At 70.5% G+C, this 57,207-nt stretch carries 46 protein-coding genes and 1 riboswitch (2 of these 47 cut by a window edge); of the genes, 24 read left to right on the top strand and 22 right to left on the bottom strand.

What is annotated here, in order from left to right; all coding sequences use genetic code 11:
* The 3 genes from CDN99_RS19400 to CDN99_RS19390 all read left to right on the top strand — a co-directional run.
* Positions 1-79: the 3' portion of a TetR/AcrR family transcriptional regulator gene (locus CDN99_RS19400; RefSeq protein ID WP_088386541.1), read on the top strand. The gene continues 737 nt to the left of window position 1, outside the view; 79 of the gene's 816 nt are visible here — the last part of the coding sequence; its start codon lies beyond the left edge, outside the window; the stop codon is at positions 77-79.
* Between the two features lie 195 nt (positions 80-274).
* Positions 275-739 (top strand): hypothetical protein, encoded by a 465-nt coding sequence (locus tag CDN99_RS28335; RefSeq protein ID WP_141100874.1) that lies wholly within the window; start codon positions 275-277, stop codon positions 737-739.
* Between the two features lie 25 nt (positions 740-764).
* On the top strand, positions 765-1,025 hold the full coding sequence (locus CDN99_RS19390; RefSeq protein WP_158218890.1) for a type II toxin-antitoxin system RelE/ParE family toxin: 261 nt from the start codon (positions 765-767) through the stop codon (positions 1,023-1,025).
* A gap of 49 nt (positions 1,026-1,074) precedes the next feature.
* On the opposite strand, the gene CDN99_RS19385 is transcribed toward CDN99_RS19390, so the two are convergent.
* A complete protein-coding gene (locus tag CDN99_RS19385) occupies positions 1,075-2,277 on the bottom strand; it encodes an MFS transporter (RefSeq protein WP_088386538.1) in 1,203 nt (400 codons plus the stop codon).
* Positions 2,278-2,456: 179 nt separating this feature from the next.
* On the opposite strand from CDN99_RS19385, the gene CDN99_RS19380 reads away from it, so the two are divergent.
* On the top strand, positions 2,457-3,425 hold the full coding sequence (locus CDN99_RS19380; protein WP_088386537.1) for a LysR family transcriptional regulator: 969 nt from the start codon (positions 2,457-2,459) through the stop codon (positions 3,423-3,425).
* 150 nt (positions 3,426-3,575) lie between these two features.
* Here the strand turns inward: CDN99_RS19380 and CDN99_RS19375 are convergent, their stop codons facing one another.
* Both CDN99_RS19375 and CDN99_RS19370 read right to left on the bottom strand, forming a co-directional pair.
* Positions 3,576-6,350 carry a TonB-dependent receptor plug domain-containing protein gene (locus CDN99_RS19375; protein ID WP_088386536.1) on the bottom strand — a complete coding sequence of 925 codons (2,775 nt, stop codon included), beginning with the start codon at positions 6,348-6,350 and terminating at the stop codon, positions 3,576-3,578.
* 410 nt (positions 6,351-6,760) lie between these two features.
* The gene (locus CDN99_RS19370; protein ID WP_088386535.1) at positions 6,761-9,514 is read right to left on the bottom strand and encodes a TonB-dependent receptor plug domain-containing protein; all 2,754 of its coding nucleotides are present in this window, start codon (positions 9,512-9,514) and stop codon (positions 6,761-6,763) included.
* Positions 9,515-10,021: 507 nt separating this feature from the next.
* Here CDN99_RS19370 and CDN99_RS19365 point away from each other — a divergent pair.
* Both CDN99_RS19365 and CDN99_RS19360 read left to right on the top strand, forming a co-directional pair.
* Positions 10,022-10,492 carry a (2Fe-2S)-binding protein gene (locus CDN99_RS19365; RefSeq protein ID WP_088386534.1) on the top strand — a complete coding sequence of 157 codons (471 nt, stop codon included), beginning with the start codon at positions 10,022-10,024 and terminating at the stop codon, positions 10,490-10,492.
* 2 nt (positions 10,493-10,494) lie between these two features.
* Positions 10,495-12,654, top strand: coding sequence for a xanthine dehydrogenase family protein molybdopterin-binding subunit (locus CDN99_RS19360; RefSeq protein WP_088386533.1), 2,160 nt, complete (start codon positions 10,495-10,497; stop codon positions 12,652-12,654).
* Here the strand turns inward: CDN99_RS19360 and CDN99_RS19355 are convergent, their stop codons facing one another.
* The gene (locus tag CDN99_RS19355; protein ID WP_088386532.1) at positions 12,655-12,846 is read right to left on the bottom strand and encodes a heavy-metal-associated domain-containing protein; all 192 of its coding nucleotides are present in this window, start codon (positions 12,844-12,846) and stop codon (positions 12,655-12,657) included.
* A gap of 308 nt (positions 12,847-13,154) precedes the next feature.
* Between CDN99_RS19355 and CDN99_RS19350 the strand changes: the two genes are divergently transcribed.
* From CDN99_RS19350 to CDN99_RS19340, 3 genes are read left to right on the top strand one after another with little or no spacing between them, the layout of a single operon-like run.
* Positions 13,155-15,401: a heavy metal translocating P-type ATPase gene (locus tag CDN99_RS19350; protein WP_088386531.1), complete on the top strand. Its 2,247-nt coding sequence runs from the start codon at positions 13,155-13,157 to the stop codon at positions 15,399-15,401.
* Positions 15,398-15,877, top strand: coding sequence for a Cu(I)-responsive transcriptional regulator (cueR, locus tag CDN99_RS19345; protein WP_193531734.1), 480 nt, complete (start codon positions 15,398-15,400; stop codon positions 15,875-15,877). Before CDN99_RS19350 ends, cueR begins: the two co-directional genes overlap by 4 nt.
* Entirely contained in the window at positions 15,874-16,824 is a 951-nt protein-coding gene (locus tag CDN99_RS19340; RefSeq protein ID WP_088386530.1) for a pirin family protein, read from the top strand. The genes cueR and CDN99_RS19340 overlap by 4 nt, the downstream gene beginning before the upstream one ends.
* A 76-nt stretch (positions 16,825-16,900) precedes the next feature.
* Here CDN99_RS19340 and CDN99_RS19335 read toward each other — a convergent pair whose 3' ends face one another.
* From CDN99_RS19335 to CDN99_RS19325, 3 genes are all read right to left on the bottom strand, one after another.
* Positions 16,901-20,167 carry a hypothetical protein gene (locus CDN99_RS19335; protein WP_141100873.1) on the bottom strand — a complete coding sequence of 1,089 codons (3,267 nt, stop codon included), beginning with the start codon at positions 20,165-20,167 and terminating at the stop codon, positions 16,901-16,903.
* A gap of 174 nt (positions 20,168-20,341) precedes the next feature.
* Positions 20,342-21,214, bottom strand: a complete 873-nt coding sequence (locus CDN99_RS19330) for a pirin family protein (RefSeq protein WP_088386528.1) — start codon at positions 21,212-21,214, stop codon at positions 20,342-20,344.
* 44 nt (positions 21,215-21,258) lie between these two features.
* On the bottom strand, positions 21,259-21,885 hold the full coding sequence (locus CDN99_RS19325; protein WP_088386527.1) for an FMN-dependent NADH-azoreductase: 627 nt from the start codon (positions 21,883-21,885) through the stop codon (positions 21,259-21,261).
* Between the two features lie 175 nt (positions 21,886-22,060).
* Here CDN99_RS19325 and CDN99_RS19320 point away from each other — a divergent pair, with 175 nt between their 5' ends.
* On the top strand, positions 22,061-23,002 hold the full coding sequence (locus tag CDN99_RS19320) for a LysR family transcriptional regulator (RefSeq protein ID WP_088386526.1): 942 nt from the start codon (positions 22,061-22,063) through the stop codon (positions 23,000-23,002).
* Here the strand turns inward: CDN99_RS19320 and CDN99_RS19315 are convergent.
* Both CDN99_RS19315 and CDN99_RS19310 read right to left on the bottom strand, forming a co-directional pair.
* Positions 22,978-24,279: a hypothetical protein gene (locus CDN99_RS19315; protein WP_141100872.1), complete on the bottom strand. Its 1,302-nt coding sequence runs from the start codon at positions 24,277-24,279 to the stop codon at positions 22,978-22,980. The two genes, CDN99_RS19320 and CDN99_RS19315, sit on opposite strands and share 25 nt — an antisense overlap.
* 84 nt (positions 24,280-24,363) lie before the next feature.
* Complete coding sequence (locus CDN99_RS19310; protein ID WP_141100871.1) at positions 24,364-25,164, bottom strand: energy transducer TonB; 801 nt, start codon at positions 25,162-25,164, stop codon at positions 24,364-24,366.
* A gap of 228 nt (positions 25,165-25,392) precedes the next feature.
* Positions 25,393-25,537: riboswitch (TPP riboswitch) on the top strand.
* A 134-nt stretch (positions 25,538-25,671) separates the two neighbouring features.
* Between CDN99_RS19310 and thiC the strand changes: the two genes are divergently transcribed.
* The 8 genes from thiC to CDN99_RS19270 all read left to right on the top strand — a co-directional run bounded on the left by thiC (position 25,672) and on the right by CDN99_RS19270 (position 36,287).
* Positions 25,672-27,672: a phosphomethylpyrimidine synthase ThiC gene (gene thiC / locus CDN99_RS19305; RefSeq protein ID WP_088386523.1), complete on the top strand. Its 2,001-nt coding sequence runs from the start codon at positions 25,672-25,674 to the stop codon at positions 27,670-27,672.
* A gap of 5 nt (positions 27,673-27,677) precedes the next feature.
* Entirely contained in the window at positions 27,678-28,766 is a 1,089-nt protein-coding gene (locus CDN99_RS19300) for an FAD-dependent oxidoreductase (protein WP_088386522.1), read from the top strand.
* The gene (gene thiS, locus CDN99_RS19295; RefSeq protein ID WP_088386521.1) at positions 28,763-28,981 is read left to right on the top strand and encodes a sulfur carrier protein ThiS; all 219 of its coding nucleotides are present in this window, start codon (positions 28,763-28,765) and stop codon (positions 28,979-28,981) included. Before CDN99_RS19300 ends, thiS begins: the two co-directional genes overlap by 4 nt.
* 1 nt (position 28,982) lies before the next feature.
* Positions 28,983-29,807: a thiazole synthase gene (locus CDN99_RS19290; protein WP_088386520.1), complete on the top strand. Its 825-nt coding sequence runs from the start codon at positions 28,983-28,985 to the stop codon at positions 29,805-29,807.
* Positions 29,804-31,450 (top strand): bifunctional hydroxymethylpyrimidine kinase/phosphomethylpyrimidine kinase, encoded by a 1,647-nt coding sequence (locus CDN99_RS19285; RefSeq protein WP_088386519.1) that lies wholly within the window; start codon positions 29,804-29,806, stop codon positions 31,448-31,450. Before CDN99_RS19290 ends, CDN99_RS19285 begins: the two co-directional genes overlap by 4 nt.
* A gap of 198 nt (positions 31,451-31,648) precedes the next feature.
* Complete coding sequence (locus CDN99_RS19280) at positions 31,649-33,382, top strand: MFS transporter (RefSeq protein ID WP_238139605.1); 1,734 nt, start codon at positions 31,649-31,651, stop codon at positions 33,380-33,382.
* Positions 33,383-33,588: 206 nt separating this feature from the next.
* Positions 33,589-34,854, top strand: a complete 1,266-nt coding sequence (locus tag CDN99_RS19275) for an HlyD family secretion protein (protein ID WP_088386683.1) — start codon at positions 33,589-33,591, stop codon at positions 34,852-34,854.
* Positions 34,851-36,287, top strand: a complete 1,437-nt coding sequence (locus CDN99_RS19270) for an efflux transporter outer membrane subunit (RefSeq protein ID WP_088386682.1) — start codon at positions 34,851-34,853, stop codon at positions 36,285-36,287. Before CDN99_RS19275 ends, CDN99_RS19270 begins: the two co-directional genes overlap by 4 nt.
* Before the next feature lie 13 nt (positions 36,288-36,300).
* On the opposite strand, the gene CDN99_RS19265 is transcribed toward CDN99_RS19270, so the two are convergent.
* The 3 genes from CDN99_RS19265 to CDN99_RS19255 form a co-directional block, all read right to left on the bottom strand.
* Positions 36,301-36,756, bottom strand: coding sequence for a hypothetical protein (locus tag CDN99_RS19265; RefSeq protein ID WP_141100870.1), 456 nt, complete (start codon positions 36,754-36,756; stop codon positions 36,301-36,303).
* 246 nt (positions 36,757-37,002) lie between these two features.
* The gene (locus tag CDN99_RS19260) at positions 37,003-39,048 is read right to left on the bottom strand and encodes an alkaline phosphatase (protein ID WP_088386517.1); all 2,046 of its coding nucleotides are present in this window, start codon (positions 39,046-39,048) and stop codon (positions 37,003-37,005) included.
* Positions 39,049-39,133: 85 nt separating this feature from the next.
* Positions 39,134-39,670: a hypothetical protein gene (locus CDN99_RS19255; RefSeq protein ID WP_141100869.1), complete on the bottom strand. Its 537-nt coding sequence runs from the start codon at positions 39,668-39,670 to the stop codon at positions 39,134-39,136.
* 148 nt (positions 39,671-39,818) lie between these two features.
* Here CDN99_RS19255 and CDN99_RS19250 point away from each other — a divergent pair, with 148 nt between their 5' ends.
* Positions 39,819-40,493, top strand: a complete 675-nt coding sequence (locus CDN99_RS19250) for a methyltransferase domain-containing protein (RefSeq protein WP_088386515.1) — start codon at positions 39,819-39,821, stop codon at positions 40,491-40,493.
* A gap of 7 nt (positions 40,494-40,500) precedes the next feature.
* Here CDN99_RS19250 and CDN99_RS19245 read toward each other — a convergent pair whose 3' ends face one another.
* Positions 40,501-40,872, bottom strand: a complete 372-nt coding sequence (locus CDN99_RS19245; protein WP_088386514.1) for a PspC domain-containing protein — start codon at positions 40,870-40,872, stop codon at positions 40,501-40,503.
* A 169-nt stretch (positions 40,873-41,041) separates the two neighbouring features.
* Between CDN99_RS19245 and CDN99_RS19240 the strand changes: the two genes are divergently transcribed.
* Both CDN99_RS19240 and CDN99_RS19235 read left to right on the top strand, forming a co-directional pair.
* A complete protein-coding gene (locus tag CDN99_RS19240) occupies positions 41,042-41,761 on the top strand; it encodes an alpha/beta hydrolase (protein WP_088386513.1) in 720 nt (239 codons plus the stop codon).
* A 188-nt stretch (positions 41,762-41,949) separates the two neighbouring features.
* Positions 41,950-45,189 (top strand): S9 family peptidase, encoded by a 3,240-nt coding sequence (locus CDN99_RS19235; protein WP_088386512.1) that lies wholly within the window; start codon positions 41,950-41,952, stop codon positions 45,187-45,189.
* Between the two features lie 77 nt (positions 45,190-45,266).
* Here CDN99_RS19235 and speD read toward each other — a convergent pair whose 3' ends face one another.
* Complete coding sequence (speD, locus tag CDN99_RS19230; RefSeq protein WP_088386511.1) at positions 45,267-45,644, bottom strand: adenosylmethionine decarboxylase; 378 nt, start codon at positions 45,642-45,644, stop codon at positions 45,267-45,269.
* A gap of 79 nt (positions 45,645-45,723) precedes the next feature.
* Complete coding sequence (locus CDN99_RS19225) at positions 45,724-46,185, bottom strand: MerR family transcriptional regulator (RefSeq protein WP_088386510.1); 462 nt, start codon at positions 46,183-46,185, stop codon at positions 45,724-45,726.
* Between the two features lie 45 nt (positions 46,186-46,230).
* Here CDN99_RS19225 and CDN99_RS19220 point away from each other — a divergent pair, with 45 nt between their 5' ends.
* Positions 46,231-47,286 carry an MBL fold metallo-hydrolase gene (locus tag CDN99_RS19220; RefSeq protein ID WP_088386509.1) on the top strand — a complete coding sequence of 352 codons (1,056 nt, stop codon included), beginning with the start codon at positions 46,231-46,233 and terminating at the stop codon, positions 47,284-47,286.
* A 415-nt stretch (positions 47,287-47,701) separates the two neighbouring features.
* Here CDN99_RS19220 and CDN99_RS19215 read toward each other — a convergent pair whose 3' ends face one another.
* The 7 genes from CDN99_RS19215 to CDN99_RS19185 form a co-directional block, all read right to left on the bottom strand.
* Entirely contained in the window at positions 47,702-48,622 is a 921-nt protein-coding gene (locus CDN99_RS19215) for a M48 family metallopeptidase (protein ID WP_088386508.1), read from the bottom strand.
* A 15-nt stretch (positions 48,623-48,637) separates the two neighbouring features.
* Positions 48,638-49,447: a lysophospholipid acyltransferase family protein gene (locus CDN99_RS19210; RefSeq protein ID WP_088386507.1), complete on the bottom strand. Its 810-nt coding sequence runs from the start codon at positions 49,445-49,447 to the stop codon at positions 48,638-48,640.
* A complete protein-coding gene (gene gmhB / locus CDN99_RS19205; protein WP_238139604.1) occupies positions 49,447-50,097 on the bottom strand; it encodes a D-glycero-beta-D-manno-heptose 1,7-bisphosphate 7-phosphatase in 651 nt (216 codons plus the stop codon). The genes CDN99_RS19210 and gmhB overlap by 1 nt, the downstream gene beginning before the upstream one ends.
* 37 nt (positions 50,098-50,134) lie before the next feature.
* On the bottom strand, positions 50,135-52,276 hold the full coding sequence (glyS, locus tag CDN99_RS19200) for a glycine--tRNA ligase subunit beta (RefSeq protein WP_088386506.1): 2,142 nt from the start codon (positions 52,274-52,276) through the stop codon (positions 50,135-50,137).
* Positions 52,277-52,301: 25 nt separating this feature from the next.
* Positions 52,302-53,273: a glycine--tRNA ligase subunit alpha gene (gene glyQ / locus CDN99_RS19195; RefSeq protein ID WP_088386505.1), complete on the bottom strand. Its 972-nt coding sequence runs from the start codon at positions 53,271-53,273 to the stop codon at positions 52,302-52,304.
* 109 nt (positions 53,274-53,382) lie between these two features.
* Positions 53,383-54,894 (bottom strand): apolipoprotein N-acyltransferase, encoded by a 1,512-nt coding sequence (lnt, locus tag CDN99_RS19190; RefSeq protein WP_088386504.1) that lies wholly within the window; start codon positions 54,892-54,894, stop codon positions 53,383-53,385.
* On the bottom strand, positions 54,894-55,784 hold the full coding sequence (locus CDN99_RS19185) for a CorC family transporter (RefSeq protein ID WP_238139603.1): 891 nt from the start codon (positions 55,782-55,784) through the stop codon (positions 54,894-54,896). The genes lnt and CDN99_RS19185 overlap by 1 nt, the downstream gene beginning before the upstream one ends.
* A 127-nt stretch (positions 55,785-55,911) precedes the next feature.
* Here CDN99_RS19185 and CDN99_RS19180 point away from each other — a divergent pair, with 127 nt between their 5' ends.
* Positions 55,912-57,009 (top strand): CobW family GTP-binding protein, encoded by a 1,098-nt coding sequence (locus CDN99_RS19180; RefSeq protein ID WP_088386502.1) that lies wholly within the window; start codon positions 55,912-55,914, stop codon positions 57,007-57,009.
* Positions 57,010-57,139: 130 nt separating this feature from the next.
* Positions 57,140-57,207 carry the beginning of an RNA polymerase-binding protein DksA gene (gene dksA / locus CDN99_RS19175; protein ID WP_238139602.1) on the top strand. It continues 580 nt past the right edge of the window, so the window shows 68 of its 648 coding nt (coding positions 1-68); it begins with the start codon at positions 57,140-57,142; its stop codon lies off the right edge, out of view.

Here is a 57,207-nt window from a genome sequence, read left to right as displayed (position 1 = left end):
GCTGCAGTCGCTGCGGCGTTTGAAGGCCCGCGTGACCGAGGCGCTGAGCGAGCCGCGCCAGGGCTTGGGCAAGGCCTGACCCTCAGCGCGAGACGGCTCGTCGCGCAAGACCTGGGAAGGTCAAAACTCCAGTAGTTCGGGTCATTGGCGAAAGGCCTGTCATCGGGAACGATGCACATCTCCTTGGCGCCGGTACCGACTGAATGGACAGGCGACGATCAGGCCTATGCTCCGGCATCGCCCCCGTCAGCGTTCATTTCATCCACGCCGCGCCATGGACAACACCGGATCTTCACCGACCCCCATTGACGACGCCACGCTGCTTGCGTGGTCGATGGCCGGCGGATCGCTGCAAGCCAGGGCCGTGGCTCATGGACGTGTTTGGCATCTGTGGCTGCTACGCGCGGATGGCAACTACCGCCTGACAACGCCAACGGGTGCGCCGCGCATGTTCCGGACCCTCGAAACCCTTGCGAGACGTCTCATGGCGCTGAACATCGTGGACCTCGAACTCAATCACCACAACGCGGACACCGAGTTCCGACCGGCAGTCGGTCGGCCGCAAGCCTTCAACGATGGCATGCCGGAGGACGAGGCGTGGAACGCCGCGTATCGCGAACGCTTGCTGAAAGCCATGCAGAGCAGCAGGCCGGGGAAAGACTTTCGTCAGGTCCACGCGGAGATGCGTCAAATGATCCGCGGAACGGGGGGGCCTCATGCCCGCCCCAAGAAGTGTTGAGTGGGAAGAGTCGGCGGAGGACCTCTTGGCGGAAATCCTGTGGCGCATTCGTTGCGACAACGAAATCGCGGCGGAGCGCCTCAACGACGACATCCTTTCCAAGCTGTCGATCGCTGCATGTTTCCCTGCGCTGTATCGAGAGTCGAGGCGAATCGAAGGGGCACGAGAAATCGTCGTGCGTCCCAACTTCTTCGTGGTGTATCAGGTGATGCCCGCAACGATCAGAGTCATCGACGTCGTCCACGCGCGCCGCGATTGGCCCAATCCCCCCGCGCCCTCGCATTGAATGCCCCCTGCGGCAAGGGCGCCCCACGTGGTCGCCCTTCCTCTTGTGTTCATCGCGCCTTCCGCTCAACCCCCACGCTGACCGCCGCCAGCCCCAACCCGACCACCGCCAACGCGGCACCCGCGATCGGCAGCGCCCTGAGCGCCGCGCCGTGATCGAGCATCCACCCGCCCAGCCACGCCCCGCCGGCGTTGCCGAGGTTGAAGGCCGCGATGTTGAGCGTGGACACCAGCGCCGGGGCGTCGGGCGCCTGCTGCATCATCCGCATCTGCAGCCCGGGCACCGTCGCGAACGCGGCCATGCCCCAGACGAAGACCGTCGCGATGGCAGGCCACTGCCAGCCGAGCACCGCCGCCAGCACCAGTTGCACCAGCGCCAGCACCGCCAGGATGCCCATCAGCGACGGCATCAGCCGCCAGTCCGCCAGCCTGCCGCCCAGCGTGTTGCCGATCGTCAGGCCGAGCCCGAACAGGAACAGCACCGCGGTGACCGCGCCGGTCGACAGGCCGGTGACCTGCTCCAGCATCGGCGCGATGAAGGTGAAGGCGGTGAAGACGCCCCCGAAGCCGATCGCCGTCAGCGCCAGCGCGATCAGCACTTGCGGCCGCTTGAGCACCGACCAGTCGTTGCCCGATTGCGCCTCGCCCGAGGGCAAGGTCTTCGGCAGCAGGGCCATCAGCGCGATCGCCGCGACGACGCCCAGACCCGCCACCGCCGCGAAGCTGCTGCGCCAGCCCCATTGCTGGCCGATCAGGTTGCCCAGCGGCACGCCCAGCACGTTGGCCAGCGTCAGGCCGGTGAACATCAGCGCGATCGCGCCGGCCTTGCGGTCGGGGGCGACCAGCTCGCTGGCGACCACGGCACCGATGCCGAAGAAACACCCGTGCGCCAGCGCCGCGACGACACGCCCCAGCATCACCAGCGCGTAACCCTCCCCCACCGCCGACAGCACGTTGCCCGCGATGAACAGCGCGATCAGCACGAGCAGCGCCCGCTTGCGCGGCCAGGTGGCGCTGAGCGCGGCCAGCGGCGGCGCGCCGAGCGCCACGCCCAGCGCATACCCCGTCACCAGCAGGCCGGCGCGCGGCAGGCTGACGGCCAGGTCCTGCGCCATCGCGGGCAGCAGGCCCATGATGACGAACTCGGTCGTGCCGATGGCGAAGGCCGCCAGCGCGAGTGCCAGGATGGGCAGCGGGAACCCGCGGCCCGCCTGACCGGCCGCGGCGCCGGAGGGGGTGACGACGGCGCTCATCGCGTCACCTCGCCGGCTTGAAGGGGACGGGACATCGCGCGTTCCAGAAGGGTCATTGACATGGTCCGCACTGTGACCTTTCCCCTGCTGAAAGAGAATCCGCCTGGAAGCACAACCATCTATTCCGGAATGGAACAGATGGGATCGAAGTGGGACGACACAGACCGGAGCAGCGCGCCATGAATGAACTCGACGACATGCGGCTCTTCGTGCGCGCCGTCTCCGCGGGCAGCCTGTCCGCGGCGGGGCGCGAGCTGGGCTTCTCGCCGGCCGTCGGCAGCAAGCGGCTGGCGCGGCTGGAGGCGCGGCTCGGCGTGCGGCTGCTGCAGCGCAGCTCGCGCCGGCTGGCCCTGACCGACGAGGGCGCGCTGTATCACGAGCGCTGCCTGGTCATCCTGGCCGAGATCGACGACGCCGAGGCCGAGCTCGCCCAGGGCCGCCAGTACGCCCGCGGGCTGCTGCGGGTCTCCGCCACCGTCGCGATGGGCCGCCGCTGCATCGGGCCGCTCGCGGCCGAGTTCATGCGGCACCACCCCGAGGTGACGGTGCAGGTGTCGCTGTCGGACACGATGGTGGACCTGATCGACGAGGGCTTCGATTGCGCGGTGCGGATCGGCGGACCGCAGGATTCGCGACTGGCCGCGCGCTGGCTCGGCCCCAACCGCCGCGTGCTGTGCGCGACGCCCGGCTACCTGCGCCGCCGCGGCCGTCCGCGCGCACTGGAGGACCTGGCCGGGCACGACTGCATCCTGCAGGAACGGATGGCGACGCGGCATTCCGACTGGCAATTCATCCCGCGAGACGCCTCGGTCGCGGCCGCGCCGCGATCGGTCGCGGTGCGCGGCCGGCTGGTCACCGACAACGGCGAGCAGGCGCACGACTGGGCGCTCGCGGGCCTCGGGCTGGTGCGGCGGTCGGTGTGGGACGTACTGGAGGAGCTCGCCGACGGCCGCCTCGTCGAGGTGCTGCCCGAGTGGGCCGGCGAGAGCGCACCGCTGCAACTGGTGTTTCCGTCGCGGCGCCTGCTGCCGCCGCGCACGCGCCTGTTCATCGACGCGGTGGTCAGGCGCTTCGAGAACTCGGCGGATCAGGAGCGCGTGAAGCCGCCTGCGAGGCGGCCGCCCGTGGCACGGGCGAAACGCAAGTAGCCTGGACGATCCGGCGCGATGGGCCGAGATCGGACTCGACGCCGTCGCCCCACCGCCTCCGCGCGCGGAAACGAAACAAGGGCCCGAAGGCCCTTGTGCTGCTCGTTCCCGGTCGATGTCGACCGGCGCCGGCCGAAGCCGGCCTCACGATCAGAAGTCGTAGGACGCGCCCACCTTGTACGAACGCGGACGGATGGAGTAACCGCCACGCAGGTTCACCGGACGCTCGTCGCCCATCAGATTGTTGATGTTGAGCGACAGACGCAGGTTCTTGAACCCGGTGTACGACAGGTTGAAGTCGGTGCGGATGTCTTCGTCGATGAAGCAGTTCAGGTTGCCCGGGTTCAGACGCGACTTGCACGCGGCTTCGCCCCACGACGACTCGTCGGTCTCGTCATAGTTGAGCGAGGTCTTCGAGGTGTAGTTGAAGCGCAGACCCGTCGACCACGGACCCTTGTTCCAGGCGGCCGAGAACACGGCCTTCAGGCGCGGGTTCGTGTACTTGCCGACCTGGTTGGGACGCCAGTCGTTGGCGTCGATGTCCCACGGCTTGTAGGTCAGCGCGTAGGTCGCCGCCACGCCCAGGTTCAGCGTGCCGAACGAGCCAGCCGACACCTTACCCTTGACGTCGAAGTCCACGCCCGAGGTTTCGGTCTTGCCGAAGTTCTCGTACTGCAGCAGCAGCGACGTGATCTGACCCGCCGCCCAGTTGCCGGTGTAGGTCGGGTCCAGTTGCTTGGCGCGGGTGACCCAGCCGATTTCCTGGCCCGTCAGCGCGCCGCGCGAGATCATGTTCTCGTAACCCGGCTTGCCTTCGCGCTCCAGCACGTAGGACGGATCACGCGAGCTGATCTCGTTCTTGCGCTCGATCTTGAAGTAGTCGACGGCGACCGACAGGTTGCGGGTCGGCTCGAACACGAAGCCCAGGGTCAGGCTCTTGGACGTTTCCGGCTTCAGGGTGGGGTTGGCCGAGATCATCGCCGGCACCGAGGCCAGGCAGCCGCTGTTGAAGGCAGCCGTCGCGTCCGAACGGTCGGCGGCGGTGCCCTTCTGCAGGATGTTGCGCAACTGGGTGGCGACTTCGCAACGACGCGGGTCGACCGTGTTGTTGAAGAAGCCGGTCACACCGACCTGACCCAGGGTTTCCGGGATGTTGGGGGCACGGAAGCCACCGGCCACGGTACCGCGCAGGATCAGCTCGGGCAGCACTTCATAACGGATGCCCAGCTTCGGGGACACGCGGCCGTCGAAGCCGGAGGCCTTGTCGAAGCGCAGCGCGCCGTTCAGCTCCAGACCCTTCCAGACCGGAGCGTTCAACTCCAGGAAGGCGGCGTCCAGCTTGCGGGCACCGTCGATCAGCACGGAGCCGCGGCCGATGATCTGCGCCTTCATGACGTTGTCCGTCGACTTGATCGAGACGGCTTCCTCGCGGTGCTCCACACCCGCCGCGAAGGCCAGGGGGCCGCCGGGCAGCTGGGTGATCTCGCCGCTGACCTTGGCATCGATCCAGTTCTGGTGGTTCTTGCCCTTGGAGCCCTGGATCGGGAAGTACTTGTCCAGCAGTTCAGCGCTGTTCGGGCCGCCGATCTTGTACTCGCCGCTGGCCACGGCGTTGAACAGGTCGCGCGAGCCCCAACGGCTCAGCTTGTCAGCCTTGGCGCCGACGCGGCCGCCGGCCACTTCCCAGTCGTAGCCGCGGAAGGTGCCTTGCACGCCGACCATGGCGCGGTACTGGCTGGCGTCGTTGTCGTAGCCGAAGATGCTCGGATCATCCATGAACCGGTAGTCGATGCCCACCGGAACGCTGTAGGGGTTGGCCGGATTGCCGACGGCGAGTCGCGGGTTCGGCACCGACTGGGCCACCTTGTTGTAGCCGTCGTACCAGCGCGAGGTCGCGCCGGAAGCGATGGTCATCGGCAGGTTGTAGTACTCGGTGGTCGTCTTCGAGTAAGACACCTCGGCGAACGCCTGGATGTCGTCCGTCAGCTTGGCGCGGGCGCTGGTGAACAGGTTGATGCGGTGCGCCGGGTCGGACACCGGGTTGATGCCGTTCAGGTCGGTCACGCAGGTGCCGCCGACGATGTTCGTGCAGCCCTTCACCGGTTCGCGAACGTTGGTCACCGGGTTGCGGATGTTGCCGGGGAAGGAGCCCACCGACGGATCGCCGAAGGCCGGCGACACGATGGCCTTGTGCCAGGGCGCGTACGAGTCCTTCACGTCGGCGACGGTGTAGCCCTCGCGGCGATAGGCCTCGAGGTTGCCGAAGACGTTGAAGCGGTCCTTGTCCAGGTCGCCGAAGCCGGCCACGACGGACGCGGTCTTTTGCGCGCCGACGCTGGGGTGTTCGTTGAACACGTAGCTGGCGGAAGCGCCGACGCCGTTGTAGCTGCGACGCGTGATGATGTTGATCACGCCGGCCATCGCGTCGGAGCCGTAGACGGCGGATGCGCCGTCCTTCAGCACTTCGATGCGCTCGACCACGTCGGCCGGGATCGAGTCGACGTTGACGAAGGTGTCCTTGGCGCCGTCGGCCAGACCGTAGTTGGCGACGCGGCGGCCGTTCAGCAGCACCAGCGTGGCGCCCTTGCCCAGACCACGCATCGACACGCCGGTCGCGCCCGACGCGAAGCTGGCGTTGTTGCCGTCGTCCCGCAGTTCGTTGGACGTGGTGGCGGTGATCGTGTCCAGCACCTGGCGCACAGTGTTGCCACCGGTGCGGCGGATCTCATCGCGGTTGTAAACCTGGACCGGCGAGGCGGTCTCCGCGGCCAGACGCTTGATGTTGGAACCGGTGACCTCCACGCGCTCGAGCTGGGTCGAGGCGGGTTGCTCGGCTTGCGCGAAGGCGGCGGAGCAGAACAGTCCGCTGGCGATCGCGACGCTGGTCAGGACCAGCTTCCCTTGCTTTTCGAAGTGACGAGACATGACGAATGGATCCTCGATGAATGACGCTCGGTCAAGCGCCGTTTTGGCTGCACGCTTCTCAACCGGACCGTTGGATGGACAGTCCGTGGGCGTGGTGCAAATTGTTGCAGTGCCATTTATGAGCCAGTCGTCTATGTAAACGCGTGTGAAGCAAGTGATACACCTAGGCCACACACCAATCAGCACATACCCTCACGAAAGTCATTGAACCCCGCGTTTACCCCATCGAGATTTGCCCTCGCCGCCCCCCTCTCTTGCGGGGGACCGCGGCGGCAATAGATGAGCGCATTCAGGGGGATTGCGCGCGCAGCGCACAAGAAAAAACCCGGCCGAGGCCGGGTTTGCACGGAGCCGCCGACACCCGTCGCGCGAGGCGCGGACGGGGTCGTGCGGCGGATCGTCGGGGACGATCAGAAGTCGTAGGACGCGCCCACCTTGTAGCTGCGCGGACGCAGGCTGTAGCCGTCGCGCAGGTTCACCGGACGCTGCTCGCCCATCAGGTTGTTGATGTTGAGCGAGAGACGCAGGTTCTTGAAGCCGGTGTAGGCCAGGCTGAAGTCGGTGCGCAGGTCCTCGTCGATGAAGCAAGGCAGGGCGCCCGGCTTCAGACGGGCCTGGCACGCGGCATCGCCCCATGCCGACACATCGGTCTCGTCCTGGTTCAGCGAGGTCTTCGACGTGTAGTTGAAGCGCACGCCGCTCGTCCACGGACCGCTGTTCCAGGTGGCCGACAGCACCGCCTTCAGACGCGGCTGCTGGTAGAAGCCGACCTGGTTCGGGCGCCACGTGTTGGCGTCGATGTCCCACTGCTTGTAGCTCAGCGCGTAGGTCGCCGCCAGGCCCAGGTTCAGCGTGCCGAACGAGCCCGAGGCCACGCGACCCTTGACGTCGATGTCGACGCCCGAGGTCTCGGTCTTGCCGAAGTTCTCGTACTGCAGCAGCAGCGACGTGATCTGGCCGGCCTGCCAGGCCAGGTTCTGGCCCGACAGCTGGTTGGCGCGGGTGATCCAGGCCTGTTCCTGGCCGGTCAGGGCGCCGCGGCTGATCATGTCCTCGTAGCCGGCCTTGCCTTCGCGCTCCAGCACATAGGACGGATCACGCGAGTTGATCTCGTTCTTGCGCTCGATCTTGAAGTAGTCGACGGCGATCGACGCGTTGCGCGTCGGCTCGAACACGAAGCCCAGCGTGACGCTCTTGGACGTTTCCGGCTTCAGGTTGGGGTTGGCCGAGATCATCGCCGGCACCGAGGCCAGGCAGCCGCTGTTGTAGGCGGCGGTGGCATCGGCCTTGTCGGCGTCGGTGCCGTTCTTCAGGATGTCGCGCAGCTTGGTGGCGGTCTCGCAACGACGCGGGTCGACCGTGTTGTTGAAGAAGCCGGTCACGCCGACCTGACCCAGGGTTTCCGGGATGTTCGGAGCACGGAAGCCGCCGGCCACGGTACCGCGCAGCATCAGTTGCGGCAGCACTTCGTAGCGGATGCCCAGCTTGGGCGACACACGGCCGTCGAAGCCGGAAGCCTTGTCGAAGCGCAGCGCGCCGTTCAGCTCCAGGCCCTTCATGACCGGGGCGTTCAGCTCCAGGAAGGCGGCGTCGAGCTTGCGCTCGCCGTCGATCAGCACGGAGCCGCGACCGACGATCTGCGCCTTCATGACGTTGTCCGTCGACTTGATCGAAACGGCTTCCTCGCGGTGCTCCAGGCCCGCGGCGAACGCCAGGGCGCCGCCAGGCAGCTGCATGAGTTCGCCGCTGATCTTGGCGTCCACCCAGTTTTGGTGGTTCTTGCCCTTGGAGCCGTTGATCGGGAACAGGCGCTCCAGCAGCTCACGGCTGTTCGGGCCGCCGATCTTGTACTCGCCGGAAGCGACGGCGGCGTACAGGTCACGGGAGCCCCAGCGGCTCAGCTTGTCGGCTTCGGCGCCGACGCGGCCGACGGCCACTTCCCAGTCCATCTCGCGGAACGTGCCCTGCACGCCGGCCAGCACGCGGTACTGGCTGCCGGTGCCGTCGTAGTTGAACAGACTCGGGTCATCCATGAACCGGTAGTCGATGCCCACCGGCGCGCCGGTCGGGTTGGCCGGGTTGTTGGCGCCCAGCACCGGCATCGGGATCGACTGCGCGACCTTGTTGTAGCCGTCGTACCAGCGCGAGGTGCCGCCGGCGGCCAGCGTCATCGGCAGGTTGCGGTACTCGGTGGTCGTCTTGGAGTAGGACGCCTCGGCGAAGCCTTGCATGTCCTCGGTCAGCTTGACGCGGCCGGCGGTGAACACGTTCACGCGCTTGGCGGGATCGGACACCGGGTTCAGGCCGTTGATGTCGGTCACGCACTGGCCGGCGGAGTTCTTCGTCGTGCAGCCCGCCACCGCGACGCGCTGGCCGTTGATGCGCAGGTTGCCGGGGTAGGACGCCAGGCTCGGGTCGCCGAAGGCCGGGTTGAAGATGCCCTTGTGCCAGGGCGCATAGTCGCCCTTGACGTCGGCCACGGTGTAGCCGTCGCGCTTGTACGCCTCGATGTTGGCGAAGACGTTGAAGCGGTCCTTCTCCAGGTCGCCGTAGCCGGCCACGATGCTGGCCTGGCGCTGGGCGCCGACGCTCGGGTTCTCGTTGAAGGTGTAGCTGGCGGACGCGCCGACGCCGTTGTAGCTGCGGCGCGTGATGATGTTGATCACGCCGGCCATCGCGTCGGAGCCGTAGATGGCGGACGCGCCGTCCTTCAGGATTTCCACGCGGTCGATCACGTCGGCGGGGATCGAGTCGACGTTGACGAAGGTGTCCTTGGCGCCGTCGGCCAGGCCGAAGTTGGCGACGCGGCGGCCGTTCAGCAGCACCAGCGTGGCACCCTTGCCCAGACCGCGCATCGACACGCCGGAGGCGCCGGAAGCGAAGCTGGTGTTGTTGCCGTCGTCACGGATTTCGTTGCTGGACGTCGACGTCAGCGTGTCCAGGACCTGGCGCACGGTGTTGGCGCCGGTGCGACGGATTTCGTCGCGGTTGTAGACCTGCACGGGGGACGAGGTTTCGGACGCCAGACGCTTGATGTTGGAGCCGGTGACCTCGACGCGCTGCAGCTGGGTCGTTTCCTGTTCCTGGGCTTGCGCGATCTGGGCGCAGCACAGCAGCGCCGCGGCGGCGCTCAGGGACAGGGAGAGCTGGGTGTTCTTTCTCATACTTCCACTTGCGAATTGATGAAGGGCCTGGTGGGCCGAGGAAACCGCGACCGGATCCGGCGACGGGCTGACCGCCAACCCTGGGGATCACCCGAATGAGCTGGCAAGGGGGCGGATTCTGGGGATGCATCGCCCCACCTCTCGTCGTCACCTATTGCAGATCAGCAACAAAGCTTTGCCAGGTCTTCGACACATTTCGGGAGGCAGGGGCGATGGACGCCCAAACGCTCCAAAACAAGCCCTTTCGGGCCGTCCCGTGGGCTGTCACATCACTGAAACCAAGGGAAAACCCTCCAGACACAAACCGGCACCATCAGGGTGCGTCCATCGCACTCTTATGCATGAAAACCCGTAGATCGCACGGGTTACCCCTGAGGAGGGGGACTGCCGCCAAGCGAGCGACGCCCGGGCGCGCCGCGGGAGCGGGAAAGGCCATCGAAACAAGTCGGTCTGACGTTCGTATCGCGAAAGCGCTACGCTTGCGCACCCCTCTGGAGGAGAGCCCTCATGTCCATTTCGTTGACCGTGAACGGCAAGGCGGTAACGCTGGCCGCCGATCCCCAGATGCCCCTGCTGTGGGCGCTGCGGGAGCAACTGCAATTGACCGGCACCAAGTTCGGCTGCGGCATGGCGCTGTGCGGCGCCTGCACCGTCCATCTGGACGGCCAGCCGGTGCGCTCGTGTCAGACGCCGCTGGCGGCGGCGGCCGGCAAGAAGATCACCACGATCGAAGGCGTCGGCGCCACCCCGGCGGGCCGCGCGGTGCAGGCGGCGTGGCTGAAGATCGACGTGCCGCAATGCGGCTACTGTCAGAGCGGCCAGATCATGAGCGCATGCGCGCTGCTGGCCGGCAAGAAGAAACCCAGCGACGGCGACATCGACAACGCCATGAGCGGCAACATCTGCCGCTGCGGCACCTACAACCAGATCCGGGCGGCGATCCACGACGCCTCTGCCACGCTGGCCAAGGGAGGCTGACCATGAGCCACGCCATCGACTCCCCGTCCCGCCGCTCGCTGCTCAAGGGCGGCGCAGCGTTGACCCTGTCCTTCGCGCTGCCGCTGACAGCGTCGCGCGCCGCGCTCGCCCAGGCCGGGCCCGACGCGCCCAGCAACACCTTCGCGCCCAACGCTTGGCTGCGCATCACGCCGGACAACCGAGTGACCGTCGTCTGCGGCTCGGCCGAGATGGGCCAGGGCGTGCTGACCGCGATCCCGATGATGCTGGCCGAGGAGCTGGACGCCGACTGGGCGCTGGTCTCCGTCGAACAGGCACCGGCGCACCAGGCCTACAACAACCCCATGTTCGGCATGCAGGCCACCGGCGGCAGCACGACGGTGCGCGCGCACTGGACGCCGGTCCGGCAGGCCGGCGCGGCCGCGCGCCAGATGCTGGTGGCCGCGGCCGCGCAGCAATGGAACGTCGACCCGGCGGCGCTGCGCACCGAGCGCGGCCAGGTGATCGCCGCCGACGGCCGCAAGGCCAGCTACGGCTCGCTGGTCGCCGCCGCGGCCGCCCAGCCGGTCCCGGACAAGCCGGCGCTGAAGGACCGCAAGGACTTCCGCATCATGGGCAAGCCGACGCGCCGACTGGACAGCGCCGCCAAGATCAACGGCAGCGCCAGGTTCGGCATCGACGCGCAGGTCGACGGCATGCTGATCGCAGTGATGGCGCGGGCGCCGCTGGCCGGGGTGAAACCCAAGGCCTTCGACGAGGCCAAGGCGAAGGCTGTCCCGGGCGTGCGCAAGGTCATCGCCATCCCGTCCGGCGTGGCGGTGCTGGCCGACGGCTACTGGGCCGCCAGGCAGGGCCGCGACGCGCTGGCCGTCGAGTGGGACCTGGGCGCGCACGCGGACCTGTCGTCGGAGAAGGTCTCCACGGCGCTGGACGACGGCCTGCGCAGCGCCACGGCGATCGCGCACGAGGCCGGCAACGTCAAGGACGGCAGCGCCCAATCCGCGCGCAGCGTGTCGGCGCAGTACGAGGTGCCGTACCTGGCCCATGCCTGCATGGAGCCGCTGAACTGCCTGGCCTGGGTCCGCGGCGACGAGGTCACGATCTGGGCCGGCACGCAGAGCCAGGGGCCCGCGCAGGGCATCCTGTCGCAGGTGGCGCAGGTCACGCCGGCCAAGGTCAAGGTCAACACGCTGCTGCTGGGCGGCGGCTTCGGACGCCGCTTCGCGCCGGACTTCACCATCGACGCGACGCTGCTGTCCAAGCTCAGCGGCAGTCCGGTCAAGCTGATCTACGCCCGTGAGGACGACATGGCCGCCGGTTACTACCGCCCGACCTCGCGCGTGCGCTTCGAGGCCGGCCTGGACGACCGCGGCCGGCCGCTGATGCTGCGCGCCGACATCGCCAGCCCGTCGATCATGGCGGCCTCGGGCTTCATGAAGATCCCGGACAACGGCGTCGATGCGATGGCCGTCGAGGGCCTGGCGGACCACCCCTACGGCATCCCGCACCAGCGCATCGCCTACGGCCGCGCGGAGCCGGGACCGCAGGTGTGGTTCTGGCGCTCGGTGGGGCATTCGCAGAATGCGTTCTTCATCGAGAGCTTCATCGACGAGCTGGCCCACGCCGCCAAGGCCGACCCGCTGGCCTACCGGCTGGCGCTGCTGGAGAACCAGCCGCGCGCCCGCGGCGTGCTGGCGCTGGCGGCGGAGAAGGCCGGCTGGCGCCGCCCGGCGCCCAAGGGTCGATTCCGCGGCATCGCGGTGGCGGAGAGCTTCGGCACCTTCGTGGCCGAGGTGGCGGAGGTCTCGGTGGACAAGACCGGCGCGATCCGCGTGCACCGCGTGACGGCGGCGGTGGACTGCGGCCAGACGGTGAATCCGCAGACCATCGCGCGCCAGATCGAGGGCGCCGTCGTCTACGGCCTGTCCGCCGCCCTGTACGGCCGCATCACGTTCAAGGACGGGCGCGTGGAGCAGAGCAACTTCCACGACTACCCGGTCCTGCGCATGAACGAGATGCCCAAGGTCGACGTCCACATCGTGCAGAGCGCCGAGGCGCCCGGCGGCATCGGCGAGCCCGGCACGCCGCCGATCGCGCCGGCGGTGGCCAACGCGATCTTCGCGGCGACCGGCCAGCGCCTGCGGCAATTGCCGTTCGATACCGCGGCGCTGAAGAAGACCTGATCAGGCGGGCGGGTAGCCCGCCTCGGCCAACGCGCCGGCCAGCCGCGCCCGCGGCAGGTCGCTGTCGATGCGCACGGTCTTCTGGGGCAGGTCGACCACCACCTCGGCCTGCGAGTCCAGCTCATGGACCGCCTCGGTCACGGCGGCGCGGCAGTGGCCGCAGGTCATGTCGGGCAGGGTGAATTCATGCATGGGGTTCTCCATACGGTTGATGAGATGGCTCGCAGGTTAAAGCTTGCCATCGTGGCAAGGTCAAGTGTCGACAGCGACTCGGGCAGGGACCGACCGCGCAGGTCCAAGAAGCCCGTGGACCGACCGAGCGTGTCGGAAGAGCCCGGGGGCCGGCAATCCTCGTGCGCCCGCTGAATCGGCTCCCCGGGCCCCTCCGACCGATACACCCGGTCTTCGCGTCGGGCCGTCGCGTCGGGTCGTGGCTCTCAATTCTCTCGTCAGGGTCATGGCCTTGACCTTCCCATCATGGCAAGCTTGAGACTTCCGCCATGAACACCGCCACCACCCTCTTCCCGCCGCCGTCCGGCCCCACCGCCGAGCTGCGCCTGTCCGTCTCCGGCATGACCTGCGCCAGCTGCGTCAACCGCGTCGAGCGCGCGTTGCGCAAGGTGCCGGGCGTCGAGCAGGCCGAGGTGAACCTCGCCGCGGAGACCGCGACGGTCCGCGCGCAGTCCGATGTCGATGCCGACCTGCTGATCGCCGCGATCGGCAAGGCGGGCTACGACGCCCGTCCGGTCGTGAGCGAGGACCCGGTCGACGCGGGCGACCCACCGCCTCCGCCGTGGTCGTCGACCGGCTGGCCGGTGCTGGTCGCCGCGCTGCTGTCGCTGCCGCTGGTGCTGCCCATGGTCGGCATGCTGTGGGGCGCGCACTGGATGATCGACGGTTGGTGGCAACTGGCGCTGGCGACGCCGGTGCAGTTCTGGCTGGGCGCGCGTTTCTATCGCGCCGGCTGGGCGGCGGCCAAGGACTTCACCGGCAACATGGACCTGCTGGTGGCGCTGGGCACCAGCGCGGCCTTCGGGCTCAGCGTCTATGAGCTGCTGCGCGACGGGCCCCTGAGCCACGCGCTCTACTTCGAATCGGCCGCCGCCGTGATCACGCTGGTGCTGCTGGGCAAGTGGCTCGAAGGACGCGCCAAGCGCCAGACGCTCAGCGCGATCGCCGCGCTCAAGGAGTTGCGGCCCGAGCACGCCCGCGTGCGCCGCGACGGCGCCGACGTGGACGTGCCGCTCGCGCAATTGCGGCTGCGGGACGTGATGGTGGTGCGCCCCGGCGAGCGCATCCCCGCCGACGGCCGCCTCCGCGACGGCCAGAGCCAGGTCGACGAATCGCTGATCAGCGGCGAGAGCCTGCCGGTCGAGAAGACCCCCGGCGACACCGTCATCGGCGGCGCCGTCAACGGCGAGGGCCTGCTGCTGGTGGAGGTCACGGCGCTGGGCGCGGAATCGACGCTGTCGCGCATCGTGCGGCTGGTCGAATCGGCGCAGGCGCACAAGGCGCCGATCCAGCGCCTGGTCGACCAGATCAGCGCGGTGTTCGTGCCGGTGGTGCTGGTCATCGCGGCGCTGACGCTGCTGGGGTGGGGCCTCGCGACCGGCGACTGGGAGCGCGCGTTGATCCACGCCGTCGCGGTGCTCGTCATCGCCTGCCCCTGCGCGCTGGGCCTGGCTACGCCCGCGGCGATCATGGTCGGCACCGGCGTCGCGGCGCGTCGCGGCCTGCTGATCAAGGATGCGCAAGCGCTGGAGCAGGCCCGGCGTGTCGACCTCGTCGTCTTCGACAAGACCGGCACCTTGACCGAAGGCAAGCCGCGCCTGCTGGACTTCGTCGCCGCCGCGGGGCAGGACGAGGCCGGGGCGCTTGCGCTGGCCGCCGGGCTGCAGCACGGCAGCGAGCATCCGTTGGCGCGCGCGGTGCGCGACGCCGCGGCGGCTCGCGGACTCGCGGTGCCGGCCACCAGCGGCGTGCGCGCCGTCGTGGGGCGGGGCATCGCCGGTCAGGTCGGCGGCCGGACGCTGATGCTGGGCAGCGGGCGCTGGATGGAGGAGCTCGGCGTCGACCTGTCGCCGCTGCGCGCGAACGCCGACGCGGCGCTGGCGCAGGGCCGCACGATGTCGTGGCTCGCCGCGGCGGGGACGGCCCCCGAGACCGGCGGCGCGCCGGTGCTCGTCGCGATGCTGGTCTTCGGTGACCGCGTCAAGGACGGCGCCCTGCCCGCGATCGCCAGCCTGAAGGCCATGGGCCTGCGCACCGTCATGCTGAGCGGGGACAACGCCGCGGCCGCCGCGGCGGTCGGCGCGCAACTGGGGCTGGACGAGGTCCGCGCCGAACTGCTGCCCGAAGACAAGGCCCGCATCGTGAGCGAGCTGCGCGCCGGCGGCGCGCGCGTCGCGATGGTGGGCGACGGCATCAACGACGCCCCGGCGCTGGCCGCGGCCGACGTCGGCCTGGCGATGGGCGGCGGCACCGACGTGGCGATGGAGACGGCCGGCATCACGCTGATGCGCGGCGATCCGCGGCTGGTCGCCGACGCCATCGCGCTGTCGCGGGCCACCGTCGCCAAGATCCGCCAGAACCTGTTCTGGGCCTTCGTCTACAACCTGCTGGGCGTGCCGCTGGCGGCGCTGGGCCTGCTGAGCCCGGTGATCGCCGGCGCGGCGATGGCGCTGTCCAGCGTGTCGGTGCTCGGCAACGCGTTGCTGCTCAAGCGCTGGAAAGGACCCACGCGATGACCGCCGCCTCTTCCACTACGTCTTCCGCGAGGTCTTCCGCCGCCTCGGCCGCCAGGCCCGTCCAGGCCGCCGCGCCGCTGACCATCGGCCAGGCCGCCGAGCGCTCCGGCGTGTCGCCGAAGATGCTGCGCCACTACGAGTCGCTGGGCCTGCTGCCGCCGGTGGCGCGCACCGAGTCCGGCTACCGGCTCTACGGCGAGAAGGAGGTCCACACGCTGCGATTCATCCGGCGCGCGCGGGACCTCGGCTTCTCGATGGCGGAGATCGCCGAGCTGCTCAAGCTCTGGCAGAACCGCCGCCGCGCCAGCGGCCAGGTCAAGCGCATCGCCGAGACCCACATCGCCGACCTCGACCGCCGCATGGCCGAGATGCAGGCGATGCGCCGCGCGCTGGCCGAGCTGGCGCACTGCTGCCATGGCGACGAGCGGCCCGACTGCCCTATCCTCGATGACCTCGCACAAGGAGCCGCGCCATGAGCGTCCCGCCCGATTCCTCCCCGACGCCCCACCCCGATCCCCAACCCGCCCGCTGGGAGCGCCTGAGCGCGCACCAGGGCGATGTCGGCGGCCTGGGCATCCGCCGCGCGCTGCCGACGTCCAGGCGCCGCATGATCGGCGCGTGGTGCTTCCTCGACCATGCCGGCCCGGCCGACCTGACGCCCGCGACGGCGATGCGCGTCGGTCCGCATCCGCACACCGGCCTGCAGACCTTCAGCTGGATGATCGAGGGCGAGGTCCTGCACCGCGACAGCCTGGGCTCGGAGCAGATGCTGCGCCCCGGTCAGGTGAACCTCATGACCGCGGGGCGCGGCATCAGCCACACCGAGGAATCCCAGTCCGACCGCCTGCAGCTGGCGCAGCTCTGGATCGCGCTGCCGGACGCGGTGCGGCATCGCGAGCCGGCGTTCGAGCACTTCCCCGATCTGCCCGCCTTCCTCAATGGCGGCTTCGACACCATGTTGCTGGTGGGCGAGTTCGCCGGCCATCGCTCGCCCGTGCCCAGCCACACGCCGCTGCTCGGCATGGACCTGAGCGCGACGCGGGCCGCGGAGGCGACGCTGCCGCTGCATCCCGACCACGAGTACGGCCTGATGGTGCTCGAAGGCGGTCTGTCGGTGACGCTGGACGGCGAGCCCACCGGCGAGAGCCGCCCGGGCGAGCTGCTCTACATCGCGCCCGGCGCGCAGTCGCTGCGGCTGCTGTCCGGGGGCGGCCGCAGCCGCGCCCTGCTGCTGGGCGGGCCGCCCTTCGGCGAAAGCGTGCTGCTGTGGTGGAACTTCGTCGGCCGCTCGCGCGAGGAGATGAACGTCTACGCCGAGGAGTGGAACGGTCGCGAGGACGGCGGCCGCTTCGGCGAGGTGCACGGCTTCGACGGTCCTCGCCTGAAGGCGCCGGTGGTCCCGCCGCTCAAGTCGCCGCGGTGAGCGTCGCGGCCAGCGCCGCGGCGGGCGCGAGCGGTGGAGCCCCGAGGCCCGTCGGCGCTGGATCGCGACAAGCCGCTCATCGCGAGGAGCGTCCGAGCAGCGTGTTTGCGTCGATGGGCTTGATCTGACCCCGCGACTCGGCCGCGCGCACCACCCGATCCAGCACATCCGCGATCCAGCGCTCGCGTCCGCCCTCCGAGGCTTGTCCATACAGCCAGACCCGGCCCTTCGCCGCGGTGATGGCGCCGGCCTGCGTCGCCTTGACCACGATCCCGGCGTACTCGGCGACGCCCAGCTCGCTTTCCGCCGACTGGGCGGGCCGATGAGCCGACAGCCCGACATGCCCGGACCCGATGCGCATCGACAGCAGATGTTCCACATGGTCGCGGTTCAACAGACCTTCGGCTCGGGCCCGCAGGATGGTGGCCGCGAGCATGCGCATCGCAATGCAACGATGGCCGTTCAGCGCGACGGCGAGCGGCGAGACGACCCGTCCGTGACGCCGATAACCCAGCAGCGACACCAGATCGCGGGACCGCAGTCCCGTCGCCCGGGCCATGTCGACGATGCCGTCCGCCAGACGCGAGATCATCTCGGCCGGCATTGCGTGCGTCGCCCTGTGCAACGCCGTTTCCCAACCCGTGAACTCGGCGCGCAGCAGATGGCGCAGCTCGGAGCGCCTCAGCTGCTTCGCCGCCGCCGCGGCGGCCACGCCTTCCAGCCAGGCGGAGACCGCCTCGCCGCGCCCGAGATCCATCGCGGCGAGCAGCACGGGCCGCTGCCCCGGTCGTCCGACATAGGTTCGGGCCAACAAGTCGCGCGAGAGGAACACCCGGGACTCCAGCGCCGCGTTCATCAACAGGCGCACCGATTCGGCGCAACCCGACTCCATGGCGGCGTCGATGGCGGTGTGCGCGCCGCGTCGCGTCCACCGCAGGCACAGGTCCGTGTACTCGTTCAACGCGCGGGCGGGCAGCAGCAGGGTCTCGGCGGCCAGGTGCAGCGCTAGGCAGCGCGAATGTCCACGGCCCGCGGCGAGACTGGGCGGATGCGGGCTGTCGTCCTCCCCGAGCAGCGCGTCGATCACCAGATGCTGGCCGATGAGATGGTCGCGCCGAGCCTCGACCAAGGCGTCGAGGAAATGCGTGATCGCTTCCGCCGACCCCTCTTCCATCGCCCGCGTGTACGCCGTCTGCCCGTTCGAGCAGGCGGCCGTCATCAGGTCGATCAGCGTCCCGCCGTCGATCACGCCCTCCCGCGTCGCGCGCAGCAGGTGGCGCATCCAGACCGCCACCGCGTCGGCGCGGTTCGCCGCCATGGCCTGGGTCAGGCCGTCCGGAACGAGCGTGCCGTCGTCGCCCATCGCCCGGCCCAGCAGGACCCCCAGCCGCTTGCGGTCGGACGGGCCGTCGCGCAGCGCCTCCCACAGCGCGTCCAGGAAGGCCTCCAGCAGGTCCGGCCGACCTGACGCGAGGGCTTCGCCCACCGGCGTCGGCGAATCGCCCCGCAACTGGCCGGACAGCAAACGTTCGAGGGCACCCGCCTCCAGGCGTCCACCGCGCCAAAGATTGAAGACCGTCCGCAGGTAGGCGCGCAGCGGGACCGGCGCGCCGTGGCGCATCGCCTCGCACAGGGCCGCACGCCCGTGTGCGTCCTTGCCGGCCAGATCGTGGAAACACTGAGACCGAGTCATGCAGGGCGCGGCGCGGCGCAGCACCGTGACCCAGCAGTCGAGTCGGTCGACATCGCCGGTCCGCAGGGCCTGCGACATCGCGCCGGCGCCGTCGCAAGCCCGCCAGGCGGCAAGCGCCCGGGGCCGCGCGAACGGAACGAGCGCATGCAGCCGCTCCCAATCCCCGGCCTCGTCCGCGGCGGTCATCAACGGTCCGAGCGCGTCGAGCGGCAGCGTCACGGGCGGATGTCGCGACCACCACGCGTCGCGCTGCGCCGGGATCGTCCGGCGCCACCAGCCGCGTGCCAGTTCATCGGACACCAGCCAGCGCGGATCGACCGTCCCCAGCTCCGCATCGGTCGCCCTGGCGAGCGCCGGCCGGGCCACCGATTCGCGCTGAGAGGGCGTGAGAGCCCGCTCGCGCCGTCCGCCGGGCAGCCTGACAGCGCGCATGGCATCCGCCGTCAGATCGATCGCCCGCAAATCCTTCATGCAGACGCTCGACACCTGCCGGTCGTCCCCATGCCGGCGGACCCAGCACAGACCGCCGCGCAGGCGCATCAGGTCGACCCGGGCACCGTCATCGCCCCGCCAGCCCATCAATCGGAGGGGCGCTTCGACGCGCAGCACGCCGGCCTGTTCCAGATTCCACAGGACATCCACGGCGAGCAGGCTGGCATCCACCGCGACGCCGGTCCGGCAGGCCGAATCGAGCACCGGGGCCGAGGCCGGGGCGACTTCCTCGTCCACCAAGCTCACCGCCCGCACCGGCCCCAATGCCCGCTCAAGCTCCACGCGAGCCGCCTCGAAGTCCTGGCACTGGCGCGCCTCCATCCGCCCGAGATCGATCCCCTCCAGGCCCGCCTCGCGCAGCCTCTGCCGCAGGCCCGTCAGACCGGACTCGGCCATGCGCAGCGCCACCTGGACCGGCGTCACGCGCGCGCGCAGCAGCACGGCGGCCTCCTGCACGAGCTCCGGCGACAAGGACCTGGCGTCGAAGAACTGGTCGAACGGATAGTCGGACGCGGCCGGCAATCTCAGGCGCCGCTCCAGGGCCGCCAGGTAATGGGGCGCGTAGCTGGCCAGCGTGGAAGAGAGCTCCGGGTCGCGACCGATCGTCCGTCGCACGAATCCATCCAGCACCTGCCGAGTCAGCGCCGAGCGGGCGCCCACGGCACTGGCGGCAGCCCCGCCCGCGGCACACGCCAGCACCTGCACGGCATCCTGCAAGGCGAAGGAAAAGCCGGTCAGGCAATGCTGCGACGCGTCGCCCACGTCCTCGATCCGCTCGCGCCTGAGCCGGACGTCGATGCGATCGCAAGCGCCCAGGCGCACCAGCCGCTGGAGCAGCCGGGCGCCGTCGCCGAGCAGGTAGTCCCGGTAGGTCTCGTTGAGCCGGGGGTGATCGGGGTCGAGCGCTTCAGCCGACAGCACCGCGAACCGCTGCCCGACCCGTTCGGCGACCGTTCGATCGAACAGGACCTCGACGACGAGCACCAGCTCGGCGCAAACAGCGGACAGATCCGGCGGGGCGTCCGCCATCGGCGTGTCCTGCGAGGAGGAGGACGCCGCGGCCACGACGGCGAGATCGGGCAGGAAGCCGAGTCGGGGATCGAAGAAGGCCCAGTCGGACGAGGAAGAAGAGGCGGTCGCGGCGGAAGTCGAAAACATGACGAGCGGGAGCGCCGCGCGGGCGGACATGGCAACAGGCCCGCCACTGTCTCAGCGCCCTCGCCCGCGGACCATGCCGCATCCTTGCCCGATGGCGGCCCCGGATCCGGGATGCATGCCATCGCGCCCATGGGTCCGGCGTCCGTTGGACGCCGGACAGCTCCCGCGACGCGTTCAGGCGAACTTGCCGGCCTGGAAGTCCCGCACCGCCTGCAGCAGCTCGCCCTCGGTGTTCATCACGAACGGGCCGTACTGCGCGATCGGCTCGCCCAGCGGCTGACCGGCGATCAGGACGACGCGGGCGCCCTCCTCGGCCGCCTGCAAGCGCACGCCGTCCGAGCCCGGGGTGTTGGCCAGGATCGCCATGCGGCCCGTCGGCACGCGGCAGCCGGTGTCGAAACGCAGCGCGCCGCGATAGACGTAGACGAACGCGTTGTGCGACGCGGGCAGCGCCTGCTCGAAGGACGCGCCGGGTTCGAGGCGGATGTCTAGGTAGGTCGGCTGCGTGACCTCGCGCCGCACGGCGCCGCTCACGCCGTGGCTCTCGCCGGCGATCACGCGCACGGTCGCGCCGGGCAGCGTCAGCTCCGGGATCTCGGCGCTCGGGATGTCGCGGTACCAAGGGTCGCGCATCTTGTCGCGGCCGGGCAGGTTGAGCCACAGCTGGAAGCCTTCCATGCGGCCCTCCTGCTGCTCGGGCAGCTCGGAATGGATCACGCCGCGGCCGGCGGTCATCCACTGCACGCCGCCCGGGCCCAGCAGGCCCTCGTTGCCGGCGGAGTCGCGATGGCGCATGCGGCCGTCGAGCATGTAGGTCACAGTCTCGAAGCCGCGATGCGGGTGATCGGGGAAGCCGGCGATGTAGTCGTCGGCATTGTCCGTGCCGAACGCGTCCAGCATCAGGAAAGGATCCAGCCGGCGCTGCAGGTCGTGCGTCAGCACGCGCGTCAGCTTCACGCCGGCGCCGTCGCTCGTGGCCGTACCCTGGACCAGGCGCTCGACCTGGCGGGGCGTCTCGATCGTGGGGACAAGGGTGGCGGCGGTCATGATGGATTCCTTTCCTGGGGGACGCGATTGAAGGGGACGAAGGGTCAGGCGGCCTGCGCCTCGCCCAGCACGGCGGCGATTTCCTCGCGGGCCGAGGCCAGGCCCTTGGCGACGGCTTCCTCGCCCATGTTCAGGCCCTCGGCGTAGACGAACTCGACGTCGGTCATGCCCAGGAAGCCCAGCGTGACGGTCAGGTAGGGCACGATGTTGTCGGTCGGCTGGCCGCGATGCACGCCGCCGCGGCTGCTCACCACGATGACCTTCTTGCCAGTGACCAGGCCTTCCGGACCGGCGGCGCCGTAACGGAAGGTGACGCCGGCGCGGGCCACCGCGTCGATCCAGTTCTTCAGCTGCGAGGACACGCCGAAGTTGATCATCGGCGCGGCCAGCACGATCACGTCGGCGGCCTGCAGCTCGGCGATCAGCTGGTCGTTGAAGGCCACGCGGTCGGCTTGCGCCTGGCTGCGGGCATCGGCCGGCGTGAACAGCGCGCCCAGCGTCGCCTCGTCCATCGGCGGCAGCGGACGCGCCGCCAGGTCGTGCACGACGCTCCTGGCGCCCGGGTTGCGGGCGATCAGGCCTTGCACGACCTCGTTGGCCAGCAGGGTCGACACGGAACCCTGGCCTTCATGCAGGCGGCGGGCGCTGGAGTTGATCTGGAGGATGTTCATGGTGCGGTTCTCCGGGCGGTGGTGGCTTGTGGAAGCCGGGGTGTGGGGGAATGGCTTCACTGTATTGATCCGCTCGACGCACCGGAAGACGCCGCTATGGATAAGATTGTTCCATTTCACGAACAATCGGCATCACCCCCTGTCGACGCCGACACCACCTTCCGGAGATGCCGCAATGAGCCTCGATGCCGACGACCTGCTGGTGTTCGCCCGCGTGATGGAGTCCGGCAGCTTCAGCCGGGCGGCCGAGCGGCTGCAGTTGCCCAAGTCGACCGTGTCGCGCCGGATCGCCGCGCTGGAGGAGCGCCTGGGCGAGAAGGTCCTGCAGCGCAGCACCCGGCGCCTGACGCTGACCGAGTTCGGCCAGGGCGTGCTGGAACATGCGCGGGTGCTGGCCGGCGAGGTGGATGGCGCGCTGGCGCTGGCGCTGCATCGGCAGCAGCGGCCGACCGGGCGGCTGCGGGTATCGATGCCGGCGGACTTCGCGCACCAGATGCTGACGCCGATGCTGACCCGTTTCGTCAGCGAGTATCCGGAGGTGCAGCTGGAGCTGGACCTCTCGCCGCGCCGCGTCGACCTGATCGCCGAGGGCTTCGACGTCGCCGTGCGCATGGGCCAACTGCCGCCCGACAGCCAGCTCGCCGCGCGGCGGCTGGCGATGTTCAGCAGCGGGTTGTATGCGTCGCCGGCCTACCTGCAACGCCACGGCGAGCCACAGTTGCCGGAGGGCCTCATCAGCATGCACGGCCTCATGATCCTGAGCCGCAGCGGCGACCCGCTACCGTGGCGGCTGCTCGGCATCGAGAACGGCCAGGCCGACCTGCGCCGGGAATGGGTGGGCGTGCCGGAACGCCGTACTCTGGCCAACGCACCGGACATGCTGCTGCAGATGGCGCACGCGGGGTTGGGCATCACCTGGGTCGGCAACCAGTACGCGCAGGCGTTCGTCGACCGCGGCGAGTTGCTGCGCGTGCTGCCTCACTGGTGCGCGGAGCCGGCGACCTGCTGGGCGGTGTTTCCCGAGCGGCGGCTGATGCCGCTGCGCACGCGGCTGTTCATCGACGCGATGGCCGCGGAACTGGGACCGCTGGATCAGGCGGCGCTGTACGGGCTGTAAACGCGCTCGGCCGCCTGATCGCACGCCTTCAGCAGCTTGAGCAGGTTGCCGGCCGACGTGTCGAAAAGACCCGACGCGGCTGGGCCGTCGGAGATGCCGCCCACGTCGTAGTCGATGCCCAACCGGTCCTTCACGGCCATCGCCTCGGCCCGCAGCAATGCGTCGCGATCCTCCGGTGGCAGGTCCTGAAGCAGGGGCTCGCCGCTCAGGCGCACGGCATCATCGATCACGCGGCTTCGCGCGCGGTGAGCGGACTGCGTCGCCGCGGGCGTCTGCCGGGCGGGCAAAAGCTCGTCGCGCTCCACTCGCAGAATCTCGGCCGCCGGATCGGTCTTCTTGGACAAGCCGCCGATCAGCGGACCCAGTACTCGCAGCGCGTCGTCCCGCGCCACGCCAGGCGCCGTCGCGCGAGCCAGCAGGCGAGCCAGCGCGTCGACCCCGAAGAGTTGCAGATTGCCGAACGGATCATCCTGGCCGCCCGTCGGCGACTGGCCCAGCCAGCGCGCCAGGAAGGCATCCAGCGCGGCGTCCGGCCGCAGGCCAAGCCCCCGGGCCACGACGGCCAGACGCTGGACGGTTTCCCACAGCGGCGTCGCGGCGCAATGAGACGCCGGGTGGACCGTCCCTGCGCGCGCGGTGGACGACGGACAAGACCGGGCCGGCGCACCAGCATCGGAAGACGCAGCAGAGGCCGCGACAACGGTCGCCGCGGACACGGTGGACGATTCAGCGGCCTGGCGGCGGCGCCTGCGTTCGCCCCCCTCCGCACACACCTGGCCGAGCGCGCCGGTGATCGCGTCCGCAGGCGACACCTCGTCATGGCCACCGGAGGCACAGAACGCCAGACGCAACTCGCGGCAAGCCGCAGCCACCGTGCTGGGCCGAGGATCTTGTTCGAGCGCCTCGCACAGGCTCAGAAGGTCGCGCTTGCCTCGGCCGTACAGCTCGCTCCGGGCATCGGTCCAAAGGCCCGAATAGTCGGTCAACAGACCGCTCATCGCGGCAACGCGCTCCCTCACGACGGCCACTTCGCCGCCACCCTGCAGCAAGGTTTTCAGCCACTGGAATGTGCAGAACAACTCTCGCCGCGCCTCATCGAACTCGGGCCTGCCCCCGAATCCACCGGGCGCGGTCGTCGGCGCCTCATCCGAGAAGTGCTTCTGCGACTTGGCGATGCTGATCCAACCCGCCTGCAAGACAGCGGCGTCGGGCGTGGCCTCCCAGGTCTGCGTGGCTGATCCTGGCGCTGCGTTTCGAGATGTGATCAGTTCCGGCATGACGGCTCCAGCAATGAGGAAGCCGCTTCAGTTCCGCCCGACGCCGCCTGGTTCAGACGACACGACGGCCGTCGCACGTCCGCGTCACTCGGCCTGGAAACCGATCTCCACGCTCACCTGCCGCGGCTTGCCGATCGGCTCGAAGCGCCATTGCCTGACGGCGTTCACCGCGGCGACGCCCAGCTTGCGATCGGGCGTTCGCACCGCCTCGGCGGCATCGACCGAGCCGTCCGGCTTCACCATGAAACGCACCATCACCGAGCCGCTGCGCTGCTGCGCCAGCGCCGCGCGCGGGTACTCGGGATCGACCTTGCGGACCAGCCGCAGCGGCGCGTCCTCCTCGGGCAGCGCGACGGGCTCCGGCGCGGGGGGTGGCGCCTTGCCGGCCGCGGCGGAGGTGCTGGGCGCCGCCATCGCGACGACCTGGGGCGGTGGCGTCTCGGGTTGCGTCGCCTGGGCCGCGACCGCCTGCGAGGTTGGGGGCGGCGTCGAGGCCTGGGCTTGCGACGGCGCGGCGGCGGACTCCGCGGCGGCATTGCGCGCGGCCAGGGCGCGCTCGGCGACCGGGTCGAGTTCCTGGCGCCTGGCCGCGGCCGGCGCGGGCGCGGTCCTGGCGGCGGCCTTCGCGTCGGGCTTGGCCGCCTCGTGCGGTTTCTCGGCCGCCTTCTTCGCCTCGCCCTTCTCGGCGTGGAACTTGATCCACTGGAAGACCTTGTCGGCATCGCGCTTGGCGCGATCGACATCGCTCAGCGGCGCCTTGGGATCGGGGGTCGCGCCCGCGGGAGCGGTCTGCGCCTGCGCGGACATCGCGGCCAGGGCCAGACCCAGCGCCTGGCACAGGGCCAGGCCACGCCGCCGGACGGACAAGGGACTACGACTGCTCATGACTCCACCCTCTCGAGGCCAACGCCGCCTGTTGATGCCAGATTGCTGTTCTCGTTGGACGATGCGCGGATGGCTCGATCCGCTCATCGCACCGCGGCGTGAGCGCCGGAGTGTAAGAAGTCACTCGCGTGACGTTCCCTCGGGGTTTGCCCGAGGACCGGCGAGCGGCGCGGCACGATGTCGAAGAAGTCACGAACGGCACGCGACAACGCGCCCGGCCTATACTGCGCGCCTGCTCCGGGGAGCCCTGGGCCGGACAAGGCGTGATCGACACGCGCTTCGTCCGGCACGGGCTGAGACATGGCGATGAAGCCGTGGACCCGCTGAACTTGATCCGGTTCGTACCGGCGTAAGAAGAGCCCGCCCTTCAGGCACACCGCCTCGCGGCCCGCGTCAGCCCAGGTCCCCGGACCTCGACATCGGCCGCGCACCCCGGAAGGGTCCCGTTCCTCCCGCCCGTCCGTCCTCATCGGTCCAGCCTCCGGCGCTCACCACCGGAGAGCCCCGATGACGACGCACGACCTGTCCCCCGCCGCGACCACCGCACCCGGCGATGCCCCCGCGGCGACACCCGCCACCGATGTCCACGAGCGCCTGGCCGCCAGCCGCGCGCCCTTGCCCGCGTCGACCAAGACGCACGAACACGGCGTGCTGCATCCGCGGCTGCGCGTGCCGCTGCGCGAGATCGCGCTGACCAACGGCGAGCGCATCGCCGTCTACGACACCTCCGGCCCGTACACCGATCCCGCCGCGGCCACCGACGTGCGCCGCGGGCTGCCGGCCCCCCGCGCGGAATGGATCGAGGCGCGCGGCGACACCGAGCCCTACACGGGCCGACCGATCCAGCTCTTCGACGACGGCCTGCGCGAGGCCGGCCAGCAGCAGGCGCTGCGCGCGCACAGCGTCAAGCTGACTCGGCAGCCGCGGCGCGCGCGCGGCGGCGCCAACGTCACGCAGATGCACTACGCGCGGCGCGGCATCGTCACCGCCGAGATGGAGTACGTCGCCATCCGCGAGAACGGCCGCCGCGCCTGGATGCACGAGTACCTCGCCGACAGCGAGCGCGAGCAGCGCCTGCGCGGCCAGGGCCTCGGCGCCAGCATCCCCGGCATCATCACGCCCGAGTTCGTGCGTGACGAGGTGGCCCGGGGCCGCGCCATCATCCCGGCCAACATCAACCATCCGGAACTGGAGCCGATGGCGATCGGCCGCAACTTCCTGGTCAAGGTCAACGCCAACATCGGCAACTCCGCCGTGAGCTCCGGCATCGAGGAGGAGGTCGAGAAGCTCGTGTGGGCGACACGCTGGGGCGCGGACACGGTGATGGACCTGTCCACCGGCCGCAACATCCACACCACGCGCGACTGGATCCTGCGCAACAGCCCCGTGCCCATCGGCACCGTGCCGATCTACCAGGCGCTGGAGAAGGTCGGCGGCGTCGCCGAGGAGCTGAGCTGGGCGCTCTTCCGCGACACGCTGATCGAGCAGGCCGAGCAGGGCGTCGACTACTTCACCATTCACGCCGGCGTGCGCCTGCCCTTCGTGCCGATGACGGTGAAACGGCGCACCGGCATCGTGTCGCGCGGCGGCTCGATCCTGGCGAAGTGGTGCATCGCGCATCACCGCGAGAACTTCCTCTACACGCACTTCGAGGAAATCTGCGAAATCATGAAGGCCTATGACGTCAGCTTCTCGCTGGGCGACGGGCTGCGGCCGGGCTCGCTGGCGGATGCCAACGACGAGGCGCAGTTCGCCGAGCTGCGCACGCTGGGCGAGCTGACCAAGGTCGCGTGGAAGCACGATGTGCAGACCATGATCGAAGGCCCCGGCCACGTGCCGATGCACATGATCCAGGCCAACATGACCGAGCAGCTCAAGCACTGCGACGAGGCGCCGTTCTACACGCTGGGGCCCTTGACCACGGACATCGCGCCCGGTTACGACCACATCACCAGCGGCATCGGCGCCGCGATGATCGGCTGGTTCGGCTGCGCGATGCTGTGCTACGTCACGCCCAAGGAGCACCTGGGCCTGCCCGATCGCGACGACGTCAAGCAGGGCCTGATGGCCTACAAGATCGCGGCGCACGCGGCCGACATCGCCAAGGGCCATCCGGCGGCGCGCGCGCGCGACGACGCGCTGTCGAAGGCGCGTTTCGAGTTCCGCTGGGAGGACCAGTTCAACCTCGGCCTGGACCCGGAGACCGCGCGCGAGTTCCACGACGAGACCTTGCCCAAGGACAGCGCGAAGGTGGCGCACTTCTGCTCCATGTGCGGGCCCAAGTTCTGCTCGATGAAGATCACGCAGGACGTGCGGGAGTACAGCGCGGCGCTGGCCGAGAACGGCGAGCAACGCGTCGACAGCGACGCGGGCGAGCCGTCCGAAGCCGACGCCCGGGCCCCCGCGCGCGACCTCGACGCCGAGGCCGCGCTGACCGGCATGCGCGAGAAGAGCGCCGAGTTCCGCGCCGGCGGCGGCGAGCTCTACATCCCCATCCGGCAGGCCTGAGCACGATGGCCGCGATCGCCATCGCCGGAGCGGGCCTGGCCGGGCGGCTCTTCGCCTGGGCGTTGGCGCGCGCCGGTCATCGCGTCGACGTCTTCGACGCGGCCGCCGGTCCCGATCCGGCCTTCGACGCGCAGGACGCCGCGGCGTTCAGCGCGGCCGGCATGCTGAGCCCGCTCGCCGAGCAGGAGCAAGGCGGCGACGAGATCGCGGCACTGGGCTGGCGGTCGCTCGCGCTGTGGCCAGGGATCGTCGCCGCGTTGCCGCGCCCGGTGCCGTTGCAGGCCGAGGGCAGCCTGCTGCTGTCGCATCGCGCCGATCTGGGTGCGGCGCAGCGCTCGTTGATGCGGATGCCGGGGGCCGAGGCGCTCGATGTCGACGCGCTGCGCCGGCACGAGCCGATGCTGGCGCCCGGCCTGCGCGGCTGGCTACTGCCGCGCGAGGGCCTGATCGCACCGCTGCCCGCGATGGCCGCGTTGCATGCGGGCGCCGGCGCCACGCGATGGCATTGGTCGCGCGCGATCGACCAGGTGCTGCCCGGCACGCTGCACTTTCGCGACGGCGGCCATTGGTCCGGCGACTGGGCGATCGACACGCGCGGCCTCGGGGCCCGCCCGCCGTTGCCGCTGCGCGGCGTGCGGGGCGAGATCGTCACGCTGTCGCTGCCCGCACACGGGCTGCGGCGACCGGTGCGGCTGCTGCATCCCCGCCATCGCGTCTACCTCGTGCCGCGGGCGCGGGACGAGATCGTCGTCGGCGCCAGCGAGATCGAAAGCGAGGACCGCAGCCCCGTCTCGCTGCGTTCCGCCGTCGAGCTGATGGCGGCGGCGCAGAGCGTGCTGCCGGCGCTGTCCGAAGCCCGCATCACGCGGCTGGACCGGCACCTGCGCCCCGCCATGCCAGACAACCTGCCCTTCACCCACCACGAGCCCGGCCTGCTGCGGCTCAACGGCCTGTACCGCCATGGCTGGCTGCTGGCGCCCGCGCTGGTGGAGCGACTGCTCGCCGAGGCGGCGTTGGCCCGCATCGACGACATCGCCCATTCGACGCATCGCGACGACCCGTCCGGGTTCGTCGCCCTGGAGACCTCACGATGACTCCCTTGCCCTCGATCACGGTCCGCCTGGACGATCGCTCGATCACCTTGCCGGCCGGCGCCACGCTCGCGCATCTGCTCCACCGCGAGCGGCGCGAGCCCGCTGCCGTCGCCACCGCCCTCAACGGCCGCTTCGTGCCGCGCGACGCCCGCCTGGCCACGACGCTGCACGACGGCGACGTGGTGCTGTTCTTCCAACCCATCGTCGGAGGCTGACATGACCCTCGCCGCCTCGCCGCGCGCGGACGCGGACCCGCTGACCATCGACGGGGTCGGCTTCCACAGTCGCTTCTTCCTGGGCACCGCCGGCTATCCCAGCCCAGCCGTCTTGTGCGACGCCATCCGCGCGTCGTCGTCGCAGGTCCTGACGGTCGGCCTCAAGCGCACGCTGCAGGTCGGCGACAACGGCGCGTTGGCGCAGGCACTCGCCGTCGGCCGCGCGCAGGATGCGCGGCTGCTGCCCAACACCGCCGGTTGCCGCAGCGCCCGCGAGGCGGTGCAACTCGCCCACATGGCGCGCGAGGTCTACGGCACCGCCTGGATCAAGCTCGAAGTGATCGGCGACGACCACACGCTGCAGCCCGACCCGTTCGAGCTGGTCGCCGCCGCGACCGAACTCGCGCGCGAAGGCTTCACCGTCTTCCCGTATTGCACGGAGGATCTGATCCTCGGCCGCCGCCTGCTCGACGCCGGCTGCCCGCTGCTGATGCCGTGGGGCGCGCCGATCGGGTCGGGCCAGGGGCTGTTGAATCTGCATGGGCTGCGCACGCTGCGCGAGCGGCTGCCCGACACGGTGCTGGTGATCGACGCCGGCCTCGGCGCCCCGTCGCAGGCGGCGCGGGCGATGGAGCTGGGCTTCGACGCGGTGCTGCTGAACAGCGCGGTCGCGCAGGCCGGCGATCCCGCCGCGATGGCGGGCGCCTTTCGCGACGCGGTGCGCGCCGGCCGGCAGGCCTTCCTCGCCGGGCTGATGGCGCCGCAGGCGTTCGCGGTGGCGAGCACGCCGGTCGGTGGCCACGCCTTCGTGCTGGGGGACGCATGACCGACCGTCGCGGCGCCTCTGATCCGTCACGCATGCGGGGATCGCTGGTGCCGCATCCGAGCCTGCCTTCCCCGTGGGCCAGCCCCGTCGACCCGGACGCGGCGGTCCTGAGGCCCTGGACGGCCGATCCGGAACCGCCGGTGATCTGGAGCGTCGCCGGCACCGACAGCGGCGGCGGCGCGGGCTTGAGCGCCGACACCCGCGCGGCGGCGGCGATGGGCGTGCATCTGTGCCCGGTCGTGGCCGCGGTGACCGCGCAGCACTCGAAGGGCGTGCAGGCGGTGTTTCCGCTCGATGCCGCGCAGATCCGCGCGCAGCTGTCCGCGCTGCGTCAGGACATGCCGCCGCGTGTCGTCAAGACCGGCTTGCTCGCGAGCGCCGCGGCGGTGGACGCGTTGCTGGCGCAGTGCGGCGACACGCCGCTGGTGGTCGATCCCGTGCTCGGCGCCACGGCCGGCGGTCCCGCGGGCGGCGTGGCATTCTGCGACGACGCCTTGCTCGGCGCCTATCGCCACCAGCTTGTCCCTCGCGCCGCGCTGCTGACGCCGAATCGGCGCGAGGCGGAGCGGCTGCTCGGCGTCGCGGCCGGGCAGCATCCCGTCCCGGAATTGGCCGCGATGCTTCGCGGCCTGGGCGCGCACGCCGTCTGCATCACCGGCGGCGACGACGTGGCGCTGGCAGAGGGCCTGTCGATGGACTGGCTGGACAGCCCGCTCGCCACCGGCTGGATCGCCCTGCCGCGCCTGGCCGGCCACGACGGCACACCGCCGCATCACCACGGCAGCGGCTGCACCTTCGCCACGGCCGCCGCTGCCGCGCTGGCACGCGGCTTCGCCGTGCCGGACGCGGTGATCCTGGCCAAGATGCTGACCTGGGCGGCGCTGCGCGACGGCCATGCGGCCGGCGACGGCGCCGGTCCGCTCCGCCCGGACCGCGGCTTCGTCGACGATCCGCGAGCCATGCCCGTCATGGGCTTCGATGACGAGACCGCCCCCGATCGCGCGACGCTCGACCGCTGGCGCCGCGTGATCACATCCACCGCGGCCGGTCCGGCATCGTTCGCTCGCGGGCTCTATGCCATCACCTCCGAGCCGGAGCGCGTTTCAGCCTTGGCGCTGAGCGGCCATTTCGAGCACGTGCAACTGCGGATCAAGCACGGTGATCTGCGCTCCGCGATCCGGGAGGCCGTGCGCGCGATGGCCGGCCGCTCGGCGACGCTGTGGGTCAACGACCACTGGCGCCTGGCGCTCGACGAGGGTGCCCGTGCGCTGCACCTCGGGCAGGAGGACTGGGCGGCGCTGAACAGCGCGGACCGGGAGGAACTGCGGCACCGCCGGGAGCGCCACGGCGTGCGGCTGGGCCTGTCCAGCCACAGCCTCTGGGAGCTGTGCCGTGCGCGCGCGCTGGCGCCCGACTACATCGCCTGCGGCCCGCTGTGGCCGACGACCACCAAGGACATGCCCTGGCTGCCGCAGGGCCTGGCCCAGTTGCGCTGGTGGTCACGCATGGCCGGCGCGCCGGTCGTCGGCATCGGCGGCGTGCTCACGGACCGCCAATGGCACGCCGGCCTCGCCGCCGGCGCCGCGGCGATGTGCCTGGTGAGGGCGGCGGAGGAAATGGTGGTGAAGGGCAGGCTCGGCTGAGTCGCTCGGGCGGCGTTGAGCGGACGGACCCATCACTCGCCCCGATGGAGGCGGACCTCCCGTCCCCGCCCTGCTGAATAATGCCCCGATCCCGCGCCGATCCGCCGCCGGTCTCGCGCCACGGCCATCGGTGCAAGTCCTGACCCTCGTCATGCCCTCGCGGGATCATCCTGCGGGGACTGGAGCAGCGACACCGCCGTGGCCACACCGCCTTATCTGAAGCCGGTCCCCGACTGGCAGGAGCACGAGAAGCCCAGCATGCCGGGCTCTCCCTCCATGCCGTGGCATCCGCCGTGGCGGCGGCTCGCGTATGCGCTGGTGGCCATCCTGGTGGGCATCACCGGCGCGCTGGGCAACGGCCTGGTCACCGCCAACCTGCAGGTGCTGCAGGGGCAGCTCGGGTTGACGCCGTCCGAGGGCGCCTGGATCTCCGCGGCCTACGTGATGGTGAACGTCACCGCCAACCTGCTCGTCTTCAAGTGCCGACAGCAATTCGGCATGCGCTGGTTCGCGGAGATCGGCCTGGGGGTCTACGCGGTGTTGACCGTCCTGCACCTGTTCGTCGGCACCTTCGCCACCACGCTGATCGTGCGCGCCGCCAGCGGCCTGGCCGGCGCGGCTTGCTCGACACTGTGCCTGCTCTACATGCTGCAGAGCATGCCCCGCACCCACACCGGCAAGATGATGGTGATCGGCGTGGGCATCGGCCAACTGGCCGCCCCGCTGGCCTGGGTCGTCTCCCCGGCGCTGCTCGACCAGGGCGGCGGCTCCTGGCACAACCTGTACCTGTTCGAGGCCGGCCTGGCGCTGTGCAGCTTCGCCGCCGTCGTCGTGCTGAAACTGCCGCCGGGCGTGCAGATCAAGGTCTTCGAGCCGCTGGACTTCCTGAGCTTCGCGCTGATCGCGCCCGCCGTGGCGATGATCTGCGCGGTGCTGGTGCAGGGCTACCTGCACTGGTGGACCGACGCGCCCTGGCTGGCCTGGCTGCTGATGGCGGCGCTGCTGCTGATCGTGGCCGCGGTATTCATCGAGCATCACCGCGCCAACCCGCTGATCCAGACGCGCTGGTTCTTCAACGGCACGACGCTGCGCTTTGTCATCGGGGGCATGATCCTGCGCTTCCTGACCGCCGAGCAGTCGGTTGGCGCCGTCAGCTTCCTGCGCGCGCAGGGCATGGGGCCGGACCAGCTGCAGCCGCTGTTCGCGATCGTGCTGGCGGGCATGGTGATCGGCATGGTGGCCTGCTCGCTGAGCTTCACACCCAGGACGATGGTGCCGCAGATCCTGCTGTCCATCGTGTTGTTCGCGATCGCCGGTCTGCTGGACCACCACCGCACCAGCCTCGACCGGCCGCACGATTTCTTCCTGAGCCAGTTCCTGCTGTCCATCGGCGCCGGCATGTTCATGGGGCCGCTGATGCTGATCGGCATCGGCCAGGCGCTCAAGAACGGGCCGGCCTACATGGTGACGTTCTCGGTGATGTTCTCGGTGACGCAGACGATGGGCGGGCTGGTCGGCTCCGCGGTGCTGAACACCTACCAGCTGTACCGGGAGCACGAATACTCCGCCTCCCTGGTGGCGACGATGGACCGCACCGATCCGCAGGTGGCGACGCGCGTGGCGCAGCAGGCCGCGGCGCTGGGCGGCGTGATCGGGGACCCGGTGCTGCGGTCGGCGCAAGGCGCCGCGCAACTCGCGCAGGTGGCCCGGCGCGAGTCCAACGTCCGCGCCTACAACGACGTCTTCATGTTCAGTGCGATGACCGCCGTCGCCTTCCTGCTGTGGCTGCTGGCGCTGCTCGGCCGCACCGCGCTGGTCAAGCGGCTCGACCGGCGCCGCGCGGCCACCCTCGTGGCCGCGTCCACGCGACCCGCGCCCACGGCCGCCCCCTTGTCGATCCAACCGGCGCAGCCGCCGCCCGCACGACCATGAGCAACGCGCCGCCTCCCTCCGATCCCGGCCGCCCCGCGCCGCCCGCAGCATCGCCCGCCGCATCGCCTGCCGCGGCTCCCGTGGCGCACCCGCCGGGTTATCCGTCGCCACCGGTCCCGCAAGGCATGGCGACGGCCTCGTCCGCCACCGGCACGGCCGACACCAACCTGCCGCTGCCGACCGACGGCGAAGGCGCCGGGACGACGATGCCGCCCTCGCCCCCCTCGGCCTCCGCGTCCGCCGCCGCGCCGCCGGCCTCGCCCTCGTCGCCGCCGAAGTACCTGAAGGCCTCGACGACGTCGATCATCGTGATGGCGCTGGTCGCGCTGGTGGGCGTGACGCTGATCCTGCGCGCGTGGGAGCTCGGCCCCTTCGACACCAGCGACGAGACCACCGACAACGCCTACGTGCGCGGCGCCGTGACCGTGCTGTCGCCGCAGGTCAACGGCTACGTCGTGGAGGTGCTGGTGAAGGACTTCGAACAGGTGAGGGCCGGCCAGCCGCTGGTGCGCATCGACGACCGGCTCTACGCCGCCGCCGTCGCGCAGGCCGAGGCGCAGCGCGCCAATGCGGCGGCGCAGTTCGACAACTTCGACCAGACGCAGGCACAGAACCAGGCGACGCTGGCGGCGGCGCGCGCCACGCTGGCCTCGGCGGAGGGCGAGCTGGCGCGCTCCAACGCGGAACTGGCTCGCGTGGAGGACCTCGCCGGGCGCGGGTCCGTGTCGCTGAACGAGCGCGACCGCGTCCGCGCCAGCAACCGGCTGGCCTCCGCCAACGTCGAAAAGGCCAGGGCCGACATCCGCATCGGCGAGGAACGCATCAAGGCCACCACCGTCAGCCGCGGCGGCCTGCACGCGCAAGTGCAGGCGGCGGACGCCCAACTGGCGACGGCGCGCATCAACCTCTCCAACACCGTCATCCGCGCGCCCGCGGACGGGCAGGTCAGCGAGGTCTCGGTGCGGCTGGGGCAATACGTCAGCGCCGGGTCGCAACTGCTGTTCCTGGTGCCGCGCCAGCTCTGGGTGGTGGCCAACTTCAAGGAGACGCAGACCGGCCGCATGCAGCTGGGGCAGGCGGTCAGCTTCAAGGCGGACGCGCTGAAGGGCGTGCGCTTCACCGGCCGGGTGCAGCAGATCGCGCCGGCCACGGGATCGGAGTTCGCGGTGCTCAAGGCCGATAACGCGACCGGCAACTTCACGAAGGTCGTGCAGCGGCTGCCGGTGCGAATCGCGCTCGATGCCGACCAGCCGGCGCTGGAGCGGCTGCGCCCCGGCATGTCCGTGGTGGTGACGGTGGCGACCTCGGCGTCCGCGCCGGCGCCCGCGTCTCCGTTGGCAGCCACGCCCACGCCCACGCCCAAGCCTTCACCTTCACCTTCACCTTCACCTTCACCTGCACCTGCGCCAGCGTCATCGACGCCCTTGGCCCCTTTGGCTTCTTCATGGCCCGCGTCCGGAGCATCGCGATGAGGCGTCGTCTGTCGCTGATCGCCTCCGCCGTCCTGCTCGCGGGATGCGCGCCGGCCCTGCGCGCGCCGCCGGACGCGTCTCGGGTGGACATGCCGGCGTCGTGGCGGGAGCAGCCGGTCTCGTCCGACTCGCCGGCGTCGGCGCCCCGGCCCGCGGACGCCGCGGCGTCCGGCGCCGACGCGCCCGCCGCGTTGCGCGGCGACTGGTGGCGCGACTTCGGCGACCCGGTGATGGACGCGCTGGTCGACCGCGCGCTCGCCCACAACAACGACCTGCTGCTCGCCGGCGCCCGCCTGGACGAGGCCCGGGCGGCGCTCTCCGCGAGCGCCGCCGCCGAAGGTCCGCAACTGAACGCGACCTTCGCGGCGCAGGGGTCGCGCACGCTGCAGACGACGGGCATCTCGGAATCGCACATCCTGCAGCCGGGGCTGTCCGCGTCGTGGGAGCTGGACCTGTGGGACCGCCTGGGCGCGCTGACCCGCGCGGCGCGGCTGCGCGTCGCCGCCAGCCAGGCCGATCGCGACGGCGCGGCGTTGAGCCTGGCCGCGACCACGGTGCAGTCCTACATCGCGCTGCTGGGGCTGGAGTCGCAGCTGGCGCTGTCCAAGCGCACGCTGGACTCGCGCGCCGAGGCGTTGCGGCTGGCGCAGGACCAGGCCCGCACCGGCTACATCTCGCAGTTGCAACTGACCCAGGCGCAGGCCGAGTACGCCTCGGTCGCGCAAGCCGTGCCCAACCTGGAGTTGGCGATCCGGCGCCAGGAAAACGCGCTGGCGCAGCTCACCGGCCAGCAGCCGGGCGACCTGCCGCGCGGTAAGCCGTTCGAGGACCTGGCGCTGCCGGTACCCCCGACGGTGCTGCCGTCCGCGCTGCTCGAACGGCGTCCCGACCTGGCCCAGGCCGCGCTCACGCTGGCCGCGAGCGATGCCACGCTGGCCGGGCGGCGAGCGGCCTTCATGCCGCAGATCTCGTTCGCCGCCTCCGCCGGCAAGCTGTATGTCGCCGCGCTGGACTACGACCCGATCCGGGTCTGGAGCATCGGCGGCAGCGTGCTTGCGCCGCTGTTCGACGCCGGCCGGCTGCGGGCGCAGTTCGACACGGCGACCGCGCAGCGGGATCAGGCGGCCTACGCCTATCGCGGTCGGGTGCTGACTGCGATCACCGAGGTCGAGAACGCGCTGGCCGGCATCGAACGACTGGACCGGCAGCTGCGTTTCGCGCGCGAGCGGCGCGAGGTGCTGGCGCGGTCGCTGCAGTACGCGCACGATCGCTACGAGGCCGGCTACGCGAGCTACCTGGAGGAGCTGGATGCGCAGCGCAATCTCTTCGCGCAGGACAACGACCTGATCCGGCTGCGCCAGAGCGAGCTGGACAATCGCCTGGCGCTGGTGCGCGCGCTGGGCGGCGGCTGGCGGAGCGCCCCGCCGCCCTGAACGTCCGACGACGTCAGCCGCCGGAGTTCCGCTCCATCATCTTCTCGTGCAGCGTGCCGTCCTTGGGCGCGAGCAGATCGCGCGCATTCGGAATCCCGCTGGCGCTGCCGCTCGCGGAGGGCGGCGCGGGCGGCGGCTTGAAGGCGGGCACCACGGAGACCGATCCGCCCTTCACCGCGACCTCCTTGCTGCCCGGGGGGCAGGCGGCCTCGTTGGTGTAGAGCGTGGTGCCGTTCTGCATGCAACGGCGCAGACCGTTGGCGGCGGCCGGCGCGCCGGAGCCCGTGTCGCGCGCGCCGCCGTCGGTCGGTCGGGTCTCGGCCACGCGCGTCAGCGAGGGGATGTCGTCGAGCTTGAGCTTGGGCGCGAGCGTCGCCCGCGCGTCGCGCAGGAACGGGATCTCGTCCTGGTATTTCCAGCCGGCGGCCGCGAGCACGCCCACGGCGATGAGGATCAGCACTGCTCTCATGAGGACTCCTGAAATCGTCGGCCGCGCTCCGATTGGCGTCGCAGGGCAGGTCCGAGGAACACCCCACGGTCGCGGCGAGTCCTGCGGACCGATCCCTGGCAACGGGGACGCGGCGCCGCCCGGAATCATAGGGGCGCGACATTGACGCGGCCCCCCAACGAGAGGAGGCCCCGCGGGGCCTCCTCGTCACTCGCCTGTCTTCTTGCGCCCGGTGTCAGGCGCGAGTCCGACGGCCGTCGCCGATGCTCACTTGCCCGCGACCTTGGCCGGCCGCTTCGCGCCCGTCGCGTCGGCCGGGGCCGTCGTGCCCTTGACCACCGCCTGCACCAGCTTGAAGAACACGTCGGTGTTGTCGATCACGCCGGTAAACGCCAGCGCGCCGGGGCCGAAGGCCGACAGCGGGATGTCTGTCGCGGTGTGGACCGCCGACTCGCCGGGCACCTGGCCGGTGACCAGGAACTCGCCCAGCGCGTCGTCGCGCTCGGATGGGTTGGCCGGGTACCACTTCAGCGGCTCGGCCTTGGCCATCGGCTGCTGCGAGTCACGCAGCGGCGTGTTGTTGGTGCGCCAGTCTTCGTAGCGGTCCGCGTTGGCGCCGTACCCCACCAGCAGGCGGTAGTCGATGTCCGTCGCTTCCGGATAACCGTCCGCCGCGACGCGGTAGCGCGGGAAGCCGGCCTTCTCGTACACGCCCACGACCTTGTCGCGCAAGTTGGCGACGCCCTTCCTGGACGACGCCTCCTGCAGCGCCTTGTCCGTCAGCATGGAGCCGCCGATCAGCGCCGCGCCGGAGCACTCGTGGTCGGCGGTGACGATGACCAGCGTGTCGCCGTTCTCGCGGGCGAAGTCCTGCGCGACCTGCACGGCGCGGTCGAACTCGATGGTGTCGAGCATCCAGCGCTCGGTGTCCATGTTGTGGGCCTGCTTGTCGATCGAGGCGCCCTCGATCATCAGCACGAAGCCCTTGGGCTGCTTCTTCAGCGTGCCCAGCGCGGCGCGCGCCATCTCGTCGAGCATGGGCTGGTCGGGGAAGCCGTAGTCGTCGACGACGCTGCCGCCCGCCAGACCCTTCTTGACGCCGCGGCGGCCGTCGATCTTGTCGAGCGCGACGTTCATGTTGGAGAACGAGAACAGGCCCAGCAGCTTGTCCGCGCCCGCGCCGGCGGTGGCCGCTTCGAGCGCGGTCTTGGTCGGCGCGTAGCGGTAGCCGGCGGCCTGGAATTCCTGGATCAGGTCGCGGCCCTTGTCCTTGGCGCCCGGCGCGGCGCCCCAGCGCTTGACGATCTCGGACGTGTGCGGGTCGGTGGCGGAGAACGCGTAGTCGTTGGCGTCGGCGCGCTCGGAACCCGGCGTGCCCGCGGGCAGGAACCACTTGCGGCCGCCGCCCAGCAGCACGGTCAGGCCGGTGCGCGAGCGGTCGTCGAAGAACTGGTCGACGATGCCCGTGCCCGCGCCGCGGTTGCTGGTGTGCACTGCGTTGCCGGCCGGCGTGGCGTCGAAGACGTCGGCCGTGGTGACGATGCCCAGCGCCTTGCCCTGCGTGCGGTGCAGGTACTCGGACAGGTACTCGATGCGCGGATTGTCGAAGGCATCGATGGTGTCGTCGGGGAAGACGCCTTCTTCATTGTTGTTGTTCTTGTTGCCGGAGACGTAGGACGTCATGCCCGGCGACGAGTCGGTGACCACCGAGTTCAGCGACGCGGTCTTGACCAGCGCGGTGGCCGGGAAGGTGTCCATCGCCAGCGGCTGGATGACCTTGCCCTGCGCGTAGCCGCCCTTGACGATGCGCGCCGCGGTGCGCTGCGCCGCGCCCATGCCGTCGCCCAGCAGGATGATGACGTTCTTGACCTTGGGGCCCATCGCCGCGGCGAAGGGGACGACGTCGAAGTTGCCGCGGGCGCTGACCTTCTGGCCATCGGACTGCGTGGCCTCGACGCTGAACTCGTGGCGGCCGGCCTTCTCCAGGCTGACGGCGCGCACGGTGGCGATGGCCGTCTCGGCGCTGATGCCCTTGACGCAGCCCTCGGCGCAATCACGCAGCGCCACGGTGGCATCGACCGGCTTGCCGTCGATCAGGAAGCGGGCGGCCGTGATGCGCTGGCCGGCGTCCGGCTTGACGGTGGCCTGCAGGTCGAAGCGCTGGCCCGGCAGGAAGCGGGCGATGACGGGCTCGGGCCCGCCGCTGGAGAAGAGCTCGCTGGGCGGCGTCAGGCGCGTGACGGTCGGCGCGGCGTGCGCGGACAGCGCCAGCAGCGCGCAGGCGCTGGCGAGCAGGGAAGGCAGGTGCTTCATGGGGTTCCAGTCAAGGCGGAGAAATTGGAAAGTCGAGGAGCGCGGCGCCACGGTCGACACGACGGGCGTGGCCCCCTGCGCCGCTTCAATGCTTGTGGGACGAGCCCGCGTCGGGCTTCGCGGCGGCGGCCCGCGCCTCCAGCGCGCCCGCCGGCAATTGCAGGCGGACCCAGGACACGCGGCCGGCCTCGTCCTCGAAGCGGCCGACGGAGAGCTGGCCGGTCAGCACCACCAGCCCCTCGCGGTGGGCGATCAGGCGGTCGCGCTGCGCGGGATCCAGCAGCACGGTGACGGTGGCGGCCGGCAGGTCGTCGGCCTCGCCGTCGGCGTGCTCGCTCATGCGCACCGGGCGCGGCGTCAGCCAGAAGCGGCCGGGCTTGGCGTCCTCCTGGGCGACCATGTAACCGACCAAACGCACCTCGCGGCCGTCGGCGCCGCGCAGCGCCTCGGACAGCTCCAGGCCGGCCGGGCCGATCGGGGTCTTGAAGAACTGGGAGAACTTGAGGTCCATCGGCGCCGGCTCGGCGCTGACGGCGGGACCGGCGGCGATCGCGCAGACGACCGCGATCGAGAGGGCGGCTTGTCGGGCAAGCCGCATGCCTGTGGGGATAGGGACGCGCATGGGGCGCGATTCTTTCGGCCCGGTGTGACGGTTCCGTGACGACGGTGGCGATGCCGTCGCGGTTTGGAGGCGCTTCCCTGATTTTCTTGCTTGACACTCGCGCCGCGCGGGCGCGAAGCTGGATCGATCGCAGTCCCCAAGGAAGTCGATGACCACGCACGAGGAGCGGCGTCCGGACGCCTCGCCGGCATCGCCCGAATCCCGCGCGTCGGACGCGCTCTACACGCGCCGCGCCGCGATCTACGACTACGAGCTGATGCCCGTGGCGCCGTTGCGTCGCGAGGCCATCGCCGCGCTGGCGCTCGCCCCGGGCGACGTCGTGCTCGACATCGGCGCGGGCACCGGCCTGAGCCTGCCCGGACTGTCCGAGGCGGTCGGCCCCGCCGGCCACATCGTCGCCGTCGAGCCCTGCGAGTCGATGATGCACCAGGCGCGGGAGCGCGTCGGGGTCCAGGCCCTGGCCACGCCGATCGACTTTCTCACCGCCACCGCGGCGGACGCGCCGATCGCCGCCGCGCTCGGGCGTCGGCGCGCCGACGCGGCGCTGTTCTTCTTCACGCACGACGCCTTGCAGGATGCCGCCGGTCTCGACCGCGTGCTGCGGGCGCTCAAGCCGGGCGCGCGCGTCGTCGCGGCGGGCCTGGCGTGGGCACCGCCGTGGCTGCCGCTGAGCAACCTGTTCGTGCTCGGCGCGGCGATGCATTCGGTGGTGCGCATGGACGGCCTCGGCTGCCCGTGGCGCGAGTTGGCCCACCGAATGAAAGAGGCGGAGGTCGAGCGCCGCTGGCTCGCCTCCGCCTATCTGCTGCGTGGCCGGCGCTGAGGCGCGCTCAGTCCTCCAGCGGCACGAAGATCCAGAGCAGGAGGTACAGCAGCATGCCGCCGCCGGCGCACATCGTCAGCGCCACGAAGACGATGCGCCAGAACCACGAGGCCAGTCCGCTGATGCGGGCCAGGCCGCCGCAGACGCCGCCGATCCAGCGGTCGCCGCGGCTGCGGCGGAAGGCGTTGAGGGCGCTGACCGCCGGCGCGCCGGACGGCGGCGGCATGGCGCTGGAGGCGCCGCAGGTCCACGACGTGGACGAGGTCCGCGTCGCGCCCCCTTCCAGCACCTTCGCCTTGGCGCGGGCAAATTCTTCGTCGTTGAGGATGCCGCGCTGATGCAGGTCGGCCAGGCGGTTGAGTTCTTCGCTGTCGAACATGGTGTCGGCCTTTCCTTGAGCTGAAGCATCCGGGGATGCGATGGAGCGCAGACTACGTTCGAGCTCCCCCGGGCGCGACGCGTTTGCGACCAACTGCATCGACGCGCGATGCGGCACGCAGGCGGGGTGACAAGGCGCAAGGCCCCGCGCGGGACTACGATGCCGCCCCATGACGCTCGAAACCATCGAACTCCAGACCCGCGAGACGCCCCGCTTCAGCATCGTCGTGCTGCACGGCCTCGGCGCGGACGGCAACGACTTCGTGCCGGTGTGCCAGGCGCTGGACCTGCGCGCGGTGATGGCGCGCGGCGGGCTGCGCTTCGTCCTGCCCAGCGCGCCGGAGATCCCGGTCACCATCAACAACGGCATGCGCATGCGCGCCTGGTACGACATCCGCCATGGCGACCTGAGCCAGCGCGAGGACGCCGACGGCCTGCGCGTCTCGCAGGCGCTGATCGAGGACCTCATCGCCCGCGAGGAACGCGAGCACGGCATCCCGCCGGAGCGGGTCGTGCTGATGGGTTTCTCGCAAGGCTGCGCGATGACGTTGATGACGGGGCTGCGGTATCCGAAGCGGCTGGCCGGCCTGGTCGGCCTGTCCGGCTACCTGCCGCTGCTCGGCACCACGGAGGCGGAGCGTGGCGCCGCCAACGTCGCCACGCCGATCTTCCTGGCCCATGGCAGCGGCGACGGCGTCGTCGTGCCCGCGCGTGCCCAGGCCTCGCTGGCGGAGCTGCGCCGGCTCGGCCACGACGTCGAGTGGCACGAGTACCCGATGGCCCACGAGGTCAGCATGGAGGAGATCCAGGACCTGCAGGCCTGGTTGGTGAAGACCCTGACCGCGGCGGCCGGCGCCCCTGGCGCGCCCGACGCGCCCACCGCGGACTGAGCCAGGACGGCCACCGAGCGCCTGTCGCGCAAAGCGGCGAGCACCGCACATCGGGCCCCGAATCCGTGGGGCGGCCGCCTCGGACTCCGGGAATGTCTTTGTTCCGAAGCCGGGGCGGCTTGCTATAACCGTCGCCGTCCCGCCCCTCCGGGCGCCTCTGCACACGGGCTTACCGGCCCGCACGGTCCATGCACGCATCCCTGCTCAAGTCCCTGCCGGCGCTGTCGCTGGCGATCCTGCCCTTCGCCCCGCTGGCCGCGGCCACGCCGCCGCAGACCGCGACCCCGGTCGCCGCCGCGGCGGCCTCGGTGGCATCGCCCACCGCCGCCAAGCTGCCCATCACCCATGACGTCTACGCCACCTGGCGCAGCATCCAGGGCACGCAGCTGAGCCGCGACGGGTCATGGATCGCGTATGCGCTGGTGGCGCAGGAGGCCGATGGCGAGCTGGTCCTGCGCCATGTCGCCGACGGCCGCGAGATCCGCGTCCCGCGCGGCACCGCGCCGGCCTTCAGCGCCGACGGTCGTTTCGTCGCCTTCGCGGTGCAGCCGACGCGCGCCGAGATCGACAAGGCCAAGAAGGACAAGAAGAAGGGTGACGACGCGCCCAAGCCCGGCGCCGCCGTGATGGACCTGGCCAGCGGCAAGGTCGAGACCGTCGAGCGCGTCAAGCGTTTCGCCTGGGCCAAGGACGGCGGCCAGCATCTGGCGATGCTGCTGGAGAGCCCGACCAAGAAGGACGGCGCCAAGGACGGCGCGGCGCCCAAGGCCGATCGGTCCTCCGACGGTTGGAGCGATGCATCGAGCGATGTCGCCGGCGACGGCGCCGCCGACCAGGAGGCCCTGTCCGACAGCCTGACCGGCCCCTCGCCGAAGAAAGCGCCCGGCACCGAGCTGATCCTGATCGACGCCGCCACGCTGCAGCGCCATGCGATCAAGGACGTGGCCGACTTCGTCTGGGCCAGGCAGGGCAGCCTGCTGGCCTATGCCGTGTCGGTGAAGGAGCCGGCCAAGGGCAGGCCCGCGGCACCGGCGGCCTCCGCGGCCGCCGCGTCGGGAACCGAGGCGAAGCCGGAGACGAAGGCCGAAGCCAAGGCTGACGACACCGCCCGCGAAGGCGTCTATCTGATCGATCCCGCCGAGCCCGCCAAGGCGCGCGCGGTGCTGGCCGGCGCCGGCAGCTACAAGCAGCTGCGCTTCGACGAGCAGGGCCGCCAACTGGCCTTCGTCAGCAGCCGCGACCACCTCGCCGCGATGAGCGCGGCCAAGGCGAAGAAGGCCGCCAGCGAGCGGGCGGACAAGTCCGAGAAATCGGACAAGGCCGACGCCGCCGACAAGGCCGATGCCAAGCCTGATCCGGTGCCCTACAAGCTCTTCCTGTGGAAGGCCGGCGCCGACGCCGCGTCGGTGCTGGTCTCCGCCGATACCGCCGGCATGCCCGCCGGCTGGACGCCGAGCGAGCACGCCCCGCTGAGCTTCAGCAAGGACGGCCAGCGCCTGTTCCTGGGCACCGCCGAGCTGCCCGCCGCCGAGCCCAAGGACGCGCCCGAGCCGCTGAAGGTCGACCTGTGGCACTGGAAGGATCCGGAGCTGCAATCGGCCCAGAAGGCCAAGGCCGATCGCGAGCGCGTGCGCAGCTACCGCGCCGTCGTGCACCTGGGCACCGACGTGGACGCGGCGCGCTTCGTGCAGCTCGCGACCAAGGACCTGCCCACCGTGCAGGTGAACGAGAACGGCCGCGTCGCGCTGGGCCTGAGCGAGCTGCCGTACCGCCAGTTGATGTCGTGGGAAGGCGCCTACATGGACGCCTACGCCGTCGACCTGCAGACCGGCGCGGCCAAGCCGCTGGGTCGCAAGCTGCGCCACGCGCCCAAGCTGTCGCCCGCCGGCAAGTACGTGCTGGGCTTCGACGCCGCCGCCGTGCGCTGGACGGCCTGGCGCACCGACACCGGCGCGGCGATCGACCTTACCGGCAAGATCAAGTCGCGCTTCGACAATGACGACCGTGACGTGCCGGACCTGCCCTCGCCCTACGGCGCCGCCGGCTGGACCGCCGATGACGACAGCGTCGTCGTGTACGACAAGTTCGACCTCTGGTCCGTCCAGCCCGCCACCGGCAAGGCCCAGAACCTGACGCAGGGTTGGGGCCGTCGTCAGCAGCTGGAGCTGCGCGTCGTGCCGCTGGACCCGGAGGACGCCGACCAGAAGCCGCTGCCCGCCGACGCGCTGACGCTGGCCGGCACGCACGACGTGACGCACGCCAGCGGCTACTACCGCGTCGACGCGACCGGCGGCCTGCCCAAGACGCTGATCCAGGACGACAAGATGATCGGCGGCCTGATCAAGGCCAAGGACGCCGACCGCGTTGTCTTCACGCAGCAGACCTTCAGCGAGTTCCCCAACCTGTGGACCTCGACGCTGTCGCTGCAATCGCCGCAGAAGATCAGCGACGCCAATCCGCAGCAATCGCAATACGCCTGGGGCACGCAGGAGCTGATCGAGTACACCGCCGCCGACGGCAAGAAGCTGCACGCGCTGCTGGCCAAGCCGGCCGGCTTCGACCCGAAGAAGCAGTACCCGATGATGGTCTACATCTACGAGAAGATGACGGACAACCGGTACCGCTTCGTGCCGCCGGCGCCGAGCCAGAACATCAACGTCAGCCGCTACGTCAGCAACGGCTACCTGGTGCTGCGCCCCGACATCGTCTACACGACCGGCCACCCCGGCCGCAGCGCGATGAACACGGTGATCCCGGCCGTGAAGCAGCAGATCGCCAAGGGCTACGTCGATCCCAAGCGCATCGGCATCCAGGGCCACAGCTGGGGCGCGTACCAGATCAACTACCTGATCACGCGCACGACGATGTTCCGCGCGGCGGAAGCCGGCGCGTCGATGGCCAACATGGTCAGCGGCTACGGCGGCATCCGCTGGGGCGCCGGCATCAGCCGCGCGTTCCAGTACGAGCACGGCCAGAGCCGCATCGGCGCCACGCCGTGGGACCGGCCCGACCTGTACGTGGAGAACTCGCCCATCTTCCAGGTCAACAAGGTCACCACGCCCTACCTGACCATCCACAACGACGACGACGACGCGGTGCCGTGGTACCAGGGCATCGAGTTCTTCACCGCGCTGCGCCGGCTGGGCAAGGAAGCCTACTGGTTCAACTACAACGGCGAGAAGCACGGCCTGCGGGACCGCGAGAACACCAAGCACTACACCGTGCACATGGCGGAGTTCTTCGACCATTACCTGCTCGGCAGCGCGCGCCCGGCGTGGATGGACCAGCCGGTGCCCTACCTGGAGCGCGGCAAGCGCGACGTGATGGGGCAGTTCAAGCCGGCGCCGCAACCCGGCGAAACCGCCGTGGCCAAAGGCCAGGCGACCCCGGCGCCCGCCGGCGCGGGCGCCACGGGCGGCGCGCGCTGACGCTCGCGCCGATCGGGTCGGTCAGGTCGGCCGGCCTGGCCGGTCCAACCGGTCAGGCCCCGACGGGGCGCGGGCGCTCAGCCGAGCCGCCCACGCTCCAGTCGATGCCGCTCGATCCGGGCGGGCTCGAAGCGGTCGATCAACGCCGCCATCAGCGCCTCGGCCCTGGCGGCGTTGTCCGCGCCGTAGTTGCAGACGTAGACGTCCAGCGTCACCGACGCCAGCTCCGGCCAGGTGTGCAGCGCCACGTGGGACTCGGCCAGCAGCAGCATGCCGGTGATGCCGCCCGGCTGTCCGTCGGCGGACGTGGGGAAGCGATGCCAGTGTTCGCCGACCACGCTCAGCCCGGCCGCCTCGGCGGCGGCGCGGGTGTGATGGGCGAGGCCGCGCTCGTCGGTCAGCAGCGCCGCGTTGGCGCAGCCGGACAGGTCGGCGGTGAGATGCAAGCCATTCATGGCGGCGCAGTGTAGGTCGCGGCGATCCTGGAAAAGCCGTCCGGCGGCCCCTGCCGAAGAGGGGCTGCGCGGGCGGACGTCAGTCCGCCGGCTGCCCGGCCTCGGCCAGCAGCGTGTGGCAGCGCTCCTCGTGCTGGGCGATCTCGGCCAGCGTGACCTCGATGTCGCTCAGTTGCTGCTGCAACTGGCTGCGGTGCTGCCCCAGCACGCCGAGGAACGCGCGCAGCTGCGGCACCGTGTCGGCCTGGCTGTCGTACATGTCGACGAGCTGCTTCACCTCCTGCAGCGAGAGCCCCAGCCGCTTGCCGCGCAGCGTCAGCTTGAGCCGCGTGCGGTCGCGCTGCGTGTAGACGCGGTTGCGGCCGGCGCGGGCCGGCGTCAGCAGGCCCATGTCCTCGTAGAAACGGATGGCGCGGGGGGTGATGTCGAACTCCGCCGCCAGCTCGGTGATGGTGAACAGCGGGCCCGCCGCGTCGCTGGCGTCCGGCAAGACGTCCTCGGGCAGGTCGTCGGCCGGGGTCGGGCGGGTTTCGGTGCTCATGGCTACACTGGCAAATGACGTTGACGTAAACGTAAGTCTAAAGCCATGGCCAATCCCCGCGAATCGGAACTCTCCTACCCCCTCGGCGACACGTTGCCCGCGCCGGGCGAGGCGCTCGAGGTCCTGCCCGGGCTGCGCTGGGTGCGGATGGGATTGCCCTTCGCGCTGGACCACATCAACCTCTGGCTGCTGCGCGACATCGTCGACGGCCGCGACGGCTGGACCATCGTCGACTGCGGCATCCACAACGACACGACCAAGGACAACTGGGAGCGGGTCTTCGCCGACCACCTGGACGGGCTGCCGGTGTTGCGCGTCATCGTCACGCACTTCCACCCCGACCACCTGGGACTGGGCCACTGGCTGACCGAGCGCTGGCAGTGCCGGCTGTGGATCAGCGCGACCGACTATCAGCTGGCGCGCGTCGCGTCGGCCTCGACCGTCGGCATGGGCGGCGAGGCGGCGGCCGCGTTCTTCGGCAGCCACGGGCTGACCGACCCGGAGGCGCTGGAGAAGATCCGCGGCCGGGCCAGCTATTACCCGAGCATGGTGCCGCGCGTGCCGGCGGCCTTCCGGCGCCTGATGGATGGCATGACCGTCCCCATCGGCGGCCATGACTGGCGCTGCATCGTCGGCCACGGCCATGCGCCGGAGCACATCAGCCTGTTCAGCGAATCGCTGGGCGTCATGATCTCCGGCGACATGGTGCTGCCGCGCATCTCGACCAACGTGTCGGTGGTGGACGTGGAGCCGGAGGCCGACCCGCTGCAGCTCTACCTGGAGTCGCTCGAACGCCTGCTGCCGCTGCCAGCGGAGACGCTGGTGCTGCCGGCCCACGGCAAGCCGTTCCGCGGCCTGCACGCCCGCATCGACCAGCTGCAGGAGCACCACCGCGAGCGCCTGGCCGAAGTGCTGGAAGCCTGCACCGCCAAGCCCTGTCACGCGGCGGAGCTGCTGCCGATGATGTTCCGGCGCAAGCTGGACCTGCATCAGACGACCTTCGCGATGGGCGAGGCGGTGGCCCACCTCCATCGCCTCTGGCTGGGCGGCCAACTGCGCCGCATGCTGGACGCGGACGGGGTTTACCGCTTCAGCGCCTGAACGCACGCACACGGGCGCTCAAGCGGGGTCCGGTCGGACTCAGCGCGGCGTTGATGGGTGGGGGTGGCTGTCCGACGTCCACAGGCGGGAGACAGTCGCCGCCGCCCCCGATCAGGGGCGGCGGCGCTGCGCCTTGTATGCATCAGTTTGTCGGTTGTGAGCGCGGATCTACGGATGCCCTCATGGCTTCAGGATCCTGGGCGCTACCGAGAGGGATCCGCCCATGCGGTTCTGACTCAGATGCGTTAGATGACAGCTGCGGGCAGTGTGCGCGCCACTCATATCAGCTACAAGCCCCCCCAAAGGGGGAAGTGCGAACGTTTACCGCTATCAGGTTGGACGATTGATTTCGGCGGTCTTCGTGGCTGTTTCGGCCATCCCGGACCTCGCGGCCGTCATGGGCCGCGCGACGGCCTCAGGCCTCGTCCATCAGCGGCAGCACCGCCTGCTTCAGGCGGTCGCGCGCGAGCTCGTACTCCGGCAGCACCGAGCGCACCACGGCCCAGAAGCGCGGGCTGTGGTTCATCTCCTTGAGGTGGGCCAGCTCATGCGCGACGACGTAGTCGATCAGCGCCGGCGAGAAATGGATCAGGCGCCAGTTGAGGCGGATCATCCCGTCGGCGCTGGCACTGCCCCAGCGCGTCTGCGCCGAGGACAGCCGCAGCCCGGTCATCGTCACGCCGAGCGGCTCGGCGAAGTGGCGGCAGCGCTGCTCGAAGCGGTGCCGCGCCTGGCGCTGCAGCCAGGCCTGCACCGTGTCGCGGATCTGCTCCGGCTCGGCGTTCTGCGGCAGGCCCAGGTAGAGCATGCGACGCGCGACCGTGGCCAGCGTCGGTTGCGCGTCGGCCTGGCCCTCGTCCAGTCGCGCGCCGGTCGAGGCCGGATCGAGCACGACGATCAGCGGCTCGCCCAGGTAGGGCAGGCTGCAGCCGTCGCCCCAGTGGATGCGCGCGGCCTGCGTGCGGCGCGTGCGCTCGCGCTGCTCGACCAGCTTGCGCAGGATCCAGTCGCCCTTCTGTTGCAGCGCGTTGTCGATGTCGGTCAGCGGCACCCACTTCGGTGCGGACACGCGCAGGCCGTCCTCGCTGACGGTGAAGCCGATGCTGCGGCGACGCGCGCGCTTGAGCTCGTAGGGGATCGCCTGCCCGTGCAGCAAGACCTGGCGCGCGGACGCTCCGCCGTCACCGCGCACGCGCGGCGACGGGACGAGCGGATCAGGCGCCGGACGCGGTGTCGAGGGCGTCAGGGGCGGCGTGGGCGGGGGGTCGCCGTCGAACAGCGACAACTGCGTGAAGTTCAGCAGTCCGGCCAGGCGCCGCAGCTTGGAGGGCAGCATGGGCTGCGAGTGTAATCAGGCGGTGGCCGGCGCGGGCGGCGGCGCGGGGGGCGCCGGCGGAGCGGGCGGCGCGGCCACCGCGGGGGCGCCCGCGTAGGCCTCGGGGTCGAGGACCCGCATCTCGGTCTCGATCCAGGCCTGCACTTCCTTCATGAGGTCGGTCGGCGTGCGGCCGGCGCTGGCGATCTGCGGGCCGATGGACACGTCGATCACGCCGGGCTTGAGCAGGAAGCTCTTGCGCGGCCAGCAGCGCGCGGAGCTCATTGCGATCGGCACCACCGGCTGGCCGGTCTCGATGGCCAGGCGCGTGCCGCCGGTCTTGTACTCGCCGGCCTTGCCGCGCGCGACGCGCGTGCCTTCCGGGAACATGATCACCCAGGTGCCCTGCGCCGCCAGCCGGCGACCTTGCGCGGCCACCTTGTTCCAGGCCTCGCTGCGCTTGCTGCGATCGATGTGGATCATGTCCAGCCGGGCCATCGACCAGCCGAAGAACGGGATGTAGATCAGCTCGCGCTTGAACACGTAGGCCAGCGGCCGCGGCATCAGCATCGGGTAGGCGAAGGTCTCCCAGGTCGACTGGTGCTTGGAGAGCAGGATCACCGACTGCTGCTCGTCGGTCGGCAGGTGCTCCATGCCGCGCACGCGCCAGCGCACGCCGCAGATCATGCGCGCGCCGCGGATGGCGATGCTGAGCCAGCCGGCGCACATCCAATACAGCCGGGTGCTGCTCAGGAACGGAGACGCCAGCACGACCGCGGAGCCCCAGGGCACGACGGTGACGATCAGGTACAGGACGAACAGGAAGGAACGTAGCGCGACGAGCATCAGCTCATATCTCCGGGGCCGGTGGCGGGTAGGACGGATTCGCCGCGCGACTCGGCGCGCGCGCGGCGTTCCTCATGGATGAGCGTGTCGGCGAACGCGGCCAGGTCCGCGTGCACCCGCGCGCCGGGTATCAGCGCGATCTGTTCCTGCAACTGGTCCTCGTCGACGCCCGCCAGCCGGTCGCCGCGCAGCAGGTGCGGCACGCAGCCGGCGTTGCGCGCCGTCTGCACGTCGCGCACGCTGGCGCCGACCATGTGGACCGCCGGCAGGTCCACGCCGAAGCGCTCGCCGATCTGCTCCAGCAGGCCGGGCAGCGGCTTGCGGCAGTTGCAGTTGTCCTCGGGCGTGTGCGGGCAGAAGAAGGCGGCGTCCAGACGCCCGCCCTTCTCCGCCAGCAGCTGATTCAGCCGCAGGTGCACCGCGTTCAGCGAGGCCATGTCGAGCAGGCCGCGGCCGATGCCGGGCTGGTTCGTGGCCATCACCGTGTGCCAGCCGGCGTGGTTCAAGCGCGCGACGGCCTCCAGCGCGCCGGGCAGCGGCTCGAGCTCCTCGGGCGACTTCACGTGGTCGTCGCGGTAGCGGTTGATCGTGCCGTCGCGGCCCAGGATCACCAGCTTCATGCCGTGCGAGTGGTCGGACCGGGTGGGCATGGTGGTCTCCGGGTGAAAGGATGCGGTCGGGCCGGGATCAGGCGGCCAGGCGCGACAGGTCGGCCACGCGGTTCATCGCCTCGTGCAGCTGCTTGAGCAGCGCCTGGCGATTCGCGCGCAGCGCCGGATCCTCGGCGTTGACCATCACGTCGTCGAAGAACGCGTCCACCGGCGCCTTCAATGCGGCCAGCGCCTTCAGCGAGCCGGCGTAGTCGTGCTGCTCGAAGAGCGCGTCGGCCTGCGGCTTCACGCCGGCCAGCGCGTCGGCCAGCGCCTTCTCCGCGGCCTCGGTCAGCAGCGCCGGGCTCACGTCCGTCGGCAGTTCGCCCTCGATCTTCTTGAGGATGTTGCCCACGCGCTTGTTAGCCGCGGCCAGCGAGGCCGATTCGGGCAGCGCCGCGAAGGCGCGCACCGCCTCCAGGCGGCGCGGCACGTCGCCCAGCCGCGCCGGGTTCAGCGCCAGCACCGCGTCGACTTCCTGGGCGCTGTAGCCCTGGTCGCGCAGGCTGACCGCGAGGCGGTCGGCGAAGAAGCCGAGCAACGCCGCGGTCGGGTCCTGGATCAGCTCGCCGAAGGCCGGCAGCGCGGCCTGGATCAGCGCGGGCAGGTCCAGGTGCATGCGGTTCTCGACCAGGATGCGGATCACCCCCAGCGCATGGCGGCGCAGCGCGAAGGGGTCCTTGTCGCCGGTGGGCAGTTGGCCGATGCCGAACAGGCCGACCAGCGTCTCCAGCTTGTCCGCCAGCGCCACGACGGTGCCGGTGTGGTTGCGCGGCAGCGCGTCGCCGGCGAAGCGCGGCTTGTAATGGTCCTCGATCGCCTTGGCGACGCCGTCGCGCAGGCCCTCGTGGCGGGCGTAGTAGCCGCCCATGATGCCCTGCAGCTCGGGGAACTCGCCCACCATGTCGGTCAGCAGGTCGGCCTTGGCCAGGCGCGCGGCTTCCTGCGCCTTGCTGTCGAGCACGTCGTACTCGTCCTTGGCCTCGACCGTGTAGGGGTGCTGCGCCATGCGCAGCTGGTTGACGATGCCGTGCGCGATCGCGCGCACGCGCTCGGCGCGGTCGCCCTGGCTGCCGAGCTTGCCGTGATAGACGACCTTGCCCAGGCCCTCGACGCGCGAGGCCAGCGTCTTCTTGCGGTCCTGGTCGAAGAAGAACTTCGCGTCGGCCAGACGCGGTCGCACGACGCGCTCGTTGCCCTCGACGACCTTGGACGCGTCGTCCGGATGCACGTTGCTGACGACCAGGAAGCGGTGCGTCAGCTTGCCGTGGCCGTCCAGCAGCGGGAAGTACTTCTGGTTGGCCTTCATCGTCAGGATCAGGCATTCCTGCGGGACGGCGAGGAATTCGGGTTCGAACTGGCACGACAGCACGTTCGGCAGCTCGACCAGCGCGTTGACCTCGTCCAGCAGCTCGGGCGCGTCGATGGGCGTCAGGCCCAGCGGCGCGGCCTTCGCCTGCAGCTGGCGGACGATCTCGGCGCGGCGCTGCTCGAAGGACGCGATGACCGCGCCCTCTTCGCGCAGCTGCTGCTCGTAGGTGTCGGCGCTCTTCAGCGTGATCGTGTCGACCTTGGCCTCGAAGCGATGGCCGCGCGTCGCGCGGCCCGACGTCAGGCCCAGCGCGGTCAGCTCGACGACGTCGTCGCCGTGCAGCGCCACCAGGCCGTGGGCCGGGCGGACGAACTTGACGTCGCTCCAGCCGTCGGCCAGTTGGTAGGTCATGACCTTGGGAATGGGCAGCTTGCCCAGCGCCTCGTCCAGCGCCTTCTGCAGGCCGTCGCGCAGCGACACGCCGGCCACGACGGTGTCCAGGAACAGTGCCTCGGCCTTGCCGTCCGGGGCGCGCTTCAGGCTGGGCACGACCGAGGCGTCAACGCCCGCCGCGGCCAGTTTCTTCAGCAGCGCGGGCGTGGCGTTGCCCGCGGCGTCCAGCGCGACGCTCACCGGCATCAGCTTCTGCTGCACCGCGCGGTCCGCGGCCTTGGCCGCCACGTCGGCGACGTGCACGGCAAGCCGGCGCGGCGTCGCGAACGCGGTCACCGCCGCGTCGGCGGCGGCCAGACCTTGCGCCTTCAGGCTGTCGGCCAGCACGGACGAGAAGGCCTCGCCCAGCTTCTTCAGCGCCTTGGGCGGCAATTCCTCGACAAACAATTCGACGAGAAGATTCTTCGTGGTCATGGGGATGATTTCCTCGGCTCGGGCTTCAGGCGGCGGCCTTCTTGTCGGCCGGATCGGCCGCGACGGCCTTCTCCACCTTGCCGGCGTTCTTCTTCTCGATCTGCGCGATCACCTCGTCGGCCCAGTCCTTCGGGGCCATCGGGAAACCGAGCCGCGCGCGGCTGTCCACGTAAGCCTGCGCGACGGCGCGAGCCAGGTTGCGGATGCGGCCGATGTAGGCGGCGCGCTCGGTCACGCTGATCGCGCCGCGCGCGTCCAGCAGGTTGAAGGTGTGGCCGGCCTTGAGCAGTTGCTCGTAGGCGGGCAGCGCCAGTTGCGAGTCCATCAGGTGCTTGGACTGCTTCTCGTGCGCGGCGAAGGCCTGCAGCAGGAAGTCGACGTCGCTGTGCTCGAAGTTGTAGGTCGACTGCTCGACCTCGTTCTGGTGGAACACGTCGCCGTAGGTCAGGCCGTCCGCGTAGACCAGGTCGTACACGGACTCCTTGCCTTGCAGGTACATCGCCAGGCGTTCCAGGCCGTAGGTGATCTCGCCGGTGATGGGCTTGCAGTCGATGCCGCCGACCTGCTGGAAGTAGGTGAACTGCGTCACCTCCATGCCGTTGAGCCAGACCTCCCAGCCCAGGCCCCAGCAGCCGAGGGTGGGGTTCTCCCAGTCGTCCTCGACGAAGCGCACGTCGTTCTTCTTCAGGTCGAAGCCCAGCGCCTCCAGCGAGCCCAGGTACAGCTCCAGGATGTTGGCCGGCGCCGGCTTGAGCACGACCTGGAACTGGTAATAGTGCTGCAGGCGATTCGGGTTCTCGCCGTAGCGGCCGTCCTTGGGGCGGCGGCTGGGCTGGACGTAGGCGGCCTTCCAGGGCTCCGGGCCAAGCGCGCGCAGGAACGTCGCGGTGTGGCTGGTACCGGCGCCGACTTCCATGTCGTAGGGCTGCAGCAGTGCGCAGCCTTGCTTGGACCAGTATTCCTGCAGGCGAAGGATCAATTGCTGGAAAGTCAGCATGGGGCGTCGGGCCTCGGGGCGGGGTTGGGGAAAACCGACCGATTCTATGTGTCCTGGCACGCCGCGCAGGCCGCCGTCGAGGCCGCGCGGCGACGGCCCGCGAAAGGCTTCAGCCCTGACCCCGGCCGGGGCCGCCGCGCCGCGTCAGCGCCGGCAGCACGAGCAGCGCCGCCAACGCCCACAAGGGCCACAGGCCCAGCGTCGACAGCCAGCGCGCATACGGCGTGACGCCGGCGCGACCGTCGACGGTGACCTCCAGCACGCCGGCCTGCTCCGCGGGCAGGCGCGCGACGACCCGGCCGCGGTGATCGACCTGCGCGGTCGCGCCGGTGTTGGTCGCGCGGACGATGGGCCGCTGGAACTCCAGCGCCCGCATCTGCGAGAACTGCAGGTGCTGGTCCTGCACCATGCGAGGCCCGAACCAGGCCAGGTTGCTGGCGTTGACGAGCACCGTCGCGGCCGGCTCGCCGTCGTCGAGCGCGCTGGCGACGAAGTCCTCGCCGAACAGATCCTCGTAGCAGATCAGCGGCCGCAGGCGCTGGCCGGCGAAGGCGAGCGCGCGCTGGTGCTGCCCGCTCGCCTGGTCGTCCATCGGGATGTTCATGGCCCTGACGAACCAGTGGAAGCCGGGCGGGATGAACTCCCCGAAGGGCAGCAGATGCCGCTTGCCGTAGTCGTAGGGCGTCGGCAGGCCCAGCGAGGCCAGCGAGTTCACGAAGCCGTCGCGCTCGTTGCCCAGGAAGGTGCCCAGCAGCAGCGGGCGCGCGGCGGCGTTGCGCTGCAGGCGCTGGACATGGTCGTCGTCCAGGTAGGCGAGCGGCAGCGGCAGGACGGACTCCGGCGTGATGACGATCTGGCCGCGGGCCGACTCGATCAGCGAGGTGAGCTGGTCGAGGTTGTCATTGAACAGGTCGCGGTCGAATTTCTGGTCCTGCGGGATGTTGGGCTGCACCAGCGAGACCGCCAGCGTGCCGGTCGATCGGGTGAACTCATGCGGCAGGAATTGCCCGGCGCCCACCGCGACGACCAGCGCGCCCAGCAGCGCCCAGCGCCGCGTCGCCAGCGCGGCGGCCAGCAACGCCGCCAGCGCGGCGATGCCGTAGACGCCGACGTAGGGCGCGAAGACCGCCAACGGGCCCTGGGCATGGGCGTATCCGCTGGCGATCCAGGGAAAGCCGGTGAGCAGCGTGGCGCGGGCCAGCTCGGCCGCCAGCCACGCCCCGGCGAGGGCCAGCGCGCGGCGCATCGGGGAGGTCGACGCCGCGATCCGCGCCGCGAGGCCCATCGCCGCCGCGTAGTACAGGGACAGGAACAGCGCCAGCAGCAGCACCGCCAGCGCCGACACGACCGCGGGCAGATGCCCGAAGTCGTGCATGCTGATGTAGAGCCACCAGAGCCCCGAGGCCAGCCAGCCGACGCCGAACAGCGCGCCGGTCAGCGCCGCGCGGCGCGGGCGCACGCCCTCGTCCAGGCAGGCCCAGAACAGCCAGGCCAGCGCCAGCGGTTGCAGCCACCAGGCGGGACTGGGCGCGAAGGACGCGGTGTGCAACGCGCCGACGACCAGCGCCAGCGCCGGGTGGCGCGATAGAGGACGCGACAGGGGACGGAGCGCCGTCCGCATCAGCCGCTGAGTTCGTCGGCCTCGGACGCCGGGGTGCGGGTCACCTTGAACCAGCGCACCGCGCCGCCGCGGTTGATCATCACCGCGAAACGCAGGCCGGCGATCTCGACCGTCTCGCCGCGGCGCGGCACGCGGCCGTGCTCGTGCGCGACCATGCCGCCGATGGTGTCGAAGTCGGCGTCGGACAGCTTCAGCCCGAAGGCGTCATTGACCGCGTCGATGTCGGCATCGCCAGCGACGCGGTAGCTGCCGTCCGCCAGCGTGTAGATGCCGGCGTCGCCGTCGCCGACGTCGACGTCGAATTCATCCTCGATCTCGCCGACGATCTCCTCCAGCACGTCCTCGATCGTGATCAGACCGGCGGTGTTGCCGAACTCGTCGATGACGATGGCCAGGTGATTGCGGTTGGAGCGGAAATCCCGCAGCAATTCGTTCAGGCCCTTGCTCTCGGGCACGAAAACTGCCGGGCGCAGGAGGGCGCGCACATTCAGCTCCGGCGCGCGCTGCAGCTTGAGCAGATCCTTGGCCAGGAGGATGCCGATGATGTTGTCCCGCTGGCCGTCGTAGACCGGGAAACGCGAGTGACCGGTGTCGATGACGGCGCCGAGCAGTTCGTCCGTGGTGGACTGGATGTCCAGCAGGTCCATGCGCGGGGCGGCGACCATGACGTCGCCGGCGCTGAGCTCGGCCATGCGCAGCACGCCTTCGAGCATCTGGCGCGACTCGGGCGCGATCAGGTCGCGCTCTTCGGCCTCGGCCAGCGTCTCGATCAGCTCGCTGGTCGAATCGGGGCCGGGATGGAGGAATTCGAGGACGCGGTCGAGCAGACCGCGATGATCGTTGCCGCGCCCGCCATGCTTGGCGGGCCGACTAGGCTGGGGTTCAGACACTGTGGTGTGTGCCGTCGTGGAGAAGCCGCCAGAATAACCGATTGACATTGACATTCGCTTGAAACACAGTCATCCGCCCCCAGGTTCTGGGCCCTTGCCTTCACCATCCGTCATCGAGTCATCGACCATGTCCACCGCCCCTGACACCGCCGCGGCCGCCCCGGGCCTGATCCCCGCCACCATCCTCACCGGCTTCCTGGGCTCGGGCAAGACCACGCTGCTCAAGCGCGTGCTGACCGAAACGCATGGCCAGAAGATCGCGGTCATCGAGAACGAGTTCGGAGAGGAGAACATCGACAACGACATCCTCGTCAGCGAGACCAACGAGCAGATCATCCAGCTCAGCAACGGCTGCGTCTGCTGCTCCATCCGCGAGGACCTGCGCACCACGCTGGCCGACCTGGCCGCCCGCCGCCGCAAGGGCGAGCTGGACTTCGAGCGTGTCGTCATCGAGACCACCGGCCTGGCCGATCCGGGCCCCGTCGCGCAGACCTTCTTCATGGACGACGAGATCGCGGAGACCTTCCTGCTGGACTCGATCCTGACGCTGGTCGACGCCAAACACGCGAACGAGCAGCTCGACACGCGCCAGGAGGCGCGCCGGCAGGTGGGCTTCGCCGACCAGCTGTTCCTGAGCAAGACCGACCTGGTGGACGCCGACGCCGTGGACGCGCTGTCGCACCGCCTCAAGCACATGAACCCGCGCGCGCCGCAACAGCGCGTGCACTTCGGCGAGGTGCCGATCAAGGACGTCTTCGACCTGCGCGGCTTCAACCTGAACGCCAAGCTGGAGATCGACCCCGCGTTCCTGAACGCCGACGATCATGACCACGACCACGGACATGACCATGGTCACGATCACGGCCACGAGGGCCACGACCACGCGCCCGGCGAGCACTGCGACCACCCGCACCACCACCATCATGACGATGACGTGAAGTCCTTCGTGTTCCGGTCGGAGCGTCCCTTCAATCCGGCCAAGCTGGAAGACTTCCTGGGCGCGATCGTGCAGGTGTACGGCCCGAAGATGCTGCGCTACAAGGGCGTGCTGAACATGAACGGCACCGACAAGAAGGTGATCTTCCAGGGCGTGCACCAACTGATGGGCTCGGACCTGGGCCCGAAATGGATGCCCGGAGAGAAGAAGGTCAGCAAGATGGTGTTCATCGGCATCGATCTGCCGAAGGACATCCTGTTGCAGGGGCTGGAAGGGTGCCTGGCTTAGTGCCACACTCGCTGACCAGGAGGGTGCGCTGGAGGTGGCTACAATCCGCCGCGCCCGAACCAGGCCCTTGCGCATCCGGTGAGGAGCTCCGGCCCCGCACCGCAAGCAGGTATAACGAGCCGCTAGGAGAGTGAACGTGAGCAAGACACCGGCCTCCAAGACCGCCGCGCCGAAGGCATCCGCCAAGGCCGCGAAGGC

This window comes from Roseateles aquatilis (assembly GCF_002205645.1).
In the GTDB taxonomy this organism is placed as follows: domain Bacteria; phylum Pseudomonadota; class Gammaproteobacteria; order Burkholderiales; family Burkholderiaceae_C; genus Roseateles; species Roseateles aquatilis.
The sequence above is the reverse complement of the archived record's forward strand: the minus strand, read 5'-3'. Positions and strand labels throughout refer to the sequence as shown.

Bases quoted from the DNA above. Each gene is read 5' to 3' on its own strand.
- CDN99_RS19240 (WP_088386513.1), top strand. From the start codon at position 41,042: ATGACGCTCGAAACCATCGAACTCCAGACCCGCGAGACGCCCCGCTTC.
- CDN99_RS19225 (WP_088386510.1), bottom strand. From the start codon at position 46,185: ATGAGCACCGAAACCCGCCCGACCCCGGCCGACGACCTGCCCGAGGAC.
- CDN99_RS19250 (WP_088386515.1), top strand. From the start codon at position 39,819: ATGACCACGCACGAGGAGCGGCGTCCGGACGCCTCGCCGGCATCGCCC.
- speD (WP_088386511.1), bottom strand. From the start codon at position 45,644: ATGAATGGCTTGCATCTCACCGCCGACCTGTCCGGCTGCGCCAACGCG.
- CDN99_RS19380 (WP_088386537.1), top strand. From the start codon at position 2,457: ATGAATGAACTCGACGACATGCGGCTCTTCGTGCGCGCCGTCTCCGCG.
- CDN99_RS19335 (WP_141100873.1), bottom strand. From the start codon at position 20,167: ATGTTTTCGACTTCCGCCGCGACCGCCTCTTCTTCCTCGTCCGACTGG.
- CDN99_RS19220 (WP_088386509.1), top strand. From the start codon at position 46,231: ATGGCCAATCCCCGCGAATCGGAACTCTCCTACCCCCTCGGCGACACG.
- CDN99_RS19290 (WP_088386520.1), top strand. From the start codon at position 28,983: ATGACCCTCGCCGCCTCGCCGCGCGCGGACGCGGACCCGCTGACCATC.
- glyQ (WP_088386505.1), bottom strand. From the start codon at position 53,273: ATGCTGACTTTCCAGCAATTGATCCTTCGCCTGCAGGAATACTGGTCC.
- CDN99_RS19375 (WP_088386536.1), bottom strand. From the start codon at position 6,350: ATGTCTCGTCACTTCGAAAAGCAAGGGAAGCTGGTCCTGACCAGCGTC.
- CDN99_RS19180 (WP_088386502.1), top strand. From the start codon at position 55,912: ATGTCCACCGCCCCTGACACCGCCGCGGCCGCCCCGGGCCTGATCCCC.
- thiS (WP_088386521.1), top strand. From the start codon at position 28,763: ATGACTCCCTTGCCCTCGATCACGGTCCGCCTGGACGATCGCTCGATC.
- CDN99_RS19360 (WP_088386533.1), top strand. From the start codon at position 10,495: ATGAGCCACGCCATCGACTCCCCGTCCCGCCGCTCGCTGCTCAAGGGC.
- CDN99_RS19260 (WP_088386517.1), bottom strand. From the start codon at position 39,048: ATGAAGCACCTGCCTTCCCTGCTCGCCAGCGCCTGCGCGCTGCTGGCG.
- CDN99_RS19330 (WP_088386528.1), bottom strand. From the start codon at position 21,214: ATGACCGCCGCCACCCTTGTCCCCACGATCGAGACGCCCCGCCAGGTC.
- gmhB (WP_238139604.1), bottom strand. From the start codon at position 50,097: ATGCCCACCCGGTCCGACCACTCGCACGGCATGAAGCTGGTGATCCTG.
- CDN99_RS19285 (WP_088386519.1), top strand. From the start codon at position 29,804: ATGACCGACCGTCGCGGCGCCTCTGATCCGTCACGCATGCGGGGATCG.
- CDN99_RS19310 (WP_141100871.1), bottom strand. From the start codon at position 25,164: ATGAGCAGTCGTAGTCCCTTGTCCGTCCGGCGGCGTGGCCTGGCCCTG.
- CDN99_RS19355 (WP_088386532.1), bottom strand. From the start codon at position 12,846: ATGCATGAATTCACCCTGCCCGACATGACCTGCGGCCACTGCCGCGCC.
- glyS (WP_088386506.1), bottom strand. From the start codon at position 52,276: ATGACCACGAAGAATCTTCTCGTCGAATTGTTTGTCGAGGAATTGCCG.
- CDN99_RS19325 (WP_088386527.1), bottom strand. From the start codon at position 21,885: ATGAACATCCTCCAGATCAACTCCAGCGCCCGCCGCCTGCATGAAGGC.
- CDN99_RS19270 (WP_088386682.1), top strand. From the start codon at position 34,851: ATGAGGCGTCGTCTGTCGCTGATCGCCTCCGCCGTCCTGCTCGCGGGA.
- CDN99_RS19365 (WP_088386534.1), top strand. From the start codon at position 10,022: ATGTCCATTTCGTTGACCGTGAACGGCAAGGCGGTAACGCTGGCCGCC.
- thiC (WP_088386523.1), top strand. From the start codon at position 25,672: ATGACGACGCACGACCTGTCCCCCGCCGCGACCACCGCACCCGGCGAT.
- CDN99_RS19350 (WP_088386531.1), top strand. From the start codon at position 13,155: ATGAACACCGCCACCACCCTCTTCCCGCCGCCGTCCGGCCCCACCGCC.
- CDN99_RS19385 (WP_088386538.1), bottom strand. From the start codon at position 2,277: ATGAGCGCCGTCGTCACCCCCTCCGGCGCCGCGGCCGGTCAGGCGGGC.
- CDN99_RS19255 (WP_141100869.1), bottom strand. From the start codon at position 39,670: ATGCGCGTCCCTATCCCCACAGGCATGCGGCTTGCCCGACAAGCCGCC.
- cueR (WP_193531734.1), top strand. From the start codon at position 15,398: ATGACCGCCGCCTCTTCCACTACGTCTTCCGCGAGGTCTTCCGCCGCC.
- CDN99_RS28335 (WP_141100874.1), top strand. From the start codon at position 275: ATGGACAACACCGGATCTTCACCGACCCCCATTGACGACGCCACGCTG.
- CDN99_RS19370 (WP_088386535.1), bottom strand. From the start codon at position 9,514: ATGAGAAAGAACACCCAGCTCTCCCTGTCCCTGAGCGCCGCCGCGGCG.
- CDN99_RS19275 (WP_088386683.1), top strand. From the start codon at position 33,589: ATGCCGCCCTCGCCCCCCTCGGCCTCCGCGTCCGCCGCCGCGCCGCCG.
- lnt (WP_088386504.1), bottom strand. From the start codon at position 54,894: ATGCGGACGGCGCTCCGTCCCCTGTCGCGTCCTCTATCGCGCCACCCG.
- CDN99_RS19300 (WP_088386522.1), top strand. From the start codon at position 27,678: ATGGCCGCGATCGCCATCGCCGGAGCGGGCCTGGCCGGGCGGCTCTTC.
- CDN99_RS19235 (WP_088386512.1), top strand. From the start codon at position 41,950: ATGCACGCATCCCTGCTCAAGTCCCTGCCGGCGCTGTCGCTGGCGATC.
- CDN99_RS19245 (WP_088386514.1), bottom strand. From the start codon at position 40,872: ATGTTCGACAGCGAAGAACTCAACCGCCTGGCCGACCTGCATCAGCGC.
- CDN99_RS19215 (WP_088386508.1), bottom strand. From the start codon at position 48,622: ATGCTGCCCTCCAAGCTGCGGCGCCTGGCCGGACTGCTGAACTTCACG.
- CDN99_RS19315 (WP_141100872.1), bottom strand. From the start codon at position 24,279: ATGCCGGAACTGATCACATCTCGAAACGCAGCGCCAGGATCAGCCACG.
- CDN99_RS19320 (WP_088386526.1), top strand. From the start codon at position 22,061: ATGAGCCTCGATGCCGACGACCTGCTGGTGTTCGCCCGCGTGATGGAG.
- CDN99_RS19340 (WP_088386530.1), top strand. From the start codon at position 15,874: ATGAGCGTCCCGCCCGATTCCTCCCCGACGCCCCACCCCGATCCCCAA.
- CDN99_RS19265 (WP_141100870.1), bottom strand. From the start codon at position 36,756: ATGAGAGCAGTGCTGATCCTCATCGCCGTGGGCGTGCTCGCGGCCGCC.
- CDN99_RS19210 (WP_088386507.1), bottom strand. From the start codon at position 49,447: ATGCTCGTCGCGCTACGTTCCTTCCTGTTCGTCCTGTACCTGATCGTC.